Genomic DNA, 57,671 nt, shown 5'->3' with positions numbered 1-57,671 from the left:
TCACCGGCGTCGCCGTCCGAGATCGCCGAGGCGCTGATTCATGGGCTTCGCTATGACGGCAGACGGCGCGTGCATGACGCCGACGAGCTGATGGCGCGCGTGGTGGCCGAACGTCTGGTCGAGCATCTCGAGCGCAGCGGCTTCGTGCTGTGCCGGAGACCGGCAGCCCCGCAGCCCGATGCGACGCCGCACCGGCATCCGCACGGGAGATGAGGCATGGTCTCATCCGCCTACGTGGAACTGCAGGCCTGCACGAACTTCTCGTTTCTGCGTGGCGCCAGCCATCCTGAAGACCTGTTCGCCCGTGCGGCGCGGCTTGATTATCCGGCGCTTGGTATCACCGACCACGGCACGGTCGCCGGCATCGTCCGCGCTCATGCCGCCGCACAGACCCAAGGAGTCCGGTTGCTGCCCGGCGCACGTGTGGAGCTGTGCGACGGCAGTGTTCTGCTGGCCTATCCGGTGGACCGGGCAGGCTGGGGCCAGCTGTGTCGCCTGCTGACCCTTGGCCATCGGCGCGGCGAGCGTGGACGGCTCGATCTGGCGTGGAGTGATCTGACGGGCGAGCGCGCCTCCCGCCTGCTGCTGCTGCTTTCTTCGGACGCCCCGTATGCGGTGCTGCAGGAACGACTGGATGCTCTCACGCGGATCCGCGACCATTGTGCCGGGATATGGCTCACCCTGAGCCGTCACTGGCGGGCAGGCGATACGGAACGCCTGAACACGCTGGAGCGTATGGCCGGAGCGGCTAACGTCGCGACAGTCGTGACCGGCGATGTGCTCTATCACGCGGCCGACCGCAGCGTGCTGCAGGATCTGCTCACCGCCATCCGGCACAATGTGAGCATGGACGCACTCGGCGCGCTGCGTGAGCCATGGCGGGATCGCTATCTGCGCGGCCCGACTGAAATGGCCTCGCTCTATCGGGGCCATGAAGCGGCGCTGGCGCGCTCGGGCGAGATCGTCTCTCTGTGCCGGTTCTCGCTCAGTGAACTGCGTTACCAGTATCCGTCCGAGACCGATGTGGAGGGCGAAGACTCTCAGGATACGCTGGTTCGTCTGGTGCGCGAGGCTCTCCCGTCACGCTATCCGGCCGGCGCACCGGACGATGTGCGGCGCCAGCTCACGCACGAACTCAGGCTGGTCGGTCAGCTTGGCTATGCGCCGTATTTCCTGACGGTCAACACCATTGTCCGCCATGCGCGCGCCATCGGAATCCTCTGCCAGGGACGTGGCTCGGCCGCCAACAGCGCCATCTGCTACGTCCTGGGGATCACCGCCATTGATCCGGTGCGCTCCGGTCTTCTCTTCGAGCGGTTCATCTCGGTGGAGCGTCGCGAGCCGCCCGACATCGACGTGGACTTTGACAGCGACCGGCGTGAAGAGGTCATCCAGTGGATCTACCGGCGCTACGGCCGCCAGCGGGCGGCCCTGTGCGCGACCGTGATGCGTTATCAACCCAAAGGCGCGGTGCGTGACGTCGGCAAGGCGCTGGGCCTGCCCGACGATGTGCTGGGACTGCTCTCGAAACATCTCGCATCCGCTCTGGATGATAAAGGAAAGCTCGAGACCCGTGCGCGGGAGATCGGTCTTGATCTGCGTGACCGGCGTCTGTCTCTGACGCTGTATCTCGCCCGCCAGATCCTGGGCTTTCCGCGTCAGCTGGGAACACATCCCGGTGGCTTCATCCTCACCCATGACCGGCTGGACGAACTGGTGCCGATCCAACCCGCGGCCATGGAAGATCGTCAGATCATCGTGTGGGACAAGGATGACATCGACGAACTGCGCTTCATGAAGGTCGATGTTCTCGGCCTCGGCATGCTGGGCTGTCTGCAGCGCGCCTTTGATCTTCTGGTGCGGCACGGGCGCCGCGCCTATGACATGGCGACGATCCCGCCCGAAGACGAACAGACCTACGCGATGATCGCCCGTGCCGACACGCTCGGCACCTTCCAGATCGAGAGTCGCGCCCAGATGGCGATGCTTCCGCGCACCCGCCCGCGCACCTTCTACGATCTGGTGATTCAGGTGGCGATCGTGCGGCCCGGTCCGATTCAGGGCGATATGGTCCATCCCTATCTGCGCCGCCGCGAGGGTCTCGAGCGGCCTGATTGTCCTTCACCTGCCCTGCGTCGGATCCTCGGCAAAACCCTGGGCGTGCCGCTCTTTCAGGAACAGGCGATGCAGGTGGCCATTCATTGTGCGGGCTTTAAGCCGAGTGAGGCCGATCAGCTGCGGCGCGGCATGAAGATGCGCGATCATACGGCGTCCATCGCCGATTTCCGGGAGAAGATGGTGCGCGGCATGGTGGCCAACGGCTACACGCAGGAGTTCGCCGAGCGCACCTTCCGGCAACTCGAAGGCTTTGGCTCCTACGGATTTCCCGAGAGTCACGCCGCGAGTTTCGCGCTGGTCGCCTACGCTTCTTCGTGGCTGAAATGCCATCATCCGGACGTCTTCTGCGCCGCACTGCTCAACAGTCAGCCCATGGGATTCTACGCTCCGGCCCAGATCGTCCGCGACGCACGTGAGCATGGGGTCGAGGTGCGACCGATCTGCGTGAATCAGTCCCGATGGGATTGTACGCTTGAAGGGCGCTCGGGAAGCGGGCGTCTGGCGGTTCGGCTTGGTCTGCGGCTGGTGAAAGGACTGGCGAACGCGGACGCCGCCCGTCTGATTGCCAATCGCATGCCTCTTTATGAAAGTGTCGAAGACGTCTGGCGCCGGGCGGACGTTCCAACGATCGCTCTTGAGCGTCTGGCCGAAGCGGATGCGTTTGCCAGCCTGAACTGCGATCGCCGTATGGCCCTGTGGCAGATCAAGGGGCTGGCGGATGAGCCACTCCCTCTGTTTGCAGCGGCGGATCGCGGACGTAACCGGCCTGCTCCGGAAGTCATTGAACCATCCGTCATCCTGCGCCCGATGACCGAAGGCTCGGATGTTGTGGAAGATTATCTCGCGACCGGCCTCACCCTGCGGGCGCACCCTCTGGCATTCCTGCGCGAGGGGCTTACGGAAAGAGGTATTATTCCCTGTGAGGATCTAGCGACATTACGGGACGGAACCCGCGTGGTGATTGCGGGACTGGTGCTGATGCGTCAGCGTCCCGGCACGGCAAAAGGCGTGATGTTCGTCACGATCGAGGATGAAACCGGGGTGGCCAATCTGATCCTGTGGAAAGATCGGATCGAAGCGCAACGGGCCATCGTCATGGGCGCGTCGCTGATGATCGTTCACGGCACCCTGCAGCGCGAAGGTGATGTCATGCACGTGGTTGTGCGAAACCTTGAAGACGGGACTGCGCTGCTTGGACAGATTGGAGAGAATGACCGCCGACCGGTTGCGGTCAGGGCACGGAACTTCCATTAGCCACGACATTCGCAAAGAACTTCATCATTCAGATACCGGGTATCTCTACGCTACCGGCTATCTATGGGATACCCGATATCTGAAAGCTTCCAGCTATCTCCCACAGGCTTATGTCAGGCCTATTGCCATGGCGATCTGCTGCCGAACTTCCGCCAACTCTTCGGAAGTGATCCTCGATGCCGTTGGCTCGATGCGAGCTTTGGAAGTCGTCGCCACAAGGTGCGAGACGACAACGCATCGCTTCGAACAGCCGTTCTCGTTAGTCGGCTCTATCACGACCGACAAATCCGGTATTGCCAGATCCTCGTCTTCGGTAATCGGCACCAAAATCACATTTGGATAACCCGGCGCGAACAGGTCGGTTTCCTCGACAACCACAGCCGGCCGGCGCTTGTTCGGTTCCTTTGGAAGCGCGTCGCCACGCCAGTCCGCAACGACGATCTGCCCAGGGGCCAGACCGGCAGACTTTCTTTTAGCCTTCTGCACGTGGCGTTCCCCAATCCTCGTAAAATGCAGCCGCATCGGGGTTGCTGGCCACACGCCGACCGACTGCCGCACTAGCCTCTCTAATGCGCTTCCTCTTCAGATCGCGCGCTCGCGCCTCGGCGATCTGCCTCAGAAGACGTCCCAGCCCAATGCCCATTATTTTAGCCTCGTCTTCAAGAATTTTCCTTGTAGGCGCATCCAATCTAACAGAGATCGGTGCCATCATATCAACCTCCTTTTTTAGTCTTACCTTCGACTCCCTTAATGTAGTCGCCCCAAAGAAGCGCCGCAACGCTTCCGTTCACCACGAAAGGTGGAATTACGGGGTGTCCGAAAGAGGATGGTTCAACGGACACGCGGAATAGAGAGCACCCTGAACGGTCCACCCTCGGCTCCTCAGTCTCATTTAACTGGTCCGATATTTTTTGCAGTGAAGGGAGGTCTTACGTTACACTCGCCCCATGGAACACGCTCTTATCGGGTATGCCCGATGTTCAACGGACCGACAGGATCTCACCGCCCAGAGAAACGCCCTGACGAAACTCGGGGTTAAGCCGGACCGGATCTATACCGACCATGGGTTCACCGGAACTCACAGAGCCCGCCCCGGCCTCGATCAGGCTCTCGCGGCGGTAAGAGAAGGGGACACGCTTGTTGTCCCGAAACTGGATCGCCTGGCGCGCTCAGTCCCGGATGCGCGCGCTATTGGCGAGGAACTCGCCCGAAGGGGCGTCAGGCTTCAGCTCGGCGCCACAGTACATGATCCAACCGATCCAATGGGAAAGCTCTTTTTTAATATATTAGCGACCTTCGCAGAATTTGAGGCCGACCTTATTAAGTTACGCACGCGTGAAGGAATGGCGGTCGCTCGCGCTAAAGGCAAATTACGCGGTAAAAAACCGAAACTTTCTCTACGACAGCAACGCGAATTGCGGCGCATGTACGATACGGGAGGTTATTCCATAAGCGACCTTGCTGAATTGTTCTCTGTCTCCCGCCCGACGGTCTATCGCACTCTCTCTCGGCAGCCCAGCGTCGTTCTTGACGAAACAGAAAACTGCTAGATGCAATCCTACTTTTTTACCACGAAAGCGAGATGCTCATCGCGCCGTCCCGCGTTTTGCGCGCTGTTTTCTACCAATCGCTTCCAAGCGGAATCAAGAGAACCTGAATTGAACATCGGTGCGGAGTAATTTGAGACGGATTGGATGATCGTATTGTCGATACAAACGCTCCCTCTAAGAGCGTCTCCTATCAACACATCTCCGGTAAAGACTACAAAACCTCCAATAACTACCGCTTCATCAGCTACAATCTGCCGCACAGCAGACTCATGCCGCCTGTTTTGTTTAATTGGATTGTAAAAACTTTTCGTTGTTTTTCTTGAACCGGATGTAATTACTTGTGTCCAATGTTGGTCATGTGGCTTTCCGACAATGACCCCACGAAAGTTTTTTGTTTCAACAACCGCGATGCCCCAGGGCATACGAACAAGATGGTCAATCTGTGTGAGCCCACGATCGTCTTCCAAGATCACATCATGAAGGCAGGATGTACCTAACTCATTGATGCTTCGGATAATGTTCATTTCTCCCCGTAAGCCCGCATAATCGGTATTTCCGTTACGCCGTCGCCGTCTCGTTGCCGAGGATTTGTGTTTTGGATTGACGCAGACCCTTAGGACAGTAACGCCGATCAAAGTCAGTGCAGCACCGGATATTTGAAGAATGTTGTCCATAGTTACATCCCCAGTGCGCGCTTATAAATTTGTAAAAGAGTTTCCAGTTCCTCCACCTCAGCGGGTTCTTGTTTTCGAATGCGGATAATCTGACGAATTACTTTAACATCGAAGCCAGCCGACTTCGCCTCAGAGAAAATATCCTTGATGTCTCCGGAAAGAGCTTTCCTTTCTTCCTCCAATCTTTCGACGCGCTCAATGATTGAGCGCAGCCGGTCGGCTGCGATTCCTCCAACCGCGTGGTCCTCCCGGGCGTCCTGATCGTCATGCAACATTTTTGCCGTCCTCTGGCTGTCCAGCCAGATGTTGCTGAAGCAACATGCGACCTCGTACAGCACTAATGAACAGAGGCAGATGCTTTGATCTGATCGGCTAATCCGTAGAGCGAACGATCGAGAGCAAGCTCACCCTTAGAATGGCGGGTAATCATGGCTCGCAGCAGGCCTCCTGCCGATTTTACCAGGCCCTTTGCATGTCGTGCGGCGATAACACACACCGCCACAGCGGCCTCGTACGGTCCCAGAACCGAGATCGCCTGCTTCCAAGCGTGAGTTGAGACACCGAGCGAGTTGCACAGAAGAGCTACAGCATCGAGTATTTCACGTTCGTTGGGACGATCTGTCTGACAAATGTCCCGGAGTGCGGGAACTAACTGCAGAAGGAATGTGGGGGTGACTCGAAAGCCCTTGAGCGCAGATTCAGTTGCCCGTCGTGGTTCGCAAGATCGACTACGCCCAGCTTCATGAGCCTTACCGGCGTAGCCGGTTCCGCCTACTGTAGCGTGAGCTATATGATCTGGTTTTGTAGTAGTATAGTGGGGGCGCTCGGCCGACCCCATGGGGTCACTTTCCACAGGATTGGCGGCTTGGATTGCAAATTCAAGCTCCTGTTCCATCGCCGTTAATCGAGCAAGGATCGGCTCCAAAATCTTCGGGTTGCGATCCTCCCCGCGCAACTGTGTGAGACGATTTGCTTCAAGAGCAAAGCGCTTCGCATCGGTCATCGGCAGCCCGACTTCAAGACACGTTTCAGACAAAGCGTAGATACGACGTGCTAGAGCCATTACCTCCCTGTGAAGACGACGTCCTTCCCTCCTACGTTCTTCCTGAGCGGCCGCCGCATGGGCCAATTCGGGATAGCGCCGTGAGAGCGGCGAGAGATCGATTCCATAACCATATAGCGCCTTTCTACTACCCCGTGATCGCCTGACGTAACGCTGGCCGTTCGGACTGTCCCTATGGATTATCCATCCAGCTTCCGCGAGCCCCCGCAAAAGCTCCTTCACACGGGTGCGTCCGAGATCGAATCTTTCCTGAATGTCGAGATTACGAGCTGTGCACAGCGGCTCCCCATCCTCATCAATCCAGTCTTCGAGGTCGGTCCAGCTCGAAAGATAAGCGAGCAGTTCCACCTGTTGGCATGTCAGTCCGACCGCTGACCTCGCCAAGCGGAGTACTCGTAAAATTTCCGGGCGAGCAACCCCGCTCATCGGCATCGCTTGTGCCTGCACTTGAGCAGCTAGCATCGCAGGCGTAATCCGCCGCAGCCCACCAGGAGGCTGATACGTCTCTGTAATCATTGTTTTTTTCTGTTCGCGACAAACGTGAGAATTGCCGCTTTCCTGCCTGGCGTCAGGACGCAAAAACCCATTGCAAGAAAAGCTTGCCTTTTTTGCGATTCTGTCGGAAGGTCGTGTCAACCACGATCATGACCTTCCAACAGGCTCGGCTTCGAGCTTTACGTCCTAAAGCCTCGCGAAAGCGGGGCTTTAGGCGTTTGGGGTAAGCTATTCGTTACGTCATCTCGAATCCTCCAAATCGGCCTGAGATTCGGCCATCTGTAACTTTCGGCCGACAGTGTAAAATTATCAAGTCAGGCCGAGACGATTCAGGCGTTGCCCATTGTTTCCATGGGGCATCTTCGGAGTGTGGGGGAATCATGCGACTAACAACTTCGTGGAGCGAGAATTGGCTCCAAAGGGCTACATGACTCGCGCGCGCAACACTCCGAAATTATCCGCACACATTTTTTACGATCCGTTAAGATTTATGTAGATTTGACGATGCGATTGTGATTCTTTGTTTTGACACTCAGTTTCGACATACGCTCTCTGCGTAATTGTCATAAGTCTGCAACAGTATAGTAGGGCGCATCTAGCAGTTCTGTATCACGCGTGACCGTTGTTTGTGCGCCTGTTTTCGTTATTCGTTAAGGCTCAAGCTTCGCGGGGACCACATGATACTCGACGAACTCAGGTTACGCTTCGCGCTCATTAAGGATGATTCGTCACAGAAACTATGTGCACCTTTAGCTGATGCCGTTTTTTCGCTTGCGGCGCAGGTAGAACACCTGACGTCATCTCGATCGCTTCGTCTCTCGGGTCACGACTCAATCGACGCACTGCAAAGGGCAGCTCTTCTGTGCCGCGAACACGGACAGCAGCTCCTCAAAGATTACCCGAATTCCCACCCGTTGCGACTGCGTCTCACTCTCCTCAATGAGCTTGTAAGCCAAATGCTGACGGATGAGCTTGAAGGGGAATATGAGAATGTTCCGCGAACTGCAGAGTCAAACTCCCCTCCAGGAGGCGCGTGGGAAGAGCCATTATTCTGTGTTCGGCAAGCCTAAATTTTCGCGGTGAAGTCGCATGATCGAAACGTAAAGGACATTCATATTGTCCGGAGCCCGATATGCGACCTGTTTACCTTTTTCCGTTTGCCCTTCTGGCGTGTTCATCGGCTTTCGCCCAGCAATGTGCGCAACCGCTTTCGCTGGAATCTCCATCGGAGCCCAGGCTTCCGGGGCCATCGCAGCACGGTCACGGCGACACTGATGCGATCGCTCATCTGGGGGCGCGAGGCGCAACCGTCGAGATGCAGCCAAACCTGCACGGGTTTGAAACCGGTATCGCTCACATAGGAGAAGGCGAGATCCTCGTCTTCTTCGCCCCCACAGATCACAAGGTCATCCTGAGCGGCACGTTAATACCCGTGCCTTACGACACGCTGCGTCATTATGCTGGCGGCCGTGCGCGTGATCTGGTTCCCTCACACGGGATCAGAGGCATGTTCGTCCAGGCCGGAAATCGCTTTCAGATCGTTTATGCCACTCCGGATGGTCAGGCAGCGGTCGCAGCCCGTATGTGGGACGCAACTGGCAAAGATCTCACGAAAGCCCAGATCAGGGATATACCCGGTGCGGTGCCGGCGGTGACGGTGTCTGCAAGCTCCTCCCATGCGAACACGCGGTCTGGCCTGGCAGACCTCTCAGGGGGCTCGCTGGGAGTGCCGTCAGCTCCTGAGGCCGTCATGTTTATAGATCCTCAGTGCATCTACTCCATCAGGGCGATGCGGGCGTTACAGCCTGCAATCGGTGCCGGCAGGATCCGCCTGAAAGTGGTTCCGCTATCTCTTCTCGATTACGAAGATCACGGCGCGAGCACGATCAATGCGAAGTCAATGCTGTCATTTCCCGAGGGCGAAATGGCGGAAGCATGGATAAGCGGCCGGCTTGGAGAGAAGGCCGATAATCCGTCTCCCGACAGCCCACAGAAACTTGCCCACAACAGCGAGATTGCCCGTCAGCTGGCGCTCGCCGGAACCCCGACTTTCATCTGGACACGCAGAAATGGCGAGACCGGGCGACTGGACGGCGTTCCACGTGATGTCGAGGCGTTCATCAGTTCGGTGTCACAATGAGTGCCGGAGCCGGACCAGACCGCAAGCCGCGCTTTTTCAGAAGAACACGGCAGCTTGCCCGACTTGTGATTGGTGATCCACGCAACCTGATCGCCTGGCGCGATCTGAAGAAGAACGCCTCACTGATCGAAATCCTGTGGAAGGCACTCCCAGGAAGAGGAACCTCGGTTCCCGATTTCCATATCACCGATGGAGGCCGGATCGACGTCGAAGCGACCGCCGCCACATATGGAGTGGAAGCGCGGGCGGTGACTATCTTCCTCGACCAGCGCCAGCGCCAGACATATGCGCGATCCGTCTGTGCCGGGGCACTCGATCTCGCTCTGATTGTTGCCTGGATCGTGGAGATGTCATTGTCTCGCTGGGGAGGAACGCAGCTTCTGGCTGCGCTCGAATTCGCCCCTTTCTGGTTTTTCCTGGCACTGGTGGCGTTTCAGAACGCGTGGCTCAACTGGCAGATCCGGGAACGCCACCTTGGTTCCGCAACTCAGTTTCTGGCGACGGCAGACAATCTCTTTCCCCGCAAGCCCTAGACCAAACGCCGCCAGCTCGTTGCTGGCGGCCCCATAGTCAACAAGATCTCAGAATGTACCCGGCGGTGCGCTGGCGTCTCCTCCCTCGGCACCCGTTGCCCAGGACGCATGCTCGTAGTCCTCACGACCCTGGGTGGTCCGGGGATCGTCTGGGCGCACGATTGTGCCAGCGCGATTGTAGGTCGGGGGTGTCCACACGGCCCGCGCCGACCCATAGGCCGCATTAGGATCATAACGTGCTTGTTTTGTGGGAGGCGCCTGCGGACCGTGGACGTGCGCCGCCGACGATACATTTCCAGAGCTGCACGCTGAAAGTCCGAGAGAGAGGGCAAGCGGAAGAAAGAAGGAATGTTTCACGAAAGGTCTCCTTTTTACAGGAGACCATGATGCGGGAAGAACTTGCGACTACTCTTCCAATTTTCTCAATCTGGCTTCCATGGAAAGATAGCCGCGAATTCGTCTCTCCATAGTCTCGGCTTTAGTCGCCAGTGTTTTATGCTCGTCGGTTAAGCGCCGATAATCGTCCTGCGCCGCTGCGAGAGCATGGGCCAGGCGACTTTCGCGTTCACCGGCCGCCTGACGGTCAGTCCTGAGCTGCGCCTCGCGCGCTTCCGCCCGACTGGCCCGTGTTTCCAGTGCACTGATCTTTGTTTTTTGAAAGTCGGCGTATTCCTCCCATTCGCCTACTTTTCTGTCGAGCTCTTCGGTGCGGGTATTGGCGCGGCTGAGCAGCGTTCTCAGTCGCGCAATCAGACCTGCCTGTTCCTGTACCTGATCGGCAAGTGAGGGGAGCGATCCATAAAGAGTTCTCTGGATCGCACGCTCGAGGCTGTCACTGTAGTCGCGCGACATCCGTCCCAGGATGAACCCGGTCGCGCCATTCATTCCATTCCCACCGAACATCTCAGGCTCTCCCCGTGTCCTGGATCACGCAATCTTCTTCATTGTCGTATCTATCCCATTGTTGGGGCCATGCGGTATTGCTTTTTTACCGTCTTCGGTGTTCAGCGACTGCTGGATGGACATCAGGGTGCCCGCCATGCCGACGACTGCGGCGTCCCGGCTGAACTGGTCGATGTCCACCCGGTCCACGTCGCCAAAGCCGATCATGGCCGGCACCCGTTGCGGCAGGATCGAGATCATCCGGAATGAAATGAAGGCCAGCGTCACGTGAATCATCACGAACAGGCTGACCAGCACGATCATGCCGAGGAAGTTTGTGACGATCCAGCCATTTGACAGGATCAGGCCGGCCGCGATCCCGAAACACATATGGATCAGCCACGACACTGAGTCGAAGATGAAATAACCGAGGAATAGCCCGAACAGCATCAGGACCGGGCGGAAAATGACGTTGAACAGCAGGGCGTATCCCTGTTTCGCATGCCCATGCAAACCCTCGCCGTTCATGGTCATGTGCGCAAGCATCCATAAAGGGGCCGCTATCACCGATTCACACACCATGATTAACCAGCCTGCGACAGCAAACATCCACATGACAAAAGGGATCATCGGGATGACATAGGCGATAGTCAGACCCGGCATGAGCATCGCCAGACAGCCGCCGATAATCGGCGCGCCGAAAAAGTGCATCAGCGCATGTCCGGCACCAGCGGCAAGTGCCCCGCCTGGATTTCCGCTGAGAAGCGAGGTGACGCCGATGCCAATCGTCCCGGCCGTCGAGGAGAGGATCGACGCTGTTCCCATGGTGATCAGGGAAGTGGTGATCATCCAGTTACCAAGCGACATCAGATTGCCGAACGGATCGGTCCAGTACCCATCCGTCCCGGACGGCTCAATGAATCCCGTGACGATCTGCAGAGCGTAATCGTTCAGATGCAGCGCCCGAAACAACTGGTTGAGGACGCCGGCACCGTCACCACCCGGGATCGCTCCCGAATAGAGATCCGCGTTGCCGCCTGGTGCGCTCATCCCGTCCTGCGTGGCGACCATGCTGTCGATGTTTTCCATGAATGTGTCCGCTGACTGGACGAGAGGGGCGATGTCAGAGGCGAGATAGCTACCAATTCCCGAATAGGACGGAGTGGTGATCGTCGGCGTCGCGGTCATCAGAGAAAGGGTCTGACCGTTCAGACGGGCGAATTCCAGATAATAGGCTCCTGCGCCGGTCCACCCGAGATTATCCATCTGATTGCTCGTATTAACGGAATCGCCGTTTGTCGAAATACCCCACTGATGGAGCGCAAGTGTCTGATTGTTGACCGTGTCCTGGAGCTTTGATCGCAGCTGAGCCGCCTGCGTCGTCAGCCGCGAAGTGTAATCGTTGGTCGCTTTGACTATGATGGCCATGAGCGGGGCGAGAGAGGATGTTTTCTTTGTCTCCCAGTAACTCTGCGCCACCTGCTCCACCTGACCGCGGATGTCTCCGAGCAGTACAGAATCAAGCACCTGCCTTTGCATACCCGCCTGATCGACCTGAAATCCGGCAAGATTTACGACCCCAGTATTGGGAGCCTGCAGACTGACGGAGCCACAAACTGGTGTACCATCACTGGTGCCGGCAGCCATGTCATAGGAATAGTTGATAATCCCTGTCGAACCGCCCGTGACCGACAGGACAGTCTGGCCGGTGGGTGCGACGATAAGGCTGGTGTTGTTGGAGGCGATATTCAGAAGTGCGCGGCAGAATTCATTCTTCACAAGACCTGTGACGATCCCTTTCGTGCCGGGAATAAGCGGCTGTGCGATGACCTTGCCGTCCGGACCGATCGCCTGCTTCGCTTTGTCGTAAACGACTTTTGCCATGCCAATGCCCCAGAGCGATCCCTGCACAACTACAGCCTGGGCAGCGTTGAAGCCGGTGGTCGGAAGTGGCCACATCAGCACGGCCGCGACACCAATCCGCACGATCGACATACTGGTCTGATTGTTTCCGAGAAGCTGCGAAGTCTCCGCGCCGCGATGAATGTTCATGAAATAAATATAGCTGACCACGGCCATTGCGAAGGCCATGACGAATCCCGAAAACCACCCGATCATCGTGCCGATGACTGTCGCTTCGTTTCCGATACTCGGTGCCGACGTGGTCTGACCAAACACCGGGAAGACGCTCCGGATGACCTGGGCCGCCCAGTCGTCTCCGGGATCGAGCAGATCCCATGTGACATTATAGCTGGTGCTCCCGCTTGAATCGCCGGATCCGGTCGCAACGACGGTCTGCGCCATGGCGGGCAGGGCGGCAGCCGAGAGGCACAGAAGCGTCAGAAGTGCCAGCACATGGCGACGGAAAGCAATCATGATTCGTTCTCGCGACGGTGGAATTAAGGTGACGGGCTGTTAGACGGTCCGGGACTCATCCGCTTCATGAAATCAGTCACGGCGGTGACGGCCTTCTGGACCATCTCGCGGACCTTTTCGCTCATCTCTTCCAGCGCACTGGCTCCCTCTTTTTTCCCAGGCACTTCGGCGGCGCTCTTGCCGATCTCGGCATCAATCTGATTGAATCGCTGCGTCACACTGCCTGGCATTCCCATACGCTGCCCTGTTGCCTCGGCGGCTTCCCGCCCTTTTCCGTATGCCTCCAGTTTGCTGCTTACGTTTTCCAGCTGTGCTGCGAAGGCCTGATTATTCTGCTTTTCAGTCACAAACTGACTGTGCAGATCGGCGTATTTTCCGCCCGCTTTCATTTCGGACAGCACGCCGGCCATACCGTTTGGATCGCTCCTGGCCGCGTCCGAGATCGAGGCCATGATGGAGGAGGCTGGCCGCTCTTTAATCTCACGCAACGCCTCCACGGCGTCCTTTCCCAGCCTTTCTGTCGCCTCCAGACTCTTCTCATCCCGTGCGTTATGCAGTCGTGCGCTGAAATCGGCGGCTTTTTCCATCCAGGACGGCCCAGGATTCACGGGCTGGCTTTCGATCCGTGAGCCGATCGCTTCTGCGAGCCTGGCAAATCCACCGCCCCGGATGACCCTTACCTCCTCGCGCTCCGTGGCCTCGGGCTTCTCGTCCTTTCGTTTCGGTTCCTCTTTTCCCTGGGCCGTATTCGTCTCGGCCGTGGATCGGTTTTCCGGCGCATTTTTCTCGCCGCCTGCCGTCTTTGGTCCGGTGTCCTGATGTGGATCCGGCGAGTGACTCTGCTCGGGTTTACCGGCCGCTGGTGACTCCTGATTTGGTGGATTACCGCCGCCCGGCGACGCAGAGCGGCTTGTTGAATCCGGGCCACCTTTGCTATCGCGGGGCACCTCGGCGCTATGGGTGTGCTCCGTCTCCGATTTCGCGCCGGGCTCCGGAAAGACTGTCACTTTCAGTTTGTCGATGGTGTGCGCGATGTCCGGGTGATCCGGATCCTGACGCCCCTCCACCAGTTCGCCTGCGAGGCTGCGGATCGCATTCACGACAGGCTGTTTGAGACGATGTGTCTCCTGCATCATGGCGGCCACGGCGGGCTCAGTCAGGCCTGGGTAGTGGGCGGCCCGCTCGCTCATTTCAGAGTGAAGAGGATGATCGCTCTGCAGCGTCGGTCCCAAGAGACGCTCCACATCCTGCACGGCATAGGCTACACGGGTGCGAAACTGAGGGTCGCTCTCGGCGCCCGGTTCATGGGAATCCTGACGCAGCCTCTCATACGCGGCGGCTTGTCCGGGCGCCTGCTTTTTGTATTCAGACTGAACGCGATCAAGGACCTTCAGGACGTCTTCAATGTCGCTGGTCTTCTGCATGGTTTCAGACATGGTGGGCCTCTACGGGTTGATGGTTGGGGAAGGCATCGGGGTCAGGCCGTCCCTGAAGGCAGCCTCCTCTTCCTGCGCGATGCGGGTGGCACTCATGGTCGCCTGATAGAGACCGAGCCTGTAGTTCTGCAGCGTGAGGTAATTGGACTGCGCCATTTCGGTGGCTATCTCACGCAGGAGCGAGGCAGGCGGCATTTTCTGGAGAGATGCGTTCCAGGCCACACTGGAGACACGTCGTCCGACTTCCAGAGCCATCACCTGAAGCCACGAGGCTTTCTCAAGGGGTTGCTGGCCCTGAGCCGTCATTTCCGCTTTCTGATCGCTGGTCAGCGTCACGGAAGGAACGCCGAGGGACGTGACGTAGGCCGCAACCCAGCGGGCCAGCGACATCCGGCTGTTATAGGACCGACGACGTGTCGCGACCTCCCGGCCACGAATACTCGTCATTTGTTCTCCCCTCAGCGCGGCAGGGGCAATCGGCTGTATGAGGGTCGTCGCGTAATCATTTGCCGCGTCCACTCCGCCGTCAGCTGACAGAGTATCCGATGCAAAGAAACTGGCTGCGTGCTGGTCAGCGTCGGGATTCTGGGACACCGCAGTGCAAAGCCCCGCATCAACGTCGTCCGAGGAACAGTATCGGCGAAGATGAAGCGATGTCAGGGCGTCAGAGCCCTGCGACTTGCCATAGTAGGACGGCGTGCCTTTCTTTGCCTCTCCCCGGGGATCGGTGATTTTCGTGATCGCGATGACCGCCGAACGTGACGCCTTGGACGCCGCAATGGTGGACTGCTGGGCGTCAAGGCCCGCGCAGAATTCCGGGCTCATCATGTGCTCGTCCCGGATCTCTGTTTCCTGCTGACGACGAAGGAAGCCAGCCATCGCAGCGTCCTGCGCGTCGATAAGCTGCGACTGAGCCCCCACCTGAGCCTTTGCGTAGTTGGCGGTCTGCGTGAATCCCTTCGTCAGGAGGGAGGCGACCGAATTTGGGTTTGTCAGACTGGTGAGATTCGAATCTATGCTATCTGTAAGATTCTTTGTCATCGTGTTCAGAGCGTTGCCCGTGAAGCTCTGCAGCGCCTTGATCGCGGCGACCACGGCCGCCTCACTGATCAGGGCGTGTGCTGGCCTCGGAGCGACGGCCAGGACGCAGACACAGGAAGCGGCAGCAATCGCGACTGTCTGCAGCTTACGCATCAGAAAACTCCGTCCATGACGTTGTTCAGGCTGTAACCCGACGGAAGCTGGGGAGAGCCATTGATATAAAGATCAGTCGCCCCGCTCGATGTTCCGGCGTTGACGTTAGCTAGGGTGGGACCGCCACCGCCGAAACTCAGGCTGGGACACATCAACCCGCTGCTCGACCCGAACCCCAGACCTAAATTGACGCCTGACAGGCTGAGCCCGCATTGGGTCGAACCCATGGCGTTGCTCCACGCAGACTGAGCTGCCTGACAGATCTGGCCACCGATCTGGCCCTCGACGGCCTCAAGCAGCGCCGCAGGATCCAGACCGTTGGTGATAAGGTTCAACCCGGTGCCGCTGAAAAAATTACTGAGACAGGACAGCCCGTTGACGCTGTCTGGCTGAGTTTCATAGGCATCGTTGGCCTGCACTCGCTCGTTGACTGCAGTCGCGGCCGCCTGGGTCAGCGCGGCGCATCCGGCACTTCCCGTCGAAGTCGTTGAATCGCCGGCGCCGGCCGCGGCCGTCTGAGCAAACGTCGGCATCGAAACAAAAAGCGCTGCCGCAATGACCGCTGAAGAAAGCGCAGAGGACGCAAAGCGGGTCATGCTGCCTCCTGACGTCTTTTCGGGCGGGTGATCGTCTCCAGCAGGGAAATGCGCTCCGAAGCAAGGATGCGCTGGAGAGCCTGACGACGGCTCTCGGCAATCACGCCGTGGCCGAATGGGCTATCGGGAGAAAGCAGGTCCCGCCGCCCACGAAGACCCGGTATCAATGGTTCCAGGCATCGAACAAGATCCGGCCATTCATGTGGAGCCACGGATGACAACGCGGCATGCCACGCCGCAAGCGTGGCCGGATCCCGGTCAAGTCGGCACAGTATCTCGTTGCCGCCGATGCGGCGCCAGAGATCGCCGAGCGCGTCCAGGGTAAGCGCGACATTTGGCATCGGAGGCTGTGCCCCGGCTTTCGGGACAGGCTGGGGTGTTCGCATGAGACCTTCCTCGGCTGATTACGAAGGAAGGTGCGCGCCCATCATGCGACCACTCAGCGAATTCGGCGGCGGATCGTAACTTTGTTGTGCCCCACATCAATGACATCCCCGGCCTGAGCCACCGACGATGCCAGTACCTTGTTCCATTCCCGTCCGCCCTGCCAGTCAACCGGGGCCTCGGTATCGATGTCAGGAGCAAACGTCACGGTGACCCCACGAGGAACGATCTGGCGAACGGCAAAACGCAGCGGAACTTGCCGTCCGTAACCGTTGGCCCGGCGAAAGTGGGATACAATCGGTCTGGTGCCGTCCTCTTCACTTCTGTTTTCGTCCGGTAACGGTCTCTGAGAAACAGCTCCGTCGTTGCCTGAGGGTACGGACAAAAGAGGCGGCGACTGAACAACCTGAAAAGCAGCTGGCACGACATAGCCGTTGTTAAGAGCGGCAATCATCGCGGCGGCACGGAAAATGGGCATGGATCTCGTCTCCTGATGTGACTTGGGAAGACGAGCAGGGACTCTTGCGACCTCGAAGAAATAAGTGCGCGATACGCCTCATGCCTCTTTCAGACTTTGTTGCAGATGCCGCACGCAGTATCGTGTTTTCTGCAAAGGAGCCCTCCTTTGAAGCTTAACCTGCTCAGAAAGTGAACGAGAATGTTGAATGGAAGCGAAAAGATGCAGGTCGATGCGTTGTTTGAGGGCGGTCGCTTTTATGAGACAGTGAGCGAGAAACTGGAAAAGCACCGCGAAAGCTTGCACTGGTCACAGTCGCATCTGGCCAAATTAGCCAGAATGCACATTTCGATAATCCGTGCTCTTGAAGCGGGCCGCGCTGTGTCGCTCGATACGCTCTCTACTGTATTGAGGATCTATCAGCTCGACCCAAGATCGATACTTCCGGAACAACCAGGCGAAATTACAGACATAGCAAACTACCCGGATAGCAAGTCTCTACTTAAATTATCCAAGGCAATTAAATCGTCAGAATACGCGAGGTCTATATTTCAGATAAAAAACTTTATTAATACAATAGAAGACGCAATAAAACTCGCGCCGCTTCCAATGAAAAACGCGGAAGAACATTATCGGCGTGGCGCGGTTTATGAACCAAAGACCCGCTCCGACATTCTTGAATCTTTTGGCCGTCGGGTGCGTATCTATCGGACGCTCAGGGGCTACTCGGCGAACCAGGCTGCACAGAGATCCCACACATCGCTCACGAGTTTCTCCCTTTTGGAGTCCGGGCATCGAAATCCGAGCATGGAAACCGTTTATAAGGTGGCTGAGGGATTGGCTGTCTCCGTATTTGCGCTGATTCCCGGAACCCATGACGACCAGAACGCCATGCAACTCCTCGATGTGGCAGCCTGGGCCGTGGAGGCTCAGACGCACCTTTACGCGCTTGATGACCTTGAATTCGTATTCAACAGCCTGAGGGATTCCCTCGGCGCGCCAGCGTCCATCTAAGCGCACATTGTTGCTGCAGACGTAAAAAGCGGAATCTGTGTTCCCCTTTCCCTGCAGCCCTTTAACATCTTGAAATAGACCAAAAAGGCGATAGCGCAGCCTTCGGCAAAAGCCGCGCGCTATCGCCGCATCCTGATCCCGCACGCATTCACCGACATCAAACGCCCCAAAATCTACGTGATTACCTGCATGTCATAACGGGAACATTATTTCTTGACTTCCCATTCGTGGTGCAGGAATGTTATTCCCATATTACGCACCTTCGTCTCATCATGACGATAACGTGGGGCTGGTCTTATGCGGCAGGCATCATCTGGTCAGGTTTTCAAACGAGGCACATTCGTCTGGCTTCAGGCTTACGTGACAAGCGATACTATCCGTTCCCTGTATGCGGTGCTTCGGGACATAACATTGGTTGCAACGATGCTCTCTGTTGCCACTCAGGACGTCGAGGAGGCACTCTCGCAGTGGAAATACTGTCCGCAGTCAGCCACCTATGAAACACCGGATCGAAGAGGCGCATGGTCTCGTAACGAGTTGCTTATTCTCGGACAACGATGGATGTCCGGCGATAGCGCGTCTGAAATTTCAGGTTTGCTTAATCGTTCGCCAGCCAGCGTTTCCTCGAAGAGACGTCATCTCAGCCTGCCAGCGCGGGTCAGGATTTCGAAAGTGCAGGAAGCAGAGATTCTGGCTGAAAAGCGAGGCGCCATCCCCGCTGATCCGAAGGTGATCCTGACATGGGAGCAGGCGTCACTCCTCACACCGGAGGAACGGCGTGGACGCACATGGTACATCAGGCACAGCCTCAATCGCCTGAAACTAACAGCGCATAAAGGCGGCTACAAAGTCCGCTGGCATGAAGCGGCCAACATAGAGATCGCCTACCGTCATTTCGCTTTTCAGAGTCCGACCGAGATAGCGCGGGACTTTCTGATCTCCGAGAGCGCCCTGAAGTCGCAGAGCAGCTGGGAACAGCTTCCCCCTCGAAAGGGCGAGAAGACACCCTGGTTCATCTCAGCCAAAGCAGAGCATTATATCGCCGAGCACGATTACATTCGCCGGGAATGTCTGTGCAAGGCCGGGTGCTTTTTCTGGACAACCCGAAAGGGTGGCGACCGGGTGAGCCGACGGTATCGACGGAGTGTCGCCGCCATCCACGGTATTGCCGCATAAGAACCAAAAATCTCGAAAAAAACAGCGCTGGTCGCAAGATAAGGTCGGAAGCTGCTCTCACCATTGATAGCACATGAGGGCAGAGAGATGTTTTCCGGTAATTCGACGCCCCCGTCTCAGGGAGGCGGGTCATGAAGCTGTTTAGTTCCGCAGTGACGCGGCGGCTCACCGATCCCGATTTTCAGGGCATCGTGGTGGACCGATCCCTGATGCTGAACGTCGCACTGGCTGTGGTTGTTGTCGCCTTCACCGCCCATGATGCCTATGTCCGCGCGCACCCGCCAAAGCCGCTATATTTTTTCGTAGATGGCCAGAACGCGCCGCGTCCGGCCGTGGCGCTGACAAGTCCGGTGCTCGGCCAGGACCAGCTCCTTGGCTGGGCGGTCAAATGGGCCATAGCACCGTACAATATCAATTATAGAGATTTTCCAACTCAGATGAACACGGCTGGGGCGCACTACACTCTCAACGGATGGAATACCTTTGCAAAGTCATTTATTACACAAGGGAATCTTGCGAAATTAAGAGAAGCGAAATTACTCTGCTACGCTCAGCCAACTCGGGCTGCCACTGTCCGCGCCGAAACGGTCGTGCAGGGGCATTCGCGCTATGTGGTGCAGTTCCCTTTCATCCAGACCTGTGAAAACGTAAATCAGCAAAATACGCAGATGCTAATGGCAACTGTCACGATTGATCGTGTCGAAGATCTCGATCACCCCGAAGGGCTGGCGATCGAGCAGCTTGTTGTCTCCTCGGGGAGGGAAGGATGACAATGAAACTCTTCCACTTGCTTCCGGTCGCCCTGCTTCTCCTTCCATCGCTCGCATCAGCCCAGGAGACCCCGCAAGCCGGCGCCGCGCCGGCAGCCGCCACCCCGGACCCGGCGCACGAGGCCGAAGACGACGCGGAACACGATGCCATTCCCTTCACGCCCGAGGAAATTCTCCGCCTCGGCAAGCGCCTGAAGGCCGTCAGCCGAGCGAAAGAACAGGTCAGCACGGAATTTGCGACACCGAATGCCCGTCCGGCGATCCGTGTGTCCTTTGCCCCCGGCCAGCAAACAAGTCTGATCTTTACCACCAAAGGATACCCGACTGCCCTATCTTTCGTAGATAGCACCGGCCAGCCCTGGCCAGTCGCGTGGAACACGTCCGGCAACTCAGCCAACCCGGACGGAAGCACGAACTGCGCATCCGGAAAGGGGGCCACATCAGGAAATCCCGCTGTAGAGACAACCGGTTTCTACACATGCGTCCCATTCAAAGGGTCCAATACAATCAATATAGAGCCGATTTCGCTCCAGCCGAGGGGCGGTCTTCTCGTCACCCTGCAGGGGGCGCCGAAGCCTGTTTCCTTTCTGCTGATCGCTGGGCGTGGATCCTACGATGACAACCTCACAGTCCGGATTTCTGAGGCCGGACCAAATGCGAAGGAACCAGTGGACACGCGTCCAGGAGCACCCGCAACCGGTGAGCCCTACATGAACGCGATGCTGAGTGGTGTTCCGCCAGCTTCGGCGGTGCCACTTGCTGTTGAAGGCATTTCTCCCGACGACGTGCGGGCCTGGCGGATCGGCAATGAAGTCTATCTGCGGACCCGACTTCTGCTTATGACACCCTCCTCAGACAGCATGGAACATGGTGAAGGTGGTTATACCCTCTACGCCTTTCATGAATCTCCAGTGGTCCTTCTCTCCGATGCCGGACGAACAATCTCCGCTCATATCAGGGACGCACAGTGATGAAGCTCAAATTCAGACAAGTCTTCAGCCAGGCGTCTCGCGGTGGAAACCGCCGTCTGTTCGCCATAATCGGGGGTGTAGCCACCCTGCTCGGAATTACGCTGTTCGTTTCGTCCATCCATCACAAGGAACTTCCGCGCTCGGATCCCGGCAGGCCTCCTGCCGCTAATCCTTTGCCAGGTGGTATGAATTCGAACCCACGCCAGCAGGCGTTACGCGAAGATCAGATCCAGGACGAGGCGAAGCACGCGCAGACATCCGGGCAATCCTATTCTCCGGATATAGCACCCGGAACCCCGACCCATCCCACGCATAAGCCGCCCCCGCTTGCCGTTGCTCAGGAGGTTGGCGCTGGAGATGAGGCCGATCCGAGCATGGCGAAGCCTGCAGTCGCTCCGGCTCCCCACGTGCCTTATGTCGTCCCAAGCGCGCCAGTTGTGCCCGTGCAGACCGATGCAGCGTTCCGGGCGGCTCTGCCACGCGATCCACAGCTCCAGAAGGATGCCGTTGCGGGATACAGACGAGCGATCATGGATCTTACTGCACGCCTCAACGGGCGTCTTCCTGTCACCGACGTTCTGTACGAACAGGCGGAAATGACGGGCATCCGGAAACGGGAGGCCACGGGCACTACTCCGCCCACCTCTGCCGCAACCGCAAATTCACAGGCCACTTCGACCCGCGTTCTGGTGCCTGCTGGTCGTGGGATTTTCGCTCATACGGTTTCAGCGACAAACAGCGATCTCGGCGGCGAAATCATTCTCGAAGCGGATTCCGGTCCGCTCGCGGGAGATAGAATGAAAGCTTCGGTCCGGCGCGCGGGTGGACACCTGAACAGGCTTGTTGTTCGCGTCGAACAGGTCTTTCACAAGAATGACCCCAAGCCAATCGATGTCGAGGGGATGGTTGTAGCGCCAGACACGATGGAAGCTGCTGTCGCATCAAGCGTAGATCAGCTTTATCTTGAGCGGTTTGTGCTTCCTGCTGCAGCGGCCTTCGTGCAGGGGTTAGGGCAGGCGATTGAAATGACATCGAACACCACGGGTTCAATCGGGGCGCTGGGTAACGTCAATTATGTGCAGTCACTCAATTTTCCGCAACAGCTCGGTGTCGCGGCCGGTGCCGCAGCGTCACAGGTGAACAGCGCTCTGACGCAACAGATGCCGACCCAGCCCCGCGTCAATCTCGCAGCGCAGGTCAGCGTCGGGGTGATCTTCATGTCACCTGTTATCGGGACGAAGTAATTTTTGCACGCTGGTCGCATGATGTCGGTGAATTCTCTGTCCTCTCCATCAGAAGGCAGGATTCACCATGACATCAGCCGCCATCGCTCCGACGCCCCGGGATCCGTTCAGCGCGGACAGGGGTATCGGCCCGCTCCCTTTCCGCAAACTCGGCACGGCCCCCGATCCGGACTCTTCATCTGAGCCTGAGGAGACTGGCGAAATACGGGCCGAGGTTGAATCGGGTGCCGCAGAAACAGCGGAAAAAGCCCCTTCCTCTGCGCGCGTTATCGCCCGTCTCACGGCGCTTCCTTGCCGCAAGCAGCTCATGATAGGGGGTTCTACGGCCGTCACGGGCCTGCTCGCCGTATTTCTGTTTATCAGCCTCTCAGGGCGATCAACGCCTCCCGTCGGGCAGGAGGTTGGTGTTACGCCCGCTTCCGTTCCGCCAGCTCAGATAACGGCCCAGCCGATGAGCAAGCCGCCCCTCGTGACGCCGCAGCCTGTCCAGACCGCTCAGATCGCACAGCCGCAGGCTGAGAGCGATGATCTCAAGGCGATGCTTGCGATGAAAACGCCGCCGCATCCGGTGGTCAGAGCGCCCGATGCAGCACCGACACCGCCAGCGGCAAGCGCTTCCACACAAAAGCCTGACGCGACACCTGTGAGAAGCACTCCGGCCGAAGACGCGGTTCATAAGGCGGCACGCCTGCAGGCGGCTCCCATGACGCCTGATGATCAGGTGCAGGTGCTTCAGCTCGTAACGGAAGAAGCCGCCCTTGTGCAGCGGACCCGCAGCGAGATCGAGACCCTGCGGCAGGATCTCGATCGCCTGCGTATTTCGGACACGGCGAAGTCCGCAGATCTGAATCGCCGCATGTCTCTGCTCGAAGCGAAGAAGGCGGTCGCGGATGCCGAGGCCCCTCCCTCGGACGGGCTGGCGGCGACGCGGGCCGCAGCGGAGAAGGCACGGGCTGCTCTTGAAGCCGCGCTTGCTGAGCCGCATTCGGCAGCGACACCGGCTAAATCTGTGACGCCTGTGCCATCGAACGTTCGGGAGACACCCCTGCCGCCGCCAGCGACATGGATGCCGCGCTATCGGATCCTCGCCGCATCGCCCCAGCTTGCCATGGTGCAGGATGACGGGGCACCGGCGGGACAGGCTTCGCAGGCCGAGGTCCAGATCGGCACGGATTTGCGGGGGTATGGCCGCGTGCGCGCAATTTCACAGCGCGGAACGCTCTGGGTGATCCAGGCCGAACATGGAACCATCCAGTAAGGACAACGCGCCGTGCAAGGTCTGGTCAATCTTGTCAATGATCTCGCGCTCGGAATGGCCTGGCTTCTGCCCATGGCCTGTTACATTGCGGCGTGGATTTCCTTTCTCACAGGAGCCTGGGGTCTGTGGCAGCAGCGCCAGCCCCAGAACCCGTTTGTGGGCAAACCGTGGGTGCCGTGGCTGGGGATTGTTCTCTCAGGTGTTTTTGCTGCGTTTGACAGGATCCTTACCAAATCAAGCGCTTCGACCGGTCTCGGTACGCAGGTCGCACTCGGGACGTCGGTCACCGGCTATACAGACGCCACCGCTAACAGCGTGATTTCCGGCACAGGGCCGGAAGACGCCATTCTGTCAATCGTCAGCGACTTTGCGCTGTTTTTTGAAATGTTCGGGGCCTGGGCTGCATTTATGGCAGTCGTCGCGTGGAACGCCTCGGCGACCGGAAAGACAAATCGCTCAAAACTGAGCTGCCTGCTGCAGTTCATCTTCGGTGTGATTCTGCTCAATCCAGTCAAGGAAGCGACATGGATCCTCAGTCACTGGACAACGTCGAGCTGAAATCACTCTTTTCTTGAAAAAAGCGTTCGAAGTCGCATGTTGGGGCCGGACAAATGCTCCTGAGGGACATGATCCCTCTCTCAATGGAGCCCTGAACATGAACCTCTCTCACGTCAACATGATGGTGCCGGCGCGGGTGTCGCGTCCGGCACTTGCGCGCAACGGATATGGCCCGCGTGCCACCGTCGCACTGGGCGCACTTTCTGCCCCGCTTCTCCTCGCCGGTCATGCCTTTGCCCAGACTACAACGGGCAGCACGAACGGCATCGGCGCGCAGATGCAGGCAACAGCCCAGGAAGGCCTCACGGCGGGCGGATTTGTCGCCGCAGCCGCAATGTATATTGCCGCCTTCATCTGCTTCATCGCTGGTGTCTGGGCGGCATGGCAGAGCCGCAACGAACAGAACCGTAGCCCGGGGAAGGTCGGCATGGCCGTTGCAGGCATCGTACTGTGCGGCCTTTTCGCAACCGGCCCGCAGTGGATCAACAAAGCCGCCAATACGGCATCGGGTGGCGCGGCGACCGTCGGCACCGAGGCGAAAGCCTACACGTTCACATCCGGCAGCGGCGGGTAAGGCACGGACTGAAATGGCCCGCTCCACCTCATCTTTCCAGATACTGCCACGTCCCTGGGATCCGTCAGCGCTCAACTCCGGGGAGGCGGTGCCGGGCCATTTCACCTGTGCCTGCTGCGGCCTGGCCACAACCGGCCGCAGTTATTTCTGGAACAACGACAGGCGCGGCTCCGGCCGCGTCTGCGCTGTCTGCGACATTCTGCAGAACCTGACACGTCCGGCAATCGAGCGCGAAGCCGTACTCGTATGGTGGCCGGAGTTCCCTCAGACACGGATCATGACTCTGGTCCGCTGTGCTCATCAGACACTCATCGGGGCACTCGGAGACGATGGAACCGGGCGAAACACTGCATGGCATCGTCTGATCGATGCGATTGCGACCGGAGCGGACGCAGGCATGATCCCCGTGCGCTGCCAGGCGCCTGTCTCTGTTCTGCGTGCGCTTCAGGCGCGGAGCGTCGAGGCCCGGCGCCGCCTCGAAACAACGTCTCCCCGCTTACTGGCGACCGCTCTGCTGATGGCGAACCGGTCTGAGCCTCAAACGGAAGCCAGCATCGCTAATCTTCTGAAGGGTCTGCGGATTCTTCCCCTCGGCCGTCTCTATGACGGCGCGACCGACATCTATCCGGCGCTGCTCCGGGAATGGAACAACGCCGGTCCCGCACACGCCATTTTATAACAGGACGATATTGATGGGTGGCATCCTTTCCGGTCTGCTGGCGAGCATCAGCCTCGGGCTGCGCCAGCCCCTGACCTCCTTCTGCGACGTAGAGAGCACACACGGCGAGCATCTCGTCACAAAACGCGGCGAGTATATCTCCATGCTTCGCATAAACGGCCTGCGCCGGATGTGTACCCGCCAGGAAGTGGAGGCTCTGGCTGAACAGCAGCGTATCGAGTTGCAGGGACTCCTGGAAGAGCGCGGTCATGCCATCGTCGGCTGGTACATCTCTGATCCCGAGAGATCAGGCATCGAGATTGACCGCCTCAGTCTTGATGGCTGCCGTTCGATTGCCCGTCAGATTGGCGCTGATCTGACAGACGTGATCGGTGAGAGGCGGCGCCGCTGGCCAAATGTCATGCGCTGGGAAGCCACATACTATGTCCTGTGGACAAGACCCAGCGTTCTGACGCGAGAGGACCGTAAACAGGTCGCTGAGGAGCGCAAAGCCCTCGCCGCCCAGTTCCCGCGTGTCGGAGACAGCCAGCGCTTCGCGGTACGATCAGACATCATGGCCGCCCGGCACGAGTCATTTATCTCGCGTGTGCAGACAACGATGCAGGGTTTTGATATTTCCTGCGAATTCCTCAATCCGCATCAGGCTCTTCAGGTTGCGCGCGAGGCGATCTACCGTGAAACGGCTGGCTCCGCATGGAAGCCGACCCTGCTGGGAGACCGGGTTATGCCGCGTCTTCCCGACGATCTGGACGATCCGAAGCCTCACCCACAAGGCCTGCTCTGGCCCGCCATCCGGGATCAGATTTTCAACGCCGACGCGGAAACGAAAGGCGGCCAGCTCGTCACGGTCGGCGATTACACGTACGCCCCGGTCGATATGGCAATCGGCCCCGAAGATCCACGACCCTTTGCGGAATTGTCCAGCGTGCTCGGGCGTAAACGGTTGCCCTGGCGAAGCGCAATGATTCTTGAAGGAGGCGGACGTGCCGCATTCGGATTCAAGGAAGCTGGTGCAGGGTTTCTGGCAATGTTCCCGGGAAACGGCGACATCCGCCGCGCCTTCGCGACGCTCAAGCACGAGCGCCAGAAAAACAACCACAATTCCGTACGAATGAGGATGACGGCCACAACGTGGGCGCCAATCGGGGAAGACGCGAAACTGCGCCGACAGGCTTCGGATCTCGCTCAGGCAATCGACGCATGGGGTAACAGCAAGACGACGCGCATCTCCGGCGATCCGCTGGAGGCTGCCATGGGGTCTGTCCCCGGCCTCTCGCTCGGTTCCACTGCCACGTCATCGCTTGCGCTGGTCGGTGATGCGTTTGCAATGATGCCCTGGGCGCGTAGTGCGTCACCCTGGCAGAGAGGTTCCATTCTTTTCCGTAAGCCTGATGGGTCAATCTGGCCTTACGATCCGACCGGGGGAGGCCTGCGCCCATCCGTTGTGGACATCATCGTAGCGCCGCCTGGTGGGGGCAAGTCCGTTCTCGCCAACACCATTCTGCTCGGACTGATCCTCAGCAGTGCCGCGATCAGCAGCCACGGAACGAAGCTCCCATTCATCGGTAAGCTCGACATCGGACCATCCTCGCGTGGTCTCATTGAGATGCTGCGCAATGCGCTCGGTCCCGAGCGTCAGCACGAAGCCGTCTACGTCAAGATGCAGGCGATTCCGGGGTTTGAGGTCAACGTCTTCGATACGCAGGTCGGGCTGGAATATCCGCTGCCGCTTGAGCGCGTTTTCCTGCAGAATTTTATCTCGCTTCTCGCCACGCCCCTGGAAGGTAAGCCGTGGGAGGGAATGGATCATCTGGTGGAGGATGTGGTTGATGAGGCCTATCGGCTTTGCACCGGCGTCCAGGGTGGCGCTCCGAAGATTTATACTCCGGGGATAGAACCTGAGGTCGATGCGGCAATCATGTCACTTGGAATCAGCCTTCCCCATCATGCCGGTGAGGACGAACCGACCTGGTGGCGCGATGTCGTTAATGCCCTTATCGACGTGAAGGAGTATCGTCTCGCTGGCTTCGCCCAGCGTCACGCGGTCCCCATCCTGCAGGATCTTCTGATGGCGGCCCGCAGTCCCGAAATCGAGAAGCGGTATTCAAAGATCACGCTGGAGACCGGTGAAAGTCTGATCGACACGTTCGACCGCTACATCATGAACGTGATCAAGAATTTTCCAATGCTGGCGTCGCCCACAAAGCTAGATATGGGCAACGCGCGCGTAATCGTTCTCGATCTCGCCGAGGTGGCACCCTCGGGTTCGCCGGGAGCGAACCGGCAGACGGCCCTGATGTACATGCTTGGCCGCCAGATTCTGGCCCGGAATTTCTTCCTCCATCCCGATTACGCGGATGACCCGAATATGCCCGCGTCCATGCGGGACTATCACCTGGCGCGCTTCACCGAAATGTATGAGACGCTCAAACGTCTCGACTTCGATGAATGGCACCGGACGGAACCTGCACCTCAGGTAGACCGACAGGCAGTGCGTGACGGTCGCGAAGGTCGAAAGCATAACGTCCAGCTCTGCTTCATTTCGCAGAACCATACTGACTTCAGTGAGGATCTGTACAAGATTTCAACGGCCCGATGGGTGCTCAAATGTGGCGATCAGGAGACAGCGGACAGCCTCATCAAACGATTCAAGCTGTCTGATGCAAGCGCCTATGTTATCCGGAACGCATTGCCAGGTCCGGGGAAAGATGGAGCCCCGTTCTTCGTGGATATGTCTGCCGGCGAAGCAAAATATGAGCAGCTTCTGATTAACGTCTTGGGACCAATTGAGCTCTGGTCTTTTTCCACGACACCAGGGGACACTGCTCTGCGCGCACGTCTTTACAAACGGATCCACTTCGCCCGCGCTCTGCGAATGCTGGCGACTGTGTTTCCCTCAGGTTCAGCAAACAGCGAGATCGAGAGGAGAAAGAGTGACCGCATGAACGATCTCGGGCTCGCTACTGAGGAAGCATTCGTCGGGGTTCTGGACGAACTGGCCGACGAAATCGTGGAGGGAAGGGGTGTCGCGGCAGGCCTGTATGAAACGCTGCGTGCCATTGACGAGCATCAGGAGTTCGCCATCGCCGCTGAATAGATTCCGATTTGCAAAGAAATGCGAAAAAAGCGGTCAGATGACCGCTTTTTTCGTCTCAGGTCGCAAGATGCCATCCGAAGCTTCTCTTCATTATCCGGAGAAGCCCATGAAACGCCCTCTGCTCATTTTCCTTCTGCCCGTCGCCCTCAGCGCCTGTGCCGGAAAGCTGCCACCGCCTTCACCCGTCGCGACAACGGGCATGGCCAGTCCAGAACTGGCGCTGCAACGATCAATCGCAGCGACCACCACCGATCTGCGGGAACTCGGGAATATACGTCCGACACCGCTGGCGGCGCCAGCCACGTCTGTGCCGCTTCCGGATGATCTGACCCGTCGTATCTGGTTTGCCTGGAATGGCCCGCTCGGGGATGCCGTCACGAAACTCGGCCACGAGATCGGCTACACTGTGACCATCACCGGCCGCACCCGCACGCTCCGCGTCACGACCAACAGCGTCGCTCCCGTCGTGGACATCCTGCGCACCCTGGGCGAGGAAGCCGGTGAACAGGCCACGGTCTCCGTCGATCCGCTTCGTCACGCAATCACGGTGGCCTGGCATGCGTAAAATCACACTCCTTCTTTCCACAGCCCTGATCGCCGCCGCGACGGGTCGTGTGGTTCATGCCGCCCCAGCCTCTGTCGGCAAGGTGGTGGTCGAAGAAGGCCGGCACGCCGTGCTGCCAACGTCGTCTCCTTCGCTTCCGGCAGCCCCGAGCGGCACGCTTGTACCGATACCGCAGCCGCCTCAGCCTGGAGCCGATCAGGTCGATCAGGCAGATCCGGCTCTCGCCAATCCGATCAACAAACCCGTAACGGGTGCAGCTACACTGGATGAGGTGGTCGGCGGCGAGGCACCGCCCTCACTCGAAGCACTTCAGAATGCGCGGCCCAACGACGAGCCAGGCGATGACCTGAAACCCGGCAGAGGCGCCCAGCTCCGGGAAGCCGCGCATACTTACGGCGCACAGGGCGGGCTTGCCGCCCGGGCCTTCGCGATCAACGAAATGCTGCGCCGATACGAAGACACACTGGATGCAACCTATGATTTCCGATCCATCGTGCTTCCGGTCGGCGGCGGTCAGGCGCTGATGCAGCCCCCGATCGTCACCGAAGCACAGATGGCCTTCGCGCTGAACGATACAGGCCAGGTCGCGCATGAGACGGAATGCGTCTTCGAGATCACCCGCGAGGCGCAGCTCACCTCGGCACCGCCCAACTGGCGCACCTATCTGGTCCGGACGTGGGGAAAGCCGCATCATCCCGTCGCGGCCGTGCTGCCCCAGACAAAGGCCGAGGTGACACACTGGAACCAGTGGGTTGCCGAAGGCTGGGCGGACGGAGAAAAGCAGGCGACCGAGATTTTCCTTTCCGATCTGTCCCGTCTGCAGCGCGATATTACCGGAATGGCCCGTTACCGGGTGCTGCTCAATGCCGGCCGGGTCGAGGAGCCCCGCGTGGTCTTCGAGCATCAGGACGCCGTTGGGGGCGGTGACACGCTGCACCTGAACGACCGCACCATCCGGATCACCAGCCAGCCCGGCCTGCAGGGCCATATCCGGCGTCGTAACGATTACGGGTATCCGGAGCACTGCCGATGAACGTCATTGCTCCCATCGTGACAGAAGATCGCTGGCCAGACGAAGGCAAAAAGGAATTCGCCTGGGTGGAAGAGCGGCGTCGCAATGCGCCGGGTCTCGACTCTCTTCTTCGCTGGGCGCACAGCCTCGGCGCGTCACGCATCGACATCAAGACCGGACACCTTGTGACGATCAAGGTTCATGGTGTGATCCGCTTTGCAACATGGAAGACAACGGACTCCCTCACTCTGGCCGACATCGTCGGGCATGTTTACGCGTCGGACGGCATGGCCATGCTGGGCGTCGGCCATATTCTCGACACAGCCTACAGCGTAGCGCTGGATCGCAAGGTGAATCTGCGCTTCCGCATGAACCTTACCCCGATTTCGGTAAAGCGCGGGGCAGGTGTTCACATCATCATGCGTCCAATTCCCGCGCGCCCGGCCAGTCTCGATCAGCAAATGGTCGAGCAGGAGATACGCGACACCAACAAGCTCAAGAGCGGCATGGTGCTGTTCGGCGGCGCGACAGGTTCGGGCAAAACGACGCTTCAATTCGGGCTCGCCATCGAAAAACTTATGGACCCGACTGTATATTGCGACATGGCGACCGGTGAGGAGCCGATTGAGTTCCTGCTGGATGATCTGCGTCCGCCATCCGGTTCAAAGATCAGCCAGACCGAAATGCGACCGCCCACCATGACGCTGCCATCCTTCACCCGCAGCCTGACACGACGGGAAATGACGGATGCCATCATCGTGGAATCACGCGACGGGGACACCATGACGGCCGCCATCAACATCGCGATGATGGGAGGCATCCTCGGAACAACGATCCACGCCGACAGCGTCTCACTGATGATCCAGCGGGCGATTGCGCTGTGCCCGCCCTCGGAACGTGACAATCTCGTCTCGGCTCTGGCTCAGGCGCTGCGCTTCTGCATCAACCAGCGCCTTGTGCCCCGCAAGGGCGGTGGCCGGATTGCAATCCGGGAATTCCTGACCTTCGACCGCGATCTCCGTCGCAAGCTGACCCGCACCGAACCGACGGACTGGCCCGATGTGGTGTCCGATGCAGTCGAGGCGCAGGGCCAGTCCTTCGGCCAGGCCATCCGCAAACTGCTCGAAGCCGATCTGATCACCGAAGACACCGCTTTTGCGGAAGAAAGGAGAGATGCCTGATGTGGCGCGCTACGGCCTACCCCGTGCGGGTATTCATTCTGGATGCCCGCAGCTGCTTTCCCATTCTCATTGCGGTCACGCACTGGAGCCTGACCACGCTGATGATCGCGATCTTCGGTGTCGTGTTCTTCGGCACCATCTCGTTCTTCGGGCTGACACTGCCGGCCGCGATCCGCTCCATGCGTCGCTTTCTCATCGGTCCGGTGCGCACCGCTCTGCCGACGTGGCGCAGGAGGCGGTATTCATGAGCACAATCAGTCTCCCGGCCATCAGTGCGGCACTGGCGCGTCTGCTGGCCGAGACCAGCAAGCCGGTCGAGCTTGTTGATCGAAAGACCGGGAACCGGATTGCCGTGCCCGCAGAGGACGCGGCGCATCCGGACGCCTACCTGCCGGTCTTCCTGGTCAGCGCGGAAGCGCTATGGCTGGAGCTGACCGGCACCGGCTTTGATCTCGATGTCCGGCCGACGCCTGCGAGTTCCCTTGGCTATGCGGTGCGCGACGTCCGCGCGGGCTCCTTCACCGTGATCATGCTGTGTCTGATCGACGTGACATTGCGCCTCGCAGAGATGGAAGATGCGCTGGTCCTGAATCATCTGATCGATTTCTGGGGCGAAGCCCACGGGCGGATCTCCGATGTCGCACCGGCCCTGCAGGGGGCAACATGAGCCCCCGGATCGCTCTGGCGGTGGTCGCCGCCCTGTCCTTTTTCTCCGTCAGCCCAGCCGCTTACGCCCAGAGCGCCGAAGAGAATGGTCGGCAGATAGCCGCCTGCCTCAACGCCTCAGCAAAAAATGCAGGCGTACCGCGCGGCGTCCTGCTTGTCCTGCTCTATGTCGAGGATGGGCATCCCGGAATGGTCAGCCCGAACAGCAACGGCACAGCGGATCTCGGCCCGATGCAGGTCAACACGGCATGGGTCGATCGTATCGCCCGGCGCTGGCACAGCACGCATGAGCGGGCATACGCAGCCCTGCGCGACAGCTCCTGCGCCAATATAGAGGCCGGCGCGTGGATCCTGGGCCAGGCGATGCAGGAGACACGAGGCGATTTGTGGCAGGCCGTGGCCTTCTATCACTCGCACACGCCCCGTTACGGCGAGGCATATCTCCGGCGCTTCTATGACATCACGCAGAGATTGATGATCAGAATCCGGAAAGGGGAACGCTCATGAGCACCAGCCGTGTCCCGTGGTCATCGAGCGATGACTATCTGCTCTTCTCCTCGATCATCATTATCGTCGGGGTTTCGCTGTTCAGCTACATGGCATGGAGCATGTGGCATACCGAGATCAGCGCTTTCTATCTGCGGGCGATGATCGGGCAGATCAGTCTCTTGCACACGTCAGATCCGGATTTGCTGCGATTGAAGTTCCAGCTTCAGGCAGCGCAATATCGTCCGGATCTCGTTCGGGCGGTCCAGCTCTATTACGGTCTGGCGATCCTCGGAAATGCCGTAAAGTGGCCAGTGGCCATTCTGATTGCAGGTATGGGCGGTCTGTGCATGTGGCGTGCCGCACCCAGCCGCTTTGCAAAGGCTCTTGATCTCGAAGGACTGATCGCCGTCCAGGCCGAAATGTTTCCGACGCTGAAAGGCTTCGTCCGCCGCCGTCTGGACAAGCTCGTTACGCCCGCCGACGGTGCACCGCTCCCGGCAGATCCGGCGCTCACCCGCGCCGAGTGGGGAGCCCGCTTCGCAGTCGATGCGCAGGGACACTACAGCGAGGTCGGGGCACTCGATGCTTTCACCCGGCAGCTCGGACGGCACTGGTCCGGAGTCAGTGCGGCGTCACCTGTCGAGCAGGTGCTGCTGGTCGCCTTTGCGATGCACTATCTCCAGAAGCGCCAGGAAGCCCTTGCCCTGCTCGGAGACCTGTCGACCAGTCTGGCCGATGCAGGACTTGATGGTCCGCATGGTCCTCTCGTCCCGCTCACCGTGCCGGATACCGTTCTGCAAAGTGCCCGGTCGGCCCTGAAAAACGGGGAAATCGCAAACTGCATCGAGACGGTCTGCGAGCGTAGTGGCTGGACCGTAACCGCTCTCATGACCCTGCTGCACGAGGCCCGTCGGCGCGCCGGCGTGCTGGCGCCCCCTTCTTTCGCCATCGTGAAGCTGATCGACCGGCCGCTCTGGTACGCACTGCACGCTCTCGGCTTTCCCTCGGAAATTGCCGCCGAGGATCTCCATCCCAACCCGCGCATCGAGGCGGCGGGCGCCAGGGCGCACTGGGACGAAGAGCGGCGGTATCAGCGTCCAATCTACACACCCGCCCTCGAAAGCGCGCTCGCCATTCTGCGCCCAACCCCCGAAGCATAAGGACGCCATCATGACCCGCATCATTGTTCATTCCGATGGCCGCGCTCCCGTCACCATCGAACTGGATGGGGCCGGAACGCAGCCTCTCCACCTTCATCTTGGCACCGCTGTCGGGCAGGCAGAAACGAACAGCTCAGTGCCGGCACTTCCCGCGCCTTCGACCGGCCCGCGACGGGCGTGGAAGAAAGCTCTCCCGGCACTCGTCGCCGGAGGACTGGCCGCCATCGTCATTCTCGGGACACGTCCGGCGATGATTCCTGGTCCCGATAACGCCGATACTGCGACAGGAAGCGTTCCGCCACAGGCGACTCTTCTGCCCCCGCTGCCGGGATCTCCTGTGTCGGCTGGTGGGGTGCCGGGAGTGGCATCCACGTATGTTCCAGGTGCCCGGATACCTGGTGGAGGTAATACGGTCGGCGGCATGACCGGTCAGACGCCCGGAGAGCGGATCGAAGCCGCCCGCCGCGCCATGACACAGCAACCTGTCGTCGCCTTCCCGCAGCCATCAGGCGGGGCGAAGGCCGCACCAGCGGCAGCGGTCGCTCCCGTGGCCCCGACAGCACCCGTTGCGCCGACAGTCGGAGCTGAAAAATCTCCCTTTGGCCTGGAAAACTGAGCGATGGTGAAACGCGAGATCGGTGGTCCGCAGGCCCATCAGCAACTGAAACACGGTGCCACCTATCGCGATACGCGCCCCTTCACAGCGCGCCTGGGAGAGGAACTGCGCTCCAGTACGTCCGGGTTTGTTCTCCTGATTTTAGCAGGGCTCTGCGTGCTGGCTCCCGTGACCGTCGGGATTATCTTTCCGCTTGCCCTCGCCCTGACCCTCTGGGTCATCACGCGCCGTCCGGTGCTGCCGTTCCACCTGCCAAAATATTCCGGTCTGAAGGATGCGCATGATCTCGACCCGAAAACGCGGCGGCCACGTCCGGCAGCCGGGATCATGTATCTCGGCACGGATGGCCTGACCGGTCAGCAGCTCTGGCTGTCGTCGGACGCGGCACGTCAGCACGCGGCCGTTCCCGGCACTACCGGCGCCGGCAAGACCACATCCGCGATTTCCCTTCTGGCCAACCCTCTGGCGCACGGGTCCGGTTTCATCCTGATCGACGGCAAAGGCGACAACACCGTTCACGGGGACGTTCTCGCGCTGGCTCGGCGCTTCGGTCTGGATGATCAGGTCCTCAACCTCAATTTCCTGACCGCAAGCGGAATCCGCCAGTCCAACACGTTCAATCCGTTCGCCACCGGAAACGGTGACGCCATCCGCGAGATGCTGGTCAGCCAGCTCGGCGAGCCGTCGAGCAACGACGCGAACGGCGTCTTCCGGGATCGTGCGGTCGGGCTTGCCGGAACGATCGCACCCGTCCTCGCCTGGATGCGCGATACCCACGGCGTGCCGATCAACATTGAAACCATGCGTTACGCGATGGAACTGCGCTGGATCGGCACGCTCGCCCGGCATCGGGTGTTCCTGATCCGCAATCCCGGCTCAGACCGCCCCATTGAAGTCAGCGTCCCGGAAATCCCGGATGACATTCTCTATCCGGCCCAGGCCTATCTCGGCGAACTGCCCGGATATGATTCTTCGCTCGCGTGGAACGAGCAGAAGGAGAACAAGCCCAGCGAACAGCATGGCTACGCGAAAATGTATTTCACCCGGGTTTTCACGCAGCTCGGCGTGAGCCTCGGGCATATCTTCCGGGCACAGATCCCCGACATCGACATGCGCGACGTGGTGCTGAACCGGCGCATTCTGGTTGTCACCCTGCCGGCGCTGGAAAACTCGTCCGATACGCTGGCTGGCCTTGGCAAGATCGTGGTCGCAGCCGGACGCGGTGTGATGGCGCAGCTGCTCGGTGCGCGTCTCGACGGACCGGCCGAGGAAGTCTTCAAACTCAAGGCGGGATCTGGCGATGCGCCGTTCCATTTTTTCTATGACGAGCTTGCTGCCTATGTGACGGACGGCATGGATCGCCAGCTCGCCATGGGTCGTGGTCTGAACTGCATGTTCTGGCTCGGCTTTCAGGACCTCCCCGGTCTCACGACACGCATCGGCGACAAGGCATTTACCCTGCTCGGCAACGCCAATCTCACCCACGCCATGCGCCTGCAGGACGCCATGCGGACGCGGGAGTGGATAGAGAAGCAGAGCGATCGGATTGAGGTCAGTCAGGCCATGCATTTCGAGGGCAACTCCGCAGGAAGCTACCGCGAGGGGCGGGGCGCGGAAGTCCGGGAAGTGGCCCGTATCCCATGGGCGGATCTCCAGGGGCTGATCGAAGGCGAAGCCATCACGATGTATGCGGGCCGCATCGTCCACTCGAAAACATTCTTTGCCGCTGTCAACGGACGCGCGGGCGCGATCCGCATGGCCCAGCCGGTCATGCTCCCCTCGACGCTGGACCTGAATCGGGTCGCCCCGGATCAGCAGACGCTGGCCCTTCTTGCCACGATCGAGGGCGGCCTGTTCCAGTCCGAGCTGACGACGCCCCGCCACGAGCCGGACGTTCTGGCGCTGCAGGAAGCGGTCCCCCGCTTCGGTACAAGCCCCGAGGAGATCCGACGTAACTTCGGCAAGATTGCCGAGGTGGTGGCCGGCGCCTCGGGGCAGCTTCCCTGCGCCAACGATGACGGCGAAGGTGAGGACAACGGCGATACCGAAATCCTGACCCCGTTTTCCTACATGCTCCGGGACGCCGCTGCCGTTCGGAGAGAAGGATTCCGGGCCGCACCCAGAACACTTCCCCCAATCGACGGCCAGCTTCTGGGTCGTCTGGAAAGCATAGAACGGCGACTGGACCACCAGCCCGGCGTCGCCCGGCGTCAGGCGCTCCTCATTCTCGGCGTCCGTGACGCCCTGATAAAGGGCGAGCGGAAGGAAGAGGCGGGTGTTCCAGGTCTCACCGAGAAAGAGATTCTCGCGCGAATCAGAACTCTGCGCGAGAGTACGGCCGCATGAGTGACACAATCATCATCCTGCCAGGCGGCGAGCGTTTCCGGCTTGAATGGCGCCAGAGCGATCCCGAACGCTGGGAGCGCCGCCTGAAGGCGAAATATGATGAGAGCCGCAAGGCGGCGCGGGCCGACAAGGCACGATGTCTGTGCCGGCATCGCGGCGCAGTCCTGCCGCTGCAGATCCGCTACCGGGCCGACAGTGACAGCTATCATCTCGCCGTCTGGCCAAATGAAGGGCCGCTGCATGAGAAGACATGCCCCTTCTACAAGCCCGACCCCGGGAAGAGCGGCCGTGCCGGCTATGTGTCCGGTGTGATCCGGGAAGAGGAGGACGGGGATGTGTCCGTTACCCTCTCCATCGGTCTGCGTCGGAAAGGACCGCCGCAGCCGGTCGATGAAACGCCTCTGCCTGCTCCCGACCGGCCGGGTCGAACCAGACAGCGCCGAATGTCGCCGCTCGGACTGCTCAATCTCCTGTGGGAGCGCGCCGGCCTCGCCGAGTGGAAGCCGCAGTTTGCGGGGCATCGCACCATGCCTGCTGCTCTTGGGCGGGTGGCCTCGGCCGGAACGCGGATCAGGACACAGAAAAGACCCCTGTCCGATCTCCTTTGCCCGGTCGCCCCGGATCACGAAGGATTTGCGCGGCGTCTACACGCGATTGTCCGGGCTGAAGGAAAGGAAAACCACCTTTTCCTGGCCGGGTTTGTCGATGCTATCGAACAGGGGCGCGGGAACGACTTCACTCTGACTCTGACCGGCCAGCGCAACGGGTATCGCTGTTTTCTGACATTGCCGGCCGCCGAGAGAAACAGCCTCGCCCGGTCGCACCGGCTGGCGGCCGCAACGCTTGCACTGCCAGAGGCAGAGCGCCAGGCACGGGTGGCCGCTTTGCTCTATGTGACCGCGCAGCACATCACAAAGCCGGACAGTCGCTGGAAGGGCTGGATTCAGGCGGAAGTCAGGACGGCTGCTCTGATGACGGTCTCGCCAGAAATGATCCCGGTCGAGAGCAGTTATGAGCTGGCGGTCGCGGAAGCTCTCGTGGCGGCGGACAGAACTTTCGAGAAACCACTTCGTTTCGATGCCGGGGAGGATCTGGTCTTTCCGGACTTCATTCTCCAGGACACCGTCAGGAGTGCCGGCTATCCCATGGAAGTCTTTGGACGCACGGATGAGGCTTACATGGCCCGGCGTGCGGAGAAAGAGGATTACTACAACACCACCTTCGGGGCAGGAGGCTGGTGGTCATGGGACGCAATCACACGAACCGGCATTCCTGCTTTTCCGCCAGCCCGAAACAGAGGCACCCCATGACGGCAATTTCGGTTGATGACGTCCATAATGCTCTCGCTGAACTGATCCGGATCGAGCCGGATACAGATTCAGTCGAGACGATCGAGGCTTATCGCGACCACATAATGCAGTATCGCGAGGAGGAGACGTCCGCGATGGCAGTGCTTCGAGGTTATGCCCGGCAGTTTGCCGGCGACATCGTCGCCCTGAGAGAGCGGTATTATGCTCTGTCAGGCGACAGGCGCTACCGGCAGGAGACGACGGGCAAGGATCTCGGGGTCGTAACGGCAGCTCTGAAGGATGCGTGGTCCGTGGTGCCGGGTTGGCAGAACTGAGAAGGTAACGCGTTTTGCAATGACGGCAGCTTCCGCCTTCATGTCAGTCATAGACGCCAACGGACAGTTTTTCCGCACAGCGGACATCAGCAGCACGACGTCTCTTGGCCGAGTTGGGCGGATGGCCGAAGTCGAAAACGCTGCGGCCCGCGAGGGCGGCGATGACTGCTTGACCCAAAGCTGCGCCTTGTTGAAAAGAGTCTGCCATTTCGGGCTCGGGGCAAACATGTTCCCCGGCCTGAACACAGTCTAAGGACGATGCGAATGATGAACTGGCTCGAGCAAGTCAAATCATCGTCTGATGACGATGTACTCGACATGTGGCTGGTCGATCAAGCATTAGATATGACGCAAGGTTACGTCCTTGACTTCACAGATGCCTCTTTCAATGACTTCATCAGGCGCAAGTTTCAGGTCGATGTGACCGCGCCCATGTACAAAACCGAAGGGACCTCGAAGGCTAAACGCCTTCGGGCATTTCTTCGTGCTCTTATTCCCGGAGCACAAGCGGATGTGCTGGAAGCACTTTGGAATTATCGTCAGTCGATTGTTGCCCGCAACTACCCAGACAGTCTCGAGCCGCACACGAGGCTCGCTTTCGTTGAAATGATAGGTCGACTAAGGGGCGTCAGTCAGACCATCAACCTCGAGATTGTCGAGAAATTCTCGGACGACTCAACGCTAAGCGAGTTGGTCGACGCCATTCAACGGGACATCCAGGCCAGCGCTCCGCATGCCGCGCTGGACAGGCTGCACACTTATGCCATGAAAAAGTTTGCAGATCTGCTTGCTAAAAAAGGCACACCTACAAACGAAAACGAGGCTCTCCATGCCCGTGCCGGCCGCTACATAAATGGTTTGAACCAAGCGGGACAGATTGGTGACTATTCCGCAAAAATAGGCAAGTCAGCAGTTTCTATATTCGAACAATTCAATCCGGTTCGTAACAAGCAGAGTCTTGCTCATGACAATCAGCTTCTTGCAGCGGCTGAGGGCCAGTACGTATTTGAAACAGTTCTGAGTCTAATGCGCTTCATTAAAACCTTAGAAGGCAGTAATTTCGGTCGGTGATCGCTTAAATTTGCCTGATTATAAGATCAACCATCAATTCGGAGTCCTTCGTGTCGTTACCTAGCGCGACAACATCTTTCAGGTGCATTAGTTCCTACTCGTAATGATCGGATTGTGCGCGTAGCGGTCATCACACATAACGGCTGAAAATATTGTCTGGGCACTACAAACCGGACATCCTGCTCCCCCCCCAAATCTGCCTGTCGGCTTCAAGAATTAAGCAGACTGGCGGCAGTCGCCGTCATCCCGGTCGTCTAGGCGGTTGGAAGAGTTTCCTAAAAGCCGACATGATTCACGCTCTTCCAGCAAAGGCGGATAACGCACTTACGCACGCATTCTACCCAATCGAGGTTCAAGTCTCGTCAGGCGAGCCGGGAGCGGTGGCTGAGGCGATGCGGAGTTGGTCGGCTCTCATCGTCAGCCTCTGTCGTAGTATCATCAGGGTCTAAGAACCGTTGCTCACCTGACGGTTGCACCTCGGCGCGTCGCGCTGGATGGTATAGTGTGCTGGCTACCGCTCGATCAGGCAATGTAATTTAGGCAATTCTTATCAACGATGGTCAAGAACGCGAATAGAGACGAGTTCAGTCGGGCGACGAAGCGAACTATTGAAAGACAAGCTCGGGGTCATTGTTCGAACCCAATGTGCCGTCGTCTCACGAATGGCGCCACGTCTGATGGCGCCAGCGAGATCAATATTGGCGTAGCGGCGCACATTTGCGCTGCTGCGCCAGGCGGCCCCCGCTATGACGAAAACATGACGAGTGAAGAGCGGCGTGGTGCTGATAACGGCATCTGGCTATGTGACGTACACGCGCGTGCTGTCGACTCGAAGGACTCGAAATTCACGGTCGAAGAGTTGCTGGACTGGAAGAAGCGCACGAACATAGATTCGTGGCGCAGTGTCATACACAACTTGCCCTTTGGGCCGGGCATGCAGGAGCCGACTCGCGATGAGCTGAGAGATCGGCTCCGCACAGCGGCAACTGCCGATCTGAGCGTTTTCCGGCGTACCGCAAAATGGCCGGGCACCTCCATCGCGCTTACATTGAAGGTCGATCATGTTGACGAGCCCCTTAGTACACGAGCGCTTGCTAATGCCGTTACGACCTTCGATGACCTCATTCTGGTTGCCCCGCCTGGGATGGGCAAGACCACCACGGTGTTTCAGGTCGCCGAAGGCGTCCTTGAAACTGGCAACGGCACGCCGCTTATCGTGCAACTCGGCGAATGGGCGACTGACAGTGACGGACTCCTTCTCTCGATCTTGAAACGTGCCGCGTTTGCTGATGTCTCAGAATCCGAATTCCGCACGGTTGCCGCCAAATCCGGCGTAGTCCTGTTGTTCGATGGATGGAATGAACTGGACGCTGCGGCACGCGAGCGTGCACGGGTTCAAATTTCCAACCTGAAGGCAGAACTGCCCGAACTTGGTTTTGTGATCTCCACGCGCAAGCAAGCTCTCGACATTCCATTCATCGGAACGCGCGTCGATCTATTGCCGCTTGGCGATGAACAGCAATTGGCGATTGCTCGCTCGATGCGCGGCGAAGCCGGCGAGCGGCTCGTTGATCAGGCTTGGCGCACGCCGGGCGTCAGTGAACTGATAACGATTCCGCTTTATCTGACGGCGCTGTTATCGCTGCCAGAGGGCACTCCCTTCCCGACGACGAAGGAAGAAGTGCTACGCCGCTTTGTCGCTGCACAGGAACAGGAAGCGAGTCACGCGGCTGCGCTCCGGGCCGTCACCAATGGCTTTCACCAGAACTACATTGGCGGGCTTGCTGTTTTCGCGACAGCAAAAGCAAACACCTCTATCAACGATGCTAACGCGCGCAGGTCTGTCAGCGATACGGCGCGAATGCTAATTTCTGAGGGACAACTATTCTTCCCAACCTCGCAGCCGGATGTCTTGCTTGATACGCTCGTTAGCAATCACGTCCTGATGAGATCAGGAGACACACCGGGTTATTCCTTCCAGCATCAACAATTCCAAGAGTGGTACGCCTCACATAACGTTGAGCGTATTATGCTCCAAGCCGCTGCCGATCCGGCAGCCCGAGAGCAGCTTAAGTCCGATGTGTTAAATAATCGCCCCTGGACCGAAGCCATTCTTTTCGCGGTCGAGCGCGCTGCACGTGGCGACCCTGCGCATAAGGTTGCTTGCAGCGCAGCCATCCTTTCTGCCCTCGAGGTCGATCCTATTCTGGCGGCCGATATGATCTTTCGCACGACTGACGACGTATGGGCGCCGATTAGCACCACCGTTTACGACTTCGTGGCCTGCTGGCACGCCCCAGGCAAGCTGGATCGGGCAGTGCGGTTCATGATTACGTCTGGCAGGCCCGAGTTCGTTGAACTGCTCTGGCCTCTGCTGACTCATGAAAATGTTCAAGTCCACCTTGGCGCACTCCGCGCTGCGAGTCGATTTCGGCCGTCTGTTTTGGGAAACGATGCCATCGATCGCATCGCGGCCCTACCACCTGAAATCCGCAAGAATGTCTTGCACGAAATTGTATTGAATAGCGGGATGGAAGGCCTCGATCTGGCAACTACAATTGCCGAGAAAGACGGCGATCCTGAGGTGAAAGCACTTGTTGTGGCCGCGCTGTCGTTTCGGCGCGCCGACCGGCACGTCACCGATCTCCTTAGCAATGCAGACGACGCGACCTACGATATTCTTGCGGAGCAAGGCCATCTCAACGATATAACCGATGAAGTCGTGCAGAAGGGTCTTGAGGCTGCACGCGCCAGACGAAAATCGACAAGGCGAACGCCGCGCGAACGCCTTCGCTTATTCCTTTATGGACAAGGCAAAGGTGATAACGGCGAAGAGATCACCAATCTTATCGCTGAGATGGATATCAACCGGAAGGACAACGGCGAGCAGCGCTTGCTTTACGAAGTACGCCAACACTACCCGCAAGCGCTCGCGGACGGTCTGCTTCGCCGCGTTCGCGAGAGCCGCGAATTGTTTAATGGGGCGGACGATATCCTCGCCGCTGCGGCGTTCTCACTGGAAGACAACGCAGTGCTGGACATCGCGCTCCAAGCCTCCAATTGCCACGACGACCGGGCCGAGGCCGCATCCTCGGTCCTTGGGCCGCAGGCGGTTGGCAAGATGATCGACGCTTTTCTCCTCGCGCGTACGCGTGTGCAGGGTGCCAGCGGCAAATACGACCAAGCTGCAAGCGAGCGTTATTCTGCATTACGCGAGCGCATCTGCCATACGCCTGGAGCTAGCCTTGTTTCTGCTGTGCAGGCCCGAGCGGACAGCGCCACGAACGAACAAATCGAGGAACTAGCTGGGCTTTTTTCCCGCGACACCTACGGTGATAGTGAGCGTGCGCGTCCCTTTAGCGAGGAAGGCTTGGCTGCAATCGGCACGCTGGCGCAAAGATGGGGGGATCGTCTACTTGCAGTGGAGAACACCACCCGGTCACAGAAGTCTTCGATTGCAACGCTGATCAGCCACGCGCCGTCCGTTACGCTGTTACCGATCCTCAAGCGACTGCTGGACGACAATTTACGCCGCTACCGTAGCTTTCGCGAAATAGCGAAGACCAGCGGTTTGCGCGATCGTGACGCGGTGCGGGAAGCCCAACACCCGTACACACATGAGTATCAGCGCGCGTTCATGGCGATTAGGACGCCAGAGACCATCTCGATGATGGGCGAGTATCTGCTTGACGAAAATTTTGGCGAGTTGGCTGCCAAGGTAATCGCCGCACATTGGTCGGAGGCCAACGAACCCAAAGACGACAGGAACTTTTTTGGTCGCGTGGATTTCTCGAACGTCGAAGCTCGCCGCGTCGCCCGCGCTGCAAACCCCGCCGAAAGCTGCGCAGAAGCAGACATGATTTTCGCAGCGGTCGAAAAGCTTATCATCGAAGGGACCACAGAGGAGCAGAAGCGGCTGGCGGTGTCCCTTGGGATCGTTGGCGCTCGGCTGCCGCATGGCGCGCGTGTAGCAACCATCGAAAAGCTTATCGCGCTTTCGCCGAAGCAGAGGCGTGCAAGTCTGCTTCTCTCGCTGGTTCTCTCCGGCGAAAATATCGGCATTAAGTCCGTCGCAGAAGGAATTGCTGAGACTGTTGAAGTTACGAAGGAAAAAGCATGGATTCTGCAGCCGAGCGAGGTCTATCAACTCCGGGGTTGGTTGCGGCTCCTGCCTTTCACCACGCCTGTGTCAGAAATTCCAAAGATTGTGCAGGCACTCCCCGACGCTCAGCGCAATCCGCTCATGCTCGAAGAAATGGTTGGTGGGCTTGGTAACGCGTGTACCGACGATGCCGAAGACGTATTGTTCGAACTCGCCGAAGATGACCCGCGGTTTTATCTTGATCATCAATGGCAATCGTCTGTCTTGCAGCTCGGTACGGTGTCGTCAGCCCGCCGCCTCATCGACCTGATAATGAGCGGCACGCTGAACGGCAAATCTCGGGACGAATGGCGGTGGCGAAGCGAGTTGGCCAGGTTGATTTCCAAGCATCAAGAATTACGCACTTATGTACGGGAAATCTTGGAGGAATGTCCGACGAACGAAGCGACGGCGCTGCTCGCACATACGGTCGGCGAAAGCCCCGAGGCTGACGACCTACTTATGCTGGTCGAATGTGAGATCAAGACCGGGCGCCTGTTTCTAAACTGGCGATCCATCCAGCTAGCCGTCACCGAGCAGGTCTCGTCCAAAGATTGGCAGGGCGCATATAATATTGTGGCTATTCCCGCTGTTGAACTACGCCAAAAGCTTCTGGCGCTAACGGACAGCGTCCCCGCCGATGCTCCCCCCGCCCGCTGCCTAAACGCCATCGACAAGATACGAGACGAGTACGGTGCGCCTGAAACTGAGCCGCGCCACCCCGATCTGGCGTCAGGCCGAACGTGGCCGATTTTGACGCTTGATGCAGATGCGAAGGGCGGCGATTAGTAGGATACGTTTCAGTTGGCTAGGGAACTGTGGGAAGGCGTTGGCGGTTTGCTCGAGGCGGCGCCAGTCATAATGGTTCAGTCAGTAATCTATGACCTCTTTGGCCTTGCGCACTTACACTGAAATAAATTTACTGGCGCTTGTATGTCTTATGAGCAAATGTCTGCTTTCAGAAAGTCTCATGGGTTATTTGAACGACTGGAATGGGGTGAAGGCCTTCGCGAGGGTCGTCCATGTGAGTGTCCGGTTTTACCAATCACCCCGCACAAAGCCGACATTCTGCTGCCCCCCCAAATCTGCCTGTCGGCTTCAAGAATTAAGCAGACTGGCGACAGTCGCCTCATGGCCGACACTCAAGCAGGTATGACGGGTTTCAGAAAGCAGACATTGCTATGCGAACCGCTATCGAGCGAGTTTGGGACATTCCCGCCGTTCAGGGGTGACATGTTGAGGTGCAGCTCTTCTCAGAAGCCGACGTTCAACGTTTGTCCGACCGCTCCAGAGACCGACACGTGTTCCCGCAAGATACGTCGGTTGCGGAGGCAATTACTTATGCTGGACGAGCATGGGTGGACCGGCTAGCCGAGCTAAGGGAGCTTGGGGGCTTTCGGCCTGCGCGTTGGCTTCGCCCATGTCTCGATCGCATCGAAATAATAGTCGAGCCTACCTTCACCCCAAGCGCGGTAGGGCGCTGCGGTCGCCTTCAGCCGGTTCTTCAGCTCGGTACGGAGCTGGCGGACCCAGGGCTTTTCGAAATCGAGCGCGTTGTCGCCGCTCGTGCGCTCGTATCGCATCGAAAGAGCCGCCATCAGCACGTCATTGAACCGGCTATCGACCAAGAGCAGGTCGGCCATGTCGCCGACCGCAATGTCATGCAAGATCGCGACCCCACCGAAGTTGCCCTCGGCCAGCCCCCATTCATGGAGCGGTGAGCCGTCGTTCGGCTCGGTCTGCAGTCGCTTGAGCAGATTGCTCGACTCCGTCTTCATCTTGCGCTGGAGCGCGCGCGCCGACGCCGCGCTGACCAAGCCGTGGATTTCGGCAAACGCCTTCGTGTCATGCTCATTGTAGGTCATGCCGGCGTGCGACCCGGCATGAATGCCGAACAGCTCGGGGACCGGCAGCAACGCGCCGGTCTTTTCCAAATCATCGAGGTAGGCCTTGAAGAAGACCTTGGGCTTGACGCCGCCAAGGAGGTCATCGTTGAGATCGAGAAGCCGCAGCGACGTGCCCGCGACATGCAGCAACTCGCCTGGATGGACGATCTTGCGATGCGCAAGCTGATCGACGATCGTGGCGCGAACCGCCGCATAATCCGTCGCGCCGAGATCGTACCAACTCCACATGGCGCGCCACGCCGGCACCGCCGCCGGACCGACGACCAGCGGATGCTTCAATAGATGCGCGTCGAGCGCCGCCACGTCGAAGGTACCGCTCGCGAACATGTCGGCCAGCATCTCGGGAGGCACGACCGGATCGCTCCAGCTCACGAGCGGATAGAGTTCCCGCAGCTCCCGGCCACGAACCCGGCCGTCCGAAACGGGCGCGCTGTTGAGGTTGAGGCGCAGCTCCACATCGCTGGTGAGCGTGCGCAGACCCTCGGCGTCGATAGTGTTGCAGCGATACTCCATGCCGATCGCGACCATGTAGCGCAGCAGTGCGCCGAGCGCGTCGGCACTGCCGCGCAGCTTCGCATCGGCCAGTTCGATCACCCGGTCGAAGTCGAACAGGATCGACCGCAGGCTGCGGAAGTTCGGCTTGTCCCGCGCGGTGAAGATCGTCAGCACCGCATCGCGGTTGGCGACGATCGCCGCTTTCGCCTCGGGCATTGTGAGTTCCGCCGAGAAGGCGTCGAGCACTGCGCCGGGCTCGGATCCGACCCGGATCGTCTTGCCGATCAGCTTCTCCTTGCGCTCCTTGTAATCCTCCAGTTGCGCGTCGGCAATGTCGTCTTCGCTTGCGACGACGATCACCTTGAGCTTGTCCTGCTCGACGAAGCGGTTGATGAAGCCCATCACCTCGACCACGGGAAGCGGGCACCGTTCCAGATCGTCGAAGACCAATACGCGCCCGTCCAAGCTGACCATCATCTGCTGGACTAGCTTCTCATTTTCCTTGGGATCGGTCGCTACGCCGGCGAAAGAAATCGCCTTCGACACGAGTGTGTTGACGACCTTGGCGGCCTTACCCGACACCCAGGGGTGGGCCTTGGCGAAAATCAGCGAGCTGATCTCGCCGAGGTCGCTTATGCCGAACAGCGAGACGCGGATCTCCTCCTTCGCTTTCGGATCCTTGGCCACGGCGGCGGCATGTCGCGCCTTGAAATAATGATCGAAGAAATGGCTTTTGCCCGAGCCCCATGGGCCTTCGAGCATCACCGCAAATTCCGGATCGCCCTTTCGGTCGAGATAATGATCGAGATAGGCGCGGGCGGCGGCGTCGGTGGTCACTATGGGTTCCTGGAGCGTTGAGAGGTCGATATATCGGTATGCAACGCCATCGGATAGCCAACCTTGAACCCGACGCGGCAGATCTCATCCCGGATGAAGGTGAAGAAGCAATAATGCGAGTCGTCGAGGTCGCCACGGATGACGGCGGCGAGGACCTTCGCCCAGAAGGTGCGAACCTGTCTAGAAGAGATGTCCTCCATCTCGTCGCAACTGTCGGCGGTAAACGGGAGATAAAGTTCCACGCTCAAAGGGCTGGTCAGATACTGGCTCATCAATTCGCGGTGGTGATGACTCCGGGTCGCCGCCTTGACCACGGTCTGGAAGTAGGAATTAGCCGCCTGCTCGATCGGAGCGGCGCCGCGGCTCGGTATGATCGCGTAGTGATATCCCTCCCGGCCCAAGCGCAGTGACGTTCGCGCAACCTGCACGCAGGCTTCGGTATAGGAGTAGATGGCCTTCGGGGTGATCAAATCGGAGAGCGCCATCAGCGCTATATAGGAGAGCTTCGAGAGCATTTCTTGACAGATTGCTGGACTTAATCCCGATCCGCTTTAGTCTGCCGGAATGTCCGAAAATATCCACGATCTTCATACGTTCATGGCGCAGGTGACCACCGAAATGGCGTCGGAATACGAGCGTATCTTCGCGAAGACAGCCGAGGATCCAGGCACGGCCGGCGACGAGGGTGAGGAGAATTGGGCGACGCTGCTACGCGACTGGCTTCCGCCATCATATCACGTCGCGACCAAGGGGCGCCTGATCGGGTCCGATGGGAGTATGTCCAAGCAGATCGACGTGCTAGTCCTGAAGCCCTTCTATCCGCCGAAATTGCGCGAGAAGAAGGTGTGGCTCGCCAACGGCGTCGCCGCGGCGTTCGAATGCAAGACGACGTTGCGCGCGAGCCATATCAAGGAGTCGGCCGACCGCTGCCGTGATATGAAAGCCCTCTTCGCGCGGCGAACTGGCAGTCCGCGTCGAGAGCTGCGGTCGCCCCTCGTCTATGGCATTCTTGCGCATTCCCATGCATGGAAGGCGGCGGGCTCTGATCCAAGGGAAAATGTGACCGACGCGCTATGGAAAACGGTGGAAGGCGCGGCACATCCAACCGACATGATCGACCTCGTATGCTTGGCGGACGTGGGGTGCTGGAGCGAGGCGCATATGCCAATCTACCAGGCGAATATGCAGCCAAAGGCCGCTGAGCATTTGCGATCAACATTCGGCGGCGCATGGGGCCCTATTTCGACGATGGTCAGTGCGGCTGCAGGTGACAGCAAGGTATTCCAACCGACGGGCGGGATGCTAGCCTACCTCACCCAAAGGCTAGCGTGGGACGATCCCTCGATCCGGGATCTTGCCGACTATTACAGGCTGGCGGGTCTCTGGGGCTCCGGTCACGGCTCGATGCGCTATTGGCCGCAATCAGTCCTGTCCGACGAGGTGCGCCAGGGAATTGAAGCGGGACGACTCAAGCCGCGGGGGAACTGGGAAGAGTGGAGCATCGCGATGCTTTAACCGCGCCGTCAGAGCGTCAAGCCGAGAAGCGCGGTGCCGGGCAAAGGGCTGAAAGAGACGGGCTCGGCGGGCACGACGGCGAAGGCTTTGTAGAGTTTCCGCGCTTGGGTGAATTCGGCGAGGACGTCGGGCCGCAACTCCCGATAGTTCCCGTCGTCGCCGACCGATGACTTCCCCTATGTTCGTAGACCATGCGGGGGCACTTTGCCGAACCGTCGCCTCCACCAGCACGATCGACCGCTTCCGGCAGAACCGGACGTTATTCTGTGCAGATGGGAATGACCGGGGCCGGTCGGAAGCCGCCATGTACGTGAAATCTGCGAATGGCTACTTTCGTTCATCCCCTCCCAATAATCGACACTCAAGGCCCCCCTTCTCCGCCTGTTTGCTCAAGGTAAACAGAACAGACAGGCTGCACACGCCGTCATTCACGACATGAATGAAGCCAAGCTACTATCCGAATAGCGGACATGGAAATCTGATTCTCCATTTTGCTCCGACTGATCAAATCCAGCAGTTCACCGCAAGGATGGCAAATAACACTGTCCTATCGCCATTTCAGAATATTCTATCTATAAAGGGTCATTCCCTTGTCCGATGGGTCACATGCCGATCCTTCGCCGGGAAGCTGCCGTGCAGAGCTTCCTTGGTCGACGCCATCAGGAAAAAGGTACATTCTGCACATCCCTTTCCTGAAACCAAACAAGGCCCGATTGTGGTCCGGCACGCTTTCGATCAAGGCGATGGTCTGCCGCCCTGATCGCGATCAGCTGTTTTATCTGAGGATTTCTCCTTGATGACCGACAGCTGCAAGATCCTGATGATCTTTCCGCTTTTCAACTCAGGTTCGTTCTGGAACTACACGGAAGCCTGTGAACTGACAGGTGCACGCTACCCGGCTGCGCCCCTCGGTCTGATCACCGTGGCTGCCATGCTTCCGGAGAGCTGGGAAGTCAGACTGGTCAATCGCAATACGGAACTTCTGACGGAAGAAGACTTCGCGTGGGCGGATATGGTGATGACCGGGGGAATGCTCCCGCAGAGAAACGATGTCCTGCGTATCATCGACACATGCCGGGCCAGAGGTAAGCCTGTAGTGGTTGGCGGACCGGACGTCACATCCAGCCCGCCTGTCTATAAGGCCGCAAATTTTCAGGTTCTCGGGGAAGCTGAAGAGATCATGGTCAATTTCATCTCTGCGTGGCGAAGCGGCGCCAGGGAGGGAGTGTTTGAAGCGCCTATGGGTAAGACGGACGTCACGAAAAGTCCTCTGCCGCGCTTTGATCTGCTGAAGCTGAATCAGTATCTGCATGTCGGAATTCAGTTCTCGCGCGGATGCCCGTTCAGCTGCGAATTCTGCGACATCATCGAACTGTATGGCCGCGTGCCGCGCACCAAGACGACCGAACAGGTTATGGCGGAACTGGATGCGCTCTATGCCCTCGGTTATCGCGGGCATGTCGATTTTGTCGATGACAATCTGATCGGCAACAAAAAGGCGCTCCGGAAATTTCTGCCTGATCTGAAGCGCTGGCAGGATGAAAAGCGCTTCCCGTTCGAATTTTCGACTGAAGCATCAATCAACCTTGCTGATGATGCCGAACTGCTGAAAGACCTTGCCGACAGCAATTTCTTCGCCGTCTTCGTCGGGATCGAAAGCCCCGACACAGACACGTTGGTCATGACACAGAAAAAGCAGAATACCCGCCGGAGCCTGCAGCAAAGCATCGAGACCATTCATGGCGCCGGAATTTTTGTGAATGCCGGTTTCATTGTGGGTTTCGACAGTGAAAAAGGTAGTGTCGCTTCCGGCATGATCGAGTGCATCGAAGACACGTCGATCCCAGTCTGCATGGTCGGCCTGCTTTATGCTCTGTCGACCACGCAGCTTACACGCCGACTGCTGGCCGAAGGTCGTCTCTTTCTGGATGACGGTCAGACGCAATCAGGCGACCAGTGTACGGCTGGCCTGAACTTTGAGACCAGTCGTCCACGTCGGGACGTGTTGGACGATTACAGGACTGTGCTCAAGACAATTTATGAGCCGACTGCCTATTTTGGTCGTGTGCGCAGGCTGGGGCGTATGCTCAAACGCAAACGCGCGCATCGGATGATCAAGGGGGATCTTCGCAGCTTCTTCCGGCTGCTCTTCCGCATCCATCGTGCTAGCCCGGGCACGGCTGGGCAATTCTGGCGTATGCTGGTCGACTGCGCCGTGCATAACCCAAAAGCACTGCCTTACGTGGTCATGACCAGCGCGTTGTATCTGCATCTTGGACCGTTTGCACGGCAGGTCGTCGAAGAGATTGATCAGGAAATCGCCAAGCTCGATCAGGGGCTCTGGCAAGCCCCACTACTCCGGGAGAAGCCTGTCGAAATAGTGCTTCAGCCGACCTGATTACGCTGCGAATTCCTGTTGTTCAGAGAGTTATCTGAGCGCAGATGCTGGTTCTGAATCAATATGGGGCACCATCTGTCCAGTGATGCTCTTCAGAAATAAGATCGAAACTCTATCTTTGCGTCTGTAAAACTGACATTCTGATTCCCCCCCCAAATCTGCCTGTCGGCTTCACCAATTAAGCAGACAGGCAGTGCTCACCTCAAGTCAGACGAGGTGGTAAGCCTTCTGTTGTATTCCTCGTGAGGCTTCCCAACTCATAACGACTGCGTCTATTGAGAAAGGATCTGTCATGCCCAGCCTGTTTGAGCCGATTGAACTGGGAAGCATTTACGCCAAAAACAGAATTCTCATGGCGCCGCTGACACGCGCCCGAGGCACCCGTGAGCATGTGCCCACCCCCATCATGGCCGAATATTACGCACAACGGGCCGGAGCCGGTCTGATCATCTCGGAGGCGACCGGTATCAGCCGCGAGGGTCTTGGCTGGCCGTATGCACCGGGCCTGTGGTCGCAGGAACAGGTGGAAGCGTGGAAGCCCATCACCGCCGCAGTTCACGCCAAGGGCGGAAAGATCGTGGCCCAGCTCTGGCACATGGGTCGGATGGTGCATTCCAGCGTGACGGGCCAGCAACCTGTGTCCTGCTCGGCGACAAAAGCGCCTGAAGCCCTCCATACATATGATGGCAAGCAGGCTCCCGAAGTCGCCCGTCCTCTCACAAAAGAGGACATTGCCCGTATCCTGAACGACTACGAAAATGCCGCCCGCAATGCCCTTCAGGCCGGCTTTGACGGTGTGCAGATTCATGCCGCCAACGGTTATCTGATCGACGAATTTCTGCGGGACGGCACCAATCATCGTTCCGATGAATATGGTGGTTCGCCGGAAAACCGCATCCGCTTCCTGCGTGAAGTCACCGAACGCGTGATCGCAACGATTGGCGCGCACAAAACGTCAGTAAGGCTGTCCCCCAATGGCGATACGCAGGGCTGCATCGACAGTCATCCAGAGCAGGTTTTTGTGCCAGCCGCAAAGCTGCTGAATGACCTCGATATCGCTTTCCTTGAACTGCGCGAGCCCGGACCAAATGGCACATTTGGCAAGACCGACCAGCCCAAGCTGCACGGCCCGATCCGCGAAGTCTTCAGGAAGCCGCTGGTTCTGAATCAGGACTACACACGGGAAGAAGCGATCGAGACGGTCGCTACCGGTGTTGCGGACGCCATTGCGTTCGGTCGGCCTTTCCTCGCCAATCCAGACCTCGTGCGTCGTCTGGAAGACAATCTGCCCCTGAACAAGGATGATATCCGCACCTGGTACTCGCAGGGTGCAGAAGGCTATACGGATTATCCGCTTGCTCGCTGATACCCTATTTTTCCCGCAAGTTCCTTCCAATGGAAGGAACTTGCATTTGAACTATAGAAAATATTTAGCCGCCGACGTGATACTTGTCGTGAAGTAGGCGAAATCACCTGAATAGCTCTACTCCCTGCCATGAATGTGAACACTGCGAAAGGCTGTTTTCGGTAACTCCATCCCGATAGCCGACTGTCTGTTTCCCCCCCATCTCAGTCATTAAAGTAAAGCCGGGGCTTGCCGATCAGGTCCGGCAGGGTGCTGCCGCTCACCAGATACGGGACAGCGAAACGAACGAAAGCATCCAGTGAGGAAGCATGCTCATCGCCGACAAAAGCCAGATGCGGTGAGTCCACAGCAAACACAGATCCGACCCTGAACGACTGGTGGCCATTGACGTTCGAGGTGTTCTGTCCGATCCATGTCTCGTTGCCATGACGCAGCTCAAACTCTCTGAATTCCGTCTCGGCATAGATTGCCTTCAGACGTGACCGGACCCGGGCAGGGCCAAAGTCCGTTTTGATCCACTCCCACGCTCCCCAGGGAGCCTGTCCTGGCGATGCTGATTCATCAGATGCTTTACTGGTCATTTCTGCACTCCAGCCTGGCTGTGGCGGCCCCTTTCCCTGAAGAATCATAAGGTGCCGAACCACACGATCAGAGATTTCGTATCCCGAGGTGCTTCACATTGCCGGGCAGACGGCGCAGACGTTGAGGGATGCAACCCTTGATGCGGGCGGTCTTCTCGAAAAGCCATTTTGACATCGTCACGTCTGCGAACCGGGCCACCTTGGGAAACGGGCCGGAAGCCCAATCCCACAGCGCCTGTTGCGTCTCTGCACTGTAAATAGAAACGCACAGTTCCAGAAAGGCAGCCATGCCGGAGAACGAGATCGCGGCCAGAAAAGCGCCGAGCAGCAGATACCCGTTCGAGAAGCCTCGCATGATTCTTTCGGATGGAAAGACGACTGCGAGCAACACCACCGCTGACATCGCTCCTGATACCGCAACGAATCCTTTAGCGGCGAGCGTCACCGCAGCTTCTGTCAGACAGGCGAAAGGTGCTCTCGATGGCGGCAACTTTCCAAAAATCAGGAATCCCCACACAACGAATGCGGGCCACTCTGCCGGACTTCTGCAAATACCGAAGAGAAACTGGATAAAAAACACAACGGCCTGTAGCAGACCCACACAAGAAACCACCCCCGCCAGGGCAAACATCTCCGAAATCGGGTCTGCCACAAAGTCGATAATCCACTGTGCAAAGGCAAGAAGGTCTTTGGGTGGTGAAGTCGTTCTGCCGTCCAGAATGAACACGGCCGACATAAGCGTCAGCAGCACAGAGAAAGGCAGCGCAAACGCATAGATGAAGGCTTCGGTCAGCGCCCGGTGTCTTGGGGCGAGGTATCGGCAATACAGATACAGGAAGAGAAACAGAAGATACTCTGTCGCAATCGCCTGTTTCACTGTCCTCCCTTCCATGAGAAAATTATTGACCAGTGCCGAATACACGGCGACCGGAAAAAGAAGACAGGGAACCAGAAGAAAACGGAAGAGTGCTTTCATTGATCGAATCCTATCCGGACACCAGCGATCGACACACCATGAGAGATACCGAAAAAAGTCTCGCCGGACAGGTTCATTGTCCGGGACCTGGTGAAGCTGACGGGGAGGTTTGTGCGTTACCGAGAACCCGCGCCGCCCGTTCACGCCTGAGCGCCCTCTCGGCCCTGCTCATGATCGCCGGCGCGTTCCTGATCATGGCCTGCAGCTTTGCATCGATCTCCGCCAGGCGCGCGCTGTGCGACCGTTCGGCCTGCCGTGCCTGCGTCTTCAGCACGATCTCTCTTCCGTAAGGGCGGCCTTCCGTCGCCATCGTCTCCTGCACACGCCCAAGCGCGATCAGTTCGCGGATCCTTGCATCGCGCGCCTTCCGGGTCCGGGCGACCAGATCCATGCCGAGCGCCTTGTAAGGCTTGTTCGCCATCTTCTTCGCGACGTGATCCCACAGATCGTCGCTGGTGATGGGCGTTGCATCGCCGAGCGCCCGCTGGTTCCGGACAGCCTCGAAGGTCGCGGCATCCGAGATCATCGTCCATGTTGTGCCGCGCGCCCGGCTCTCTGCCACGTAGGAGGTAAAGCCGGTCGCGAGATCCGCGCCGCGTGGCATGGCATTGATGTGCTCGTCTGACGTCAGGCCCTGTGCCGCATCGATGGTCATGGCGTGCCCGAAGCCAAGCATCACCTTGCCGGTCTTCGCATCCTGAAAGCGACGCCACTCCACGTCGGCCACAACGCCGTCCTTCGTGCGGATACGCAGCCCGGTATCGCTGTGCGCGAGAACATCGACCACATCGCCGTTATTTCCAACCGTGGCCCCCTTGCCGTCCACTGTTCCCCAGGTCCGGCGATACAGCCGAAGCCTGTCGCCGGCTGCGATAGCCAGATCGTACGCCTCGCCGCGCTGGTCGATGGCCTGCACCGTGATTTCATGCTTCGAGATCTCACCCCTTTCCTGCAGGATGCCACGCACGGCCCGGCTGAGGTCGGCAGCGTCCTGGTTGGTCAGGGCAGACATGCTGATCGTCTTCATCCGCCCGGTTCGCGGATTTGCGCCCTCGGCCGCGAGAGCGTCGCGGCGTGTCACATACAGGCGGGCGATTTCCTGCAGCACTTCGTCGTGGTCTCCGCCCACCAGACGGACCGTGCCGTCCACCCGTTTCATGTCGATCGCGTCCCGCACTTCCTTCATGTGGAATTTGTTGCGGACGTCGTCGTCATTCTCCTCGTCACTGTTGGCGTTCCCGGCCGCTCCTCTGACTTCCAGAGAGGCGAGATCGCTTTCATCAGGTTCCGCGCCACGAAACAGGTCGGCGATCTGCCGGTTTCTGGCGGATGTCTGCCGGACGCTGGACAGAAGCTCCGGCATGTCTTCCGCGTCCAGCACCCTGCGCAGCATCTCGATGGAGTCACCGGCCTCGATGTTCTGTGCCTGCTCATGATCGCCCAGCGCCTTGATCGTGCAACCGGTATCGCGCTGCAGTTCCAGCAGGCGGAGCATCTGGCGTGGTCCGACCTGACCGACCTCATCGATCACCAGAACCGTGTTCCGGTCCACGTCGATGTCGCCGCGTTCCAGCCGGGCGAGGAAAGGCAGCATGGCGCAGGTGTCATGGATGCCGGCGTCGCGCAGCGCGTCCGCCTGACGCCAGGCATTGGCAATCCCGATGATCCTGCGCCCGTTCTCATCGTAACGGGTGTCGTGCTTCCAGGCGTCCACCAGCGGCGACAGCAGCGCGGTCTTTCCCGACCCTGCGACACCTGTCAGCATGGAGAGCGCACCACCCCGGCCGAGTGCGTAAATCGCCGCCTTCTGCGCCCTGCCATGGTCGCTGGTGAAATCGAGTGTCGAGCGACCAATGGCTTCAGTGATCTGGCGATCCGACAGCGCCCCGCTCCGGTCGCCGGATGCACGGGCGGCCTGAATCGCAAGGTTTTCCTCGATGGCGATCTGCGCCGTATTCGTGACCCTCAGCCTGTCGCCCCGGATCTGCTGAATCAGCGAGACCTGTTCGCCCCTCAGCTCAAGCCCCCGCTGTTCAATGAGGCTGACGACATGATCGATGTCCTTCACGCCCCCCTCAATACCGGTGCCGATCAGCCCTCGCGCGGCATACATCCTGAGCTTGTCATGATCGAGCACGGCGGCGGTCTCAAACTCCGTCGCCAGATGCCGCGCCGCGAAACGGTAAGCCGTATCGTATCTCTCTTCCCGCGTGCCCTCTGGCCCGATCGGCGACCCGAGGAGGCTTCTCTTCTCCCAGCCGAGGCTTCTCTTCTCCCAGCCGAGGCTTTTCGCCTGCTCCAGCCAGATCTCGTGGTCGCTGGCCCCCTTGTCCTTGTCGAGCCGGGCAGCCAGCCCGGCCATGGACAGGATACGGCGCTTGCGCTCGATCGGCATATCCGCCCAGTCCAGCCCTTCCGCCGCCGCGTACTCCTTTGCGGCCCTGATCACGTTGCGGCGTCCCTTGCTGAAAAAATCCGAGACATCCTGTGGCACGGCCGAGACGACCGTGGCCTGCTCATTGGCGTCATATTTCTGGGCGATGCCGATCCGCCGCAGCTCATCGGCAAGCTGCGCCTGGAAGTACGCGCCGAACTCATGAACGCGGCTGCGCAAGCGCTTTGTGTCCAGAGAGCCGACGTGTCCGTCTTCTGTGGCCACCACATTGAACAGGGCGTTGTGAATGTGGGCGTGAGGATCACCGCCTGCCGGGGTGTCGATGAGATAGGTCTGGCCTGTGCCCGGATCGCGCGCCTCGACCGTGGGGCGCGCTGTCGTATGCCGGAACGAGACCCAGGCGACCTCTCCCTGGTCCGCACCATCCTCGCCGCCATGGCCGCGCCGGGCGAAGCCGATCTCTCTCGCCACATAGCGCATGGTCGCATCGTTGGCCTGATTGATGGCGTGCCAGATCGCTGCTCTCTCCGCTTCTGTCGGCGCAAATTCGGCGGCCAGCGTCACCGATTTATGCGGCGCGAGGGTCAGGTCATAGGCGCTGATCTTGCGGGCGTTCTGCGACCAGTCCTCGCCATTATCAGCCCGTTTCGCCTCAAACAGGCGATTGAGCTGCTCGTTTTTCGGCGGTGTCGTCGGATCAATCCCGAGCGCTGCCGCGATCTCCGGCTTCATGTCGGGCCGCCATGAGGCCCGGCCATCGCGCCCGGTGTAATAACTGGTCAGCCGGGCACCGTCCGCGTCTGGCACCTTCCCGGGCTGAGTGCGGAAATCGTGCTCCGGATCCGGCAGCTCCTGCGTGAAATAGGCGGTGATCATGCGGCCGTTGCCCTCGGCCGAAATCTTCCGGAACGTCATCATCAGACGTCAGCCTCATCCGGCTCCCCGGGCTGGGCGGACCGGGGCGAGCGGCCCTCCTGAATGTCGAGCGTCCTGCCGGTGGTGAGATCGATGCGCCTGAGCAGCGGGCTCTGCGATGCGATCAGCGTCACCAGCCGGCCAAGAATTTCATCGAGTGTCGGACCGTCGGACTCTTCAGGAGACAGGATCTCGATGATCAGGGAGAGTTTGTCTTCAATGGCCCGCAGCCGCTCCCGGATGTCGTCATCCCGGCTTGCGGTGGTGTCAGGCCGTTCAGTTGTCTCGCTCATCGTCATCGCTTCCCATGTCAGAACCAAGGGAAGCGTGACGCGGAATCATGCGACCGATCAGGCCTTCTTTGGAAGCAGGACCTCTCCTCGATGAAGTCGGGTCCAGCTCCGGAAAAGCAGAAACATCATCGAACGGTTCTTCGCCAGATTGAAGCAGTTCAGAAGTGTAGCGACACGCTATGACAAGCTGAAGTCAACCTGCCTCGCAGCAACGCAGCCCATCTCCTCCATCATCGGAATTAACTGACGAGGCGCCCTAGCACGCGCAGGACCGATCGACTTAGGAAACCCGGCAATAGATGCCCGCACGCAGTCCCATTTTGAACCCTCCCGGAAAATTTACCTTGCGGCTTTTGACACGCCGTGGCTCCGGGCTATCCCAATCTGACTATAGACTGTTTAGGTCAACCTAATTTGAATGGAAGAAATGGAAGGGGAGCGCAGAACATCTCTTATTAGGCAAGGAGATCTGACTAGCAGCCGTCCAGATGGTGATGGATACAAAGTGAATCCAGAGCGCTTGAAAGGCATCTAATATCCGCGATTAGGCAGCCATCCAGAATAGATAGTGCGCTCCAGTAGAAGGCTCTCCGAACAAGGCTCGACATCTTTATTTCTCTTTTCTCTGA

50 protein-coding genes and 1 pseudogene (1 of these 51 running past the window's edge) are annotated in these 57,671 nt (G+C 59.0%); 32 read left to right on the top strand and 19 right to left on the bottom strand.

Annotated elements, in window-relative coordinates; genetic code table 11:
• Positions 1-213 carry the 3' portion of a hypothetical protein gene (locus GVI59_RS14735; protein WP_338422108.1) on the top strand. 57 nt of this gene lie to the left of the window's left edge, so only the last 213 of its 270 coding nucleotides appear in the window; its start codon lies beyond the left edge, outside the window; its stop codon occupies positions 211-213.
• Positions 214-216: 3 nt separating this feature from the next.
• Positions 217-3,372 (top strand): error-prone DNA polymerase, encoded by a 3,156-nt coding sequence (locus GVI59_RS14730; RefSeq protein WP_173574921.1) that lies wholly within the window; start codon positions 217-219, stop codon positions 3,370-3,372.
• 108 nt (positions 3,373-3,480) lie between these two features.
• Here GVI59_RS14730 and GVI59_RS14725 read toward each other — a convergent pair whose 3' ends face one another.
• On the bottom strand, positions 3,481-3,858 hold the full coding sequence (locus GVI59_RS14725; RefSeq protein WP_338422107.1) for a type II toxin-antitoxin system PemK/MazF family toxin: 378 nt from the start codon (positions 3,856-3,858) through the stop codon (positions 3,481-3,483).
• Positions 3,859-4,319: 461 nt separating this feature from the next.
• Here GVI59_RS14725 and GVI59_RS14720 point away from each other — a divergent pair, with 461 nt between their 5' ends.
• Positions 4,320-4,922, top strand: coding sequence for a recombinase family protein (locus GVI59_RS14720; RefSeq protein ID WP_146892662.1), 603 nt, complete (start codon positions 4,320-4,322; stop codon positions 4,920-4,922).
• Positions 4,923-4,930: 8 nt separating this feature from the next.
• Here the strand turns inward: GVI59_RS14720 and GVI59_RS14715 are convergent, their stop codons facing one another.
• From GVI59_RS14715 to repC, 3 genes are all read right to left on the bottom strand, one after another.
• Positions 4,931-5,596, bottom strand: a complete 666-nt coding sequence (locus GVI59_RS14715; RefSeq protein ID WP_173574919.1) for a nuclease-related domain-containing protein — start codon at positions 5,594-5,596, stop codon at positions 4,931-4,933.
• 2 nt (positions 5,597-5,598) lie between these two features.
• Positions 5,599-5,871 (bottom strand): DUF2312 domain-containing protein, encoded by a 273-nt coding sequence (locus GVI59_RS14710; protein ID WP_146891942.1) that lies wholly within the window; start codon positions 5,869-5,871, stop codon positions 5,599-5,601.
• 62 nt (positions 5,872-5,933) lie between these two features.
• On the bottom strand, positions 5,934-7,295 hold the full coding sequence (gene repC, locus GVI59_RS14705; RefSeq protein WP_242013132.1) for a plasmid replication protein RepC: 1,362 nt from the start codon (positions 7,293-7,295) through the stop codon (positions 5,934-5,936).
• Positions 7,296-8,286: 991 nt separating this feature from the next.
• On the opposite strand from repC, the gene GVI59_RS14700 reads away from it, so the two are divergent.
• The gene (locus GVI59_RS14700; RefSeq protein WP_173574918.1) at positions 8,287-9,294 is read left to right on the top strand and encodes a thioredoxin domain-containing protein; all 1,008 of its coding nucleotides are present in this window, start codon (positions 8,287-8,289) and stop codon (positions 9,292-9,294) included.
• Entirely contained in the window at positions 9,291-9,827 is a 537-nt protein-coding gene (locus GVI59_RS14695) for a hypothetical protein (protein WP_173574917.1), read from the top strand. The genes GVI59_RS14700 and GVI59_RS14695 overlap by 4 nt, the downstream gene beginning before the upstream one ends.
• A gap of 48 nt (positions 9,828-9,875) precedes the next feature.
• On the opposite strand, the gene GVI59_RS14690 is transcribed toward GVI59_RS14695, so the two are convergent.
• From GVI59_RS14690 to GVI59_RS19075, 8 genes are read right to left on the bottom strand one after another with little or no spacing between them, the layout of a single operon-like run.
• Positions 9,876-10,184, bottom strand: a complete 309-nt coding sequence (locus GVI59_RS14690; RefSeq protein WP_082770832.1) for a hypothetical protein — start codon at positions 10,182-10,184, stop codon at positions 9,876-9,878.
• Positions 10,185-10,232: 48 nt separating this feature from the next.
• A complete protein-coding gene (locus tag GVI59_RS14685) occupies positions 10,233-10,712 on the bottom strand; it encodes a hypothetical protein (protein WP_173574916.1) in 480 nt (159 codons plus the stop codon).
• A gap of 42 nt (positions 10,713-10,754) precedes the next feature.
• Positions 10,755-13,085, bottom strand: coding sequence for a DotA/TraY family protein (locus GVI59_RS14680; protein ID WP_242013131.1), 2,331 nt, complete (start codon positions 13,083-13,085; stop codon positions 10,755-10,757).
• Positions 13,086-13,108: 23 nt separating this feature from the next.
• Positions 13,109-14,521: a hypothetical protein gene (locus tag GVI59_RS14675; protein ID WP_173574915.1), complete on the bottom strand. Its 1,413-nt coding sequence runs from the start codon at positions 14,519-14,521 to the stop codon at positions 13,109-13,111.
• Positions 14,522-14,530: 9 nt separating this feature from the next.
• Complete coding sequence (locus GVI59_RS14670) at positions 14,531-15,715, bottom strand: hypothetical protein (RefSeq protein ID WP_173574914.1); 1,185 nt, start codon at positions 15,713-15,715, stop codon at positions 14,531-14,533.
• On the bottom strand, positions 15,715-16,248 hold the full coding sequence (locus GVI59_RS14665) for a hypothetical protein (protein ID WP_173574925.1): 534 nt from the start codon (positions 16,246-16,248) through the stop codon (positions 15,715-15,717). Before GVI59_RS14665 ends, GVI59_RS14670 begins: the two co-directional genes overlap by 1 nt.
• 59 nt (positions 16,249-16,307) lie before the next feature.
• Complete coding sequence (locus tag GVI59_RS14660; RefSeq protein ID WP_242013130.1) at positions 16,308-16,697, bottom strand: hypothetical protein; 390 nt, start codon at positions 16,695-16,697, stop codon at positions 16,308-16,310.
• 53 nt (positions 16,698-16,750) lie between these two features.
• A complete protein-coding gene (locus GVI59_RS19075; protein WP_061274777.1) occupies positions 16,751-17,173 on the bottom strand; it encodes a hypothetical protein in 423 nt (140 codons plus the stop codon).
• 201 nt (positions 17,174-17,374) lie between these two features.
• Between GVI59_RS19075 and GVI59_RS14650 the strand changes: the two genes are divergently transcribed.
• From GVI59_RS14650 to GVI59_RS14550, 21 genes are all read left to right on the top strand, one after another.
• Positions 17,375-18,166, top strand: coding sequence for a helix-turn-helix domain-containing protein (locus tag GVI59_RS14650; RefSeq protein ID WP_169797741.1), 792 nt, complete (start codon positions 17,375-17,377; stop codon positions 18,164-18,166).
• Positions 18,167-18,463: 297 nt separating this feature from the next.
• Entirely contained in the window at positions 18,464-19,342 is an 879-nt protein-coding gene (locus tag GVI59_RS14645) for a hypothetical protein (RefSeq protein WP_173574913.1), read from the top strand.
• A 131-nt stretch (positions 19,343-19,473) separates the two neighbouring features.
• Positions 19,474-20,112 carry a DotI/IcmL/TraM family protein gene (locus tag GVI59_RS14640; protein ID WP_173574912.1) on the top strand — a complete coding sequence of 213 codons (639 nt, stop codon included), beginning with the start codon at positions 19,474-19,476 and terminating at the stop codon, positions 20,110-20,112.
• Complete coding sequence (locus tag GVI59_RS14635) at positions 20,109-21,083, top strand: DotH/IcmK family type IV secretion protein (RefSeq protein ID WP_173574911.1); 975 nt, start codon at positions 20,109-20,111, stop codon at positions 21,081-21,083. The genes GVI59_RS14640 and GVI59_RS14635 overlap by 4 nt, the downstream gene beginning before the upstream one ends.
• Positions 21,083-22,327, top strand: a complete 1,245-nt coding sequence (locus tag GVI59_RS14630; protein WP_173574910.1) for a DotG/IcmE/VirB10 family protein — start codon at positions 21,083-21,085, stop codon at positions 22,325-22,327. The genes GVI59_RS14635 and GVI59_RS14630 overlap by 1 nt, the downstream gene beginning before the upstream one ends.
• A 67-nt stretch (positions 22,328-22,394) precedes the next feature.
• Complete coding sequence (locus tag GVI59_RS14625) at positions 22,395-23,585, top strand: hypothetical protein (RefSeq protein WP_242013129.1); 1,191 nt, start codon at positions 22,395-22,397, stop codon at positions 23,583-23,585.
• 12 nt (positions 23,586-23,597) lie between these two features.
• Positions 23,598-24,143 (top strand): hypothetical protein, encoded by a 546-nt coding sequence (locus tag GVI59_RS14620; RefSeq protein ID WP_061274767.1) that lies wholly within the window; start codon positions 23,598-23,600, stop codon positions 24,141-24,143.
• Positions 24,144-24,240: 97 nt separating this feature from the next.
• A complete protein-coding gene (locus GVI59_RS14615) occupies positions 24,241-24,717 on the top strand; it encodes a hypothetical protein (RefSeq protein WP_173574909.1) in 477 nt (158 codons plus the stop codon).
• A gap of 13 nt (positions 24,718-24,730) precedes the next feature.
• Positions 24,731-25,396, top strand: coding sequence for a hypothetical protein (locus GVI59_RS14610; protein WP_173574908.1), 666 nt, complete (start codon positions 24,731-24,733; stop codon positions 25,394-25,396).
• 13 nt (positions 25,397-25,409) lie between these two features.
• On the top strand, positions 25,410-28,493 hold the full coding sequence (locus GVI59_RS14605; protein WP_173574907.1) for an ATP-binding protein: 3,084 nt from the start codon (positions 25,410-25,412) through the stop codon (positions 28,491-28,493).
• A 106-nt stretch (positions 28,494-28,599) separates the two neighbouring features.
• Positions 28,600-29,058: a DotD/TraH family lipoprotein gene (locus GVI59_RS14600; protein ID WP_061274761.1), complete on the top strand. Its 459-nt coding sequence runs from the start codon at positions 28,600-28,602 to the stop codon at positions 29,056-29,058.
• Positions 29,051-30,091, top strand: coding sequence for a type IV secretion system DotC family protein (locus GVI59_RS14595; protein ID WP_173574906.1), 1,041 nt, complete (start codon positions 29,051-29,053; stop codon positions 30,089-30,091). The genes GVI59_RS14600 and GVI59_RS14595 overlap by 8 nt, the downstream gene beginning before the upstream one ends.
• Positions 30,088-31,251, top strand: coding sequence for a type IV pilus twitching motility protein PilT (locus GVI59_RS14590; RefSeq protein WP_173574905.1), 1,164 nt, complete (start codon positions 30,088-30,090; stop codon positions 31,249-31,251). Before GVI59_RS14595 ends, GVI59_RS14590 begins: the two co-directional genes overlap by 4 nt.
• Entirely contained in the window at positions 31,251-31,499 is a 249-nt protein-coding gene (gene icmT / locus GVI59_RS14585) for an IcmT/TraK family protein (protein WP_173574904.1), read from the top strand. The genes GVI59_RS14590 and icmT overlap by 1 nt, the downstream gene beginning before the upstream one ends.
• Complete coding sequence (locus GVI59_RS14580; RefSeq protein WP_173574903.1) at positions 31,496-31,918, top strand: hypothetical protein; 423 nt, start codon at positions 31,496-31,498, stop codon at positions 31,916-31,918. Before icmT ends, GVI59_RS14580 begins: the two co-directional genes overlap by 4 nt.
• Complete coding sequence (locus GVI59_RS14575) at positions 31,915-32,424, top strand: lytic transglycosylase domain-containing protein (protein ID WP_173574902.1); 510 nt, start codon at positions 31,915-31,917, stop codon at positions 32,422-32,424. Before GVI59_RS14580 ends, GVI59_RS14575 begins: the two co-directional genes overlap by 4 nt.
• Entirely contained in the window at positions 32,421-33,566 is a 1,146-nt protein-coding gene (locus GVI59_RS14570; protein WP_173574901.1) for a secretion/conjugation apparatus DotM-related subunit, read from the top strand. Before GVI59_RS14575 ends, GVI59_RS14570 begins: the two co-directional genes overlap by 4 nt.
• Positions 33,567-33,576: 10 nt before the next feature.
• Positions 33,577-34,182 (top strand): hypothetical protein, encoded by a 606-nt coding sequence (locus GVI59_RS14565; RefSeq protein WP_082770829.1) that lies wholly within the window; start codon positions 33,577-33,579, stop codon positions 34,180-34,182.
• A 3-nt stretch (positions 34,183-34,185) separates the two neighbouring features.
• Positions 34,186-36,528, top strand: coding sequence for a type IV secretory system conjugative DNA transfer family protein (locus GVI59_RS14560; RefSeq protein ID WP_173574900.1), 2,343 nt, complete (start codon positions 34,186-34,188; stop codon positions 36,526-36,528).
• A complete protein-coding gene (locus GVI59_RS14555; RefSeq protein WP_173574899.1) occupies positions 36,525-37,838 on the top strand; it encodes a DUF1173 family protein in 1,314 nt (437 codons plus the stop codon). Before GVI59_RS14560 ends, GVI59_RS14555 begins: the two co-directional genes overlap by 4 nt.
• The gene (locus tag GVI59_RS14550; protein WP_173574898.1) at positions 37,835-38,152 is read left to right on the top strand and encodes a hypothetical protein; all 318 of its coding nucleotides are present in this window, start codon (positions 37,835-37,837) and stop codon (positions 38,150-38,152) included. The genes GVI59_RS14555 and GVI59_RS14550 overlap by 4 nt, the downstream gene beginning before the upstream one ends.
• Positions 38,153-38,195: 43 nt before the next feature.
• Here the strand turns inward: GVI59_RS14550 and GVI59_RS14545 are convergent, their stop codons facing one another.
• Positions 38,196-38,360: a hypothetical protein gene (locus GVI59_RS14545; protein ID WP_173574897.1), complete on the bottom strand. Its 165-nt coding sequence runs from the start codon at positions 38,358-38,360 to the stop codon at positions 38,196-38,198.
• Positions 38,361-38,416: 56 nt separating this feature from the next.
• On the opposite strand from GVI59_RS14545, the gene GVI59_RS14540 reads away from it, so the two are divergent.
• On the top strand, positions 38,417-39,223 hold the full coding sequence (locus tag GVI59_RS14540; RefSeq protein ID WP_173574896.1) for an abortive infection family protein: 807 nt from the start codon (positions 38,417-38,419) through the stop codon (positions 39,221-39,223).
• Between the two features lie 757 nt (positions 39,224-39,980).
• Positions 39,981-44,153 (top strand): NACHT domain-containing protein, encoded by a 4,173-nt coding sequence (locus GVI59_RS14535; RefSeq protein ID WP_198912163.1) that lies wholly within the window; start codon positions 39,981-39,983, stop codon positions 44,151-44,153.
• A gap of 587 nt (positions 44,154-44,740) precedes the next feature.
• Here the strand turns inward: GVI59_RS14535 and GVI59_RS14530 are convergent.
• Entirely contained in the window at positions 44,741-46,603 is a 1,863-nt protein-coding gene (locus GVI59_RS14530) for a P-loop NTPase fold protein (RefSeq protein ID WP_173574894.1), read from the bottom strand.
• Positions 46,603-47,118 carry a hypothetical protein gene (locus tag GVI59_RS14525; RefSeq protein ID WP_010517228.1) on the bottom strand — a complete coding sequence of 172 codons (516 nt, stop codon included), beginning with the start codon at positions 47,116-47,118 and terminating at the stop codon, positions 46,603-46,605. Before GVI59_RS14525 ends, GVI59_RS14530 begins: the two co-directional genes overlap by 1 nt.
• A gap of 49 nt (positions 47,119-47,167) precedes the next feature.
• Here GVI59_RS14525 and GVI59_RS14520 point away from each other — a divergent pair, with 49 nt between their 5' ends.
• The 3 genes from GVI59_RS14520 to GVI59_RS14510 all read left to right on the top strand — a co-directional run bounded on the left by GVI59_RS14520 (position 47,168) and on the right by GVI59_RS14510 (position 51,882).
• Positions 47,168-48,118 (top strand): DUF6602 domain-containing protein, encoded by a 951-nt coding sequence (locus GVI59_RS14520; protein ID WP_173574893.1) that lies wholly within the window; start codon positions 47,168-47,170, stop codon positions 48,116-48,118.
• Positions 48,119-48,914: 796 nt separating this feature from the next.
• Positions 48,915-50,516 (top strand): B12-binding domain-containing radical SAM protein, encoded by a 1,602-nt coding sequence (locus GVI59_RS14515; protein WP_173574892.1) that lies wholly within the window; start codon positions 48,915-48,917, stop codon positions 50,514-50,516.
• 292 nt (positions 50,517-50,808) lie between these two features.
• On the top strand, positions 50,809-51,882 hold the full coding sequence (locus GVI59_RS14510) for an alkene reductase (protein WP_173574891.1): 1,074 nt from the start codon (positions 50,809-50,811) through the stop codon (positions 51,880-51,882).
• A gap of 203 nt (positions 51,883-52,085) precedes the next feature.
• On the opposite strand, the gene GVI59_RS14505 is transcribed toward GVI59_RS14510, so the two are convergent.
• The 4 genes from GVI59_RS14505 to GVI59_RS14490 all read right to left on the bottom strand — a co-directional run bounded on the left by GVI59_RS14505 (position 52,086) and on the right by GVI59_RS14490 (position 57,048).
• Positions 52,086-52,463, bottom strand: a complete 378-nt coding sequence (locus tag GVI59_RS14505; RefSeq protein ID WP_173574890.1) for a hypothetical protein — start codon at positions 52,461-52,463, stop codon at positions 52,086-52,088.
• Between the two features lie 67 nt (positions 52,464-52,530).
• Positions 52,531-53,214 (bottom strand): hypothetical protein, encoded by a 684-nt coding sequence (locus tag GVI59_RS14500; RefSeq protein WP_206752372.1) that lies wholly within the window; start codon positions 53,212-53,214, stop codon positions 52,531-52,533.
• A gap of 298 nt (positions 53,215-53,512) precedes the next feature.
• Positions 53,513-56,752 (bottom strand): MobF family relaxase, encoded by a 3,240-nt coding sequence (gene mobF, locus GVI59_RS14495; RefSeq protein WP_173574888.1) that lies wholly within the window; start codon positions 56,750-56,752, stop codon positions 53,513-53,515.
• A complete protein-coding gene (locus GVI59_RS14490; RefSeq protein ID WP_173574887.1) occupies positions 56,752-57,048 on the bottom strand; it encodes a hypothetical protein in 297 nt (98 codons plus the stop codon). The genes mobF and GVI59_RS14490 overlap by 1 nt, the downstream gene beginning before the upstream one ends.
• Before the next feature lie 100 nt (positions 57,049-57,148).
• Here GVI59_RS14490 and GVI59_RS14485 point away from each other — a divergent pair.
• A pseudogene (locus GVI59_RS14485) lies at positions 57,149-57,289 on the top strand (IS5/IS1182 family transposase); the annotation flags it as partial.
• Positions 57,290-57,671: the final 382 nt, after the last annotated feature.

It is taken from the genome of Acetobacter sicerae (assembly GCF_011516765.1).
GTDB lineage: Bacteria > Pseudomonadota > Alphaproteobacteria > Acetobacterales > Acetobacteraceae > Acetobacter > Acetobacter sicerae.
Note: the sequence above shows the minus strand (reverse complement) of the source record. Positions and strands in the feature narration are given on the sequence as shown.

What these genes read in the sequence shown, in the direction of transcription:
- GVI59_RS14730 (WP_173574921.1), top strand. Translation starts at nt 217, where the DNA reads ATGGTCTCATCCGCCTACGTGGAACTGCAGGCCTGCACGAACTTCTCG.
- GVI59_RS14720 (WP_146892662.1), top strand. Translation starts at nt 4,320, where the DNA reads ATGGAACACGCTCTTATCGGGTATGCCCGATGTTCAACGGACCGACAG.
- GVI59_RS14715 (WP_173574919.1), bottom strand. Translation starts at nt 5,596, where the DNA reads ATGGACAACATTCTTCAAATATCCGGTGCTGCACTGACTTTGATCGGC.
- GVI59_RS14710 (WP_146891942.1), bottom strand. Translation starts at nt 5,871, where the DNA reads ATGTTGCATGACGATCAGGACGCCCGGGAGGACCACGCGGTTGGAGGA.
- GVI59_RS14700 (WP_173574918.1), top strand. Translation starts at nt 8,287, where the DNA reads ATGCGACCTGTTTACCTTTTTCCGTTTGCCCTTCTGGCGTGTTCATCG.
- GVI59_RS14695 (WP_173574917.1), top strand. Translation starts at nt 9,291, where the DNA reads ATGAGTGCCGGAGCCGGACCAGACCGCAAGCCGCGCTTTTTCAGAAGA.
- GVI59_RS14685 (WP_173574916.1), bottom strand. Translation starts at nt 10,712, where the DNA reads ATGAATGGCGCGACCGGGTTCATCCTGGGACGGATGTCGCGCGACTAC.
- GVI59_RS14680 (WP_242013131.1), bottom strand. Translation starts at nt 13,085, where the DNA reads ATGATTGCTTTCCGTCGCCATGTGCTGGCACTTCTGACGCTTCTGTGC.
- GVI59_RS14675 (WP_173574915.1), bottom strand. Translation starts at nt 14,521, where the DNA reads ATGTCTGAAACCATGCAGAAGACCAGCGACATTGAAGACGTCCTGAAG.
- GVI59_RS14670 (WP_173574914.1), bottom strand. Translation starts at nt 15,715, where the DNA reads ATGCGTAAGCTGCAGACAGTCGCGATTGCTGCCGCTTCCTGTGTCTGC.
- GVI59_RS14665 (WP_173574925.1), bottom strand. Translation starts at nt 16,248, where the DNA reads ATGCCGACGTTTGCTCAGACGGCCGCGGCCGGCGCCGGCGATTCAACG.
- GVI59_RS14660 (WP_242013130.1), bottom strand. Translation starts at nt 16,697, where the DNA reads ATGCGAACACCCCAGCCTGTCCCGAAAGCCGGGGCACAGCCTCCGATG.
- GVI59_RS19075 (WP_061274777.1), bottom strand. Translation starts at nt 17,173, where the DNA reads ATGCCCATTTTCCGTGCCGCCGCGATGATTGCCGCTCTTAACAACGGC.
- GVI59_RS14650 (WP_169797741.1), top strand. Translation starts at nt 17,375, where the DNA reads ATGCAGGTCGATGCGTTGTTTGAGGGCGGTCGCTTTTATGAGACAGTG.
- GVI59_RS14645 (WP_173574913.1), top strand. Translation starts at nt 18,464, where the DNA reads ATGCGGCAGGCATCATCTGGTCAGGTTTTCAAACGAGGCACATTCGTC.
- GVI59_RS14640 (WP_173574912.1), top strand. Translation starts at nt 19,474, where the DNA reads ATGAAGCTGTTTAGTTCCGCAGTGACGCGGCGGCTCACCGATCCCGAT.
- GVI59_RS14635 (WP_173574911.1), top strand. Translation starts at nt 20,109, where the DNA reads ATGACAATGAAACTCTTCCACTTGCTTCCGGTCGCCCTGCTTCTCCTT.
- GVI59_RS14630 (WP_173574910.1), top strand. Translation starts at nt 21,083, where the DNA reads ATGAAGCTCAAATTCAGACAAGTCTTCAGCCAGGCGTCTCGCGGTGGA.
- GVI59_RS14625 (WP_242013129.1), top strand. Translation starts at nt 22,395, where the DNA reads ATGACATCAGCCGCCATCGCTCCGACGCCCCGGGATCCGTTCAGCGCG.
- GVI59_RS14615 (WP_173574909.1), top strand. Translation starts at nt 24,241, where the DNA reads ATGAACCTCTCTCACGTCAACATGATGGTGCCGGCGCGGGTGTCGCGT.
- GVI59_RS14610 (WP_173574908.1), top strand. Translation starts at nt 24,731, where the DNA reads ATGGCCCGCTCCACCTCATCTTTCCAGATACTGCCACGTCCCTGGGAT.
- GVI59_RS14605 (WP_173574907.1), top strand. Translation starts at nt 25,410, where the DNA reads ATGGGTGGCATCCTTTCCGGTCTGCTGGCGAGCATCAGCCTCGGGCTG.
- GVI59_RS14600 (WP_061274761.1), top strand. Translation starts at nt 28,600, where the DNA reads ATGAAACGCCCTCTGCTCATTTTCCTTCTGCCCGTCGCCCTCAGCGCC.
- GVI59_RS14595 (WP_173574906.1), top strand. Translation starts at nt 29,051, where the DNA reads ATGCGTAAAATCACACTCCTTCTTTCCACAGCCCTGATCGCCGCCGCG.
- GVI59_RS14590 (WP_173574905.1), top strand. Translation starts at nt 30,088, where the DNA reads ATGAACGTCATTGCTCCCATCGTGACAGAAGATCGCTGGCCAGACGAA.
- icmT (WP_173574904.1), top strand. Translation starts at nt 31,251, where the DNA reads ATGTGGCGCGCTACGGCCTACCCCGTGCGGGTATTCATTCTGGATGCC.
- GVI59_RS14580 (WP_173574903.1), top strand. Translation starts at nt 31,496, where the DNA reads ATGAGCACAATCAGTCTCCCGGCCATCAGTGCGGCACTGGCGCGTCTG.
- GVI59_RS14575 (WP_173574902.1), top strand. Translation starts at nt 31,915, where the DNA reads ATGAGCCCCCGGATCGCTCTGGCGGTGGTCGCCGCCCTGTCCTTTTTC.
- GVI59_RS14570 (WP_173574901.1), top strand. Translation starts at nt 32,421, where the DNA reads ATGAGCACCAGCCGTGTCCCGTGGTCATCGAGCGATGACTATCTGCTC.
- GVI59_RS14565 (WP_082770829.1), top strand. Translation starts at nt 33,577, where the DNA reads ATGACCCGCATCATTGTTCATTCCGATGGCCGCGCTCCCGTCACCATC.
- GVI59_RS14560 (WP_173574900.1), top strand. Translation starts at nt 34,186, where the DNA reads ATGGTGAAACGCGAGATCGGTGGTCCGCAGGCCCATCAGCAACTGAAA.
- GVI59_RS14555 (WP_173574899.1), top strand. Translation starts at nt 36,525, where the DNA reads ATGAGTGACACAATCATCATCCTGCCAGGCGGCGAGCGTTTCCGGCTT.
- GVI59_RS14550 (WP_173574898.1), top strand. Translation starts at nt 37,835, where the DNA reads ATGACGGCAATTTCGGTTGATGACGTCCATAATGCTCTCGCTGAACTG.
- GVI59_RS14545 (WP_173574897.1), bottom strand. Translation starts at nt 38,360, where the DNA reads ATGGCAGACTCTTTTCAACAAGGCGCAGCTTTGGGTCAAGCAGTCATC.
- GVI59_RS14540 (WP_173574896.1), top strand. Translation starts at nt 38,417, where the DNA reads ATGATGAACTGGCTCGAGCAAGTCAAATCATCGTCTGATGACGATGTA.
- GVI59_RS14535 (WP_198912163.1), top strand. Translation starts at nt 39,981, where the DNA reads ATGACGAGTGAAGAGCGGCGTGGTGCTGATAACGGCATCTGGCTATGT.
- GVI59_RS14525 (WP_010517228.1), bottom strand. Translation starts at nt 47,118, where the DNA reads ATGCTCTCGAAGCTCTCCTATATAGCGCTGATGGCGCTCTCCGATTTG.
- GVI59_RS14520 (WP_173574893.1), top strand. Translation starts at nt 47,168, where the DNA reads ATGTCCGAAAATATCCACGATCTTCATACGTTCATGGCGCAGGTGACC.
- GVI59_RS14515 (WP_173574892.1), top strand. Translation starts at nt 48,915, where the DNA reads ATGACCGACAGCTGCAAGATCCTGATGATCTTTCCGCTTTTCAACTCA.
- GVI59_RS14510 (WP_173574891.1), top strand. Translation starts at nt 50,809, where the DNA reads ATGCCCAGCCTGTTTGAGCCGATTGAACTGGGAAGCATTTACGCCAAA.
- GVI59_RS14505 (WP_173574890.1), bottom strand. Translation starts at nt 52,463, where the DNA reads ATGACCAGTAAAGCATCTGATGAATCAGCATCGCCAGGACAGGCTCCC.
- mobF (WP_173574888.1), bottom strand. Translation starts at nt 56,752, where the DNA reads ATGATGACGTTCCGGAAGATTTCGGCCGAGGGCAACGGCCGCATGATC.
- GVI59_RS14490 (WP_173574887.1), bottom strand. Translation starts at nt 57,048, where the DNA reads ATGACGATGAGCGAGACAACTGAACGGCCTGACACCACCGCAAGCCGG.